This window comes from Streptomyces sp. NPDC006385, from assembly GCF_040612485.1.
Lineage (GTDB): Bacteria > Actinomycetota > Actinomycetes > Streptomycetales > Streptomycetaceae > Streptomyces.
Genome location: NZ_JBEXQG010000070.1, coordinates 1 through 48,119 on the forward strand (window position 1 = coordinate 1; position 48,119 = coordinate 48,119).

45 protein-coding genes and 5 pseudogenes are annotated in these 48,119 nt (G+C 69.5%); 26 read left to right on the plus strand and 24 right to left on the minus strand.

Annotated features, from left to right (window positions below; genetic code table 11):
* A pseudogene (locus tag ABZ078_RS35655) lies at positions 1-131 on the minus strand (transcriptional regulator NrdR); the annotation flags it as partial.
* Between the two features lie 5 nt (positions 132-136).
* Here ABZ078_RS35655 and ABZ078_RS35660 point away from each other — a divergent pair.
* Both ABZ078_RS35660 and ABZ078_RS35665 read left to right on the plus strand, forming a co-directional pair.
* Positions 137-217: pseudogene (locus ABZ078_RS35660) on the plus strand (repressor LexA); the annotation flags it as partial.
* Between the two features lie 46 nt (positions 218-263).
* On the plus strand, positions 264-707 hold the full coding sequence (locus tag ABZ078_RS35665) for a GNAT family N-acetyltransferase (RefSeq protein WP_356582391.1): 444 nt from the start codon (positions 264-266) through the stop codon (positions 705-707).
* Positions 708-794: 87 nt separating this feature from the next.
* Here ABZ078_RS35665 and ABZ078_RS35670 read toward each other — a convergent pair whose 3' ends face one another.
* Together ABZ078_RS35670 and ABZ078_RS35675 are read right to left on the minus strand one after the other, a co-directional pair.
* Positions 795-1,757, minus strand: a complete 963-nt coding sequence (locus ABZ078_RS35670; RefSeq protein WP_356582311.1) for a hypothetical protein — start codon at positions 1,755-1,757, stop codon at positions 795-797.
* Positions 1,758-2,715: 958 nt separating this feature from the next.
* Positions 2,716-4,281, minus strand: coding sequence for a caspase family protein (locus ABZ078_RS35675; protein ID WP_356582313.1), 1,566 nt, complete (start codon positions 4,279-4,281; stop codon positions 2,716-2,718).
* 222 nt (positions 4,282-4,503) lie between these two features.
* On the opposite strand from ABZ078_RS35675, the gene ABZ078_RS35680 reads away from it, so the two are divergent.
* Positions 4,504-5,583, plus strand: coding sequence for a transposase domain-containing protein (locus tag ABZ078_RS35680; protein ID WP_356582315.1), 1,080 nt, complete (start codon positions 4,504-4,506; stop codon positions 5,581-5,583).
* Between the two features lie 716 nt (positions 5,584-6,299).
* On the opposite strand, the gene ABZ078_RS35685 is transcribed toward ABZ078_RS35680, so the two are convergent.
* The 3 genes from ABZ078_RS35685 to ABZ078_RS35695 all read right to left on the minus strand — a co-directional run bounded on the left by ABZ078_RS35685 (position 6,300) and on the right by ABZ078_RS35695 (position 7,632).
* The gene (locus ABZ078_RS35685; RefSeq protein ID WP_356582317.1) at positions 6,300-6,812 is read right to left on the minus strand and encodes a hypothetical protein; all 513 of its coding nucleotides are present in this window, start codon (positions 6,810-6,812) and stop codon (positions 6,300-6,302) included.
* 154 nt (positions 6,813-6,966) lie between these two features.
* The gene (locus tag ABZ078_RS35690) at positions 6,967-7,293 is read right to left on the minus strand and encodes a hypothetical protein (protein ID WP_356582319.1); all 327 of its coding nucleotides are present in this window, start codon (positions 7,291-7,293) and stop codon (positions 6,967-6,969) included.
* Positions 7,294-7,446: 153 nt separating this feature from the next.
* A complete protein-coding gene (locus ABZ078_RS35695) occupies positions 7,447-7,632 on the minus strand; it encodes a hypothetical protein (RefSeq protein ID WP_356582321.1) in 186 nt (61 codons plus the stop codon).
* An 830-nt stretch (positions 7,633-8,462) separates the two neighbouring features.
* Between ABZ078_RS35695 and ABZ078_RS35700 the strand changes: the two are divergent.
* Positions 8,463-9,425 (plus strand): annotated as a pseudogene (locus ABZ078_RS35700) (transposase); the annotation flags it as partial.
* 258 nt (positions 9,426-9,683) lie between these two features.
* Positions 9,684-9,905, plus strand: a complete 222-nt coding sequence (locus ABZ078_RS35705) for a hypothetical protein (RefSeq protein ID WP_356582323.1) — start codon at positions 9,684-9,686, stop codon at positions 9,903-9,905.
* Positions 9,906-9,949: 44 nt separating this feature from the next.
* On the opposite strand, the gene ABZ078_RS35710 is transcribed toward ABZ078_RS35705, so the two are convergent.
* Positions 9,950-11,398: an MFS transporter gene (locus ABZ078_RS35710; RefSeq protein ID WP_356582325.1), complete on the minus strand. Its 1,449-nt coding sequence runs from the start codon at positions 11,396-11,398 to the stop codon at positions 9,950-9,952.
* 77 nt (positions 11,399-11,475) lie between these two features.
* Between ABZ078_RS35710 and ABZ078_RS35715 the strand changes: the two genes are divergently transcribed.
* The 5 genes from ABZ078_RS35715 to ABZ078_RS35735 all read left to right on the plus strand — a co-directional run bounded on the left by ABZ078_RS35715 (position 11,476) and on the right by ABZ078_RS35735 (position 15,952).
* On the plus strand, positions 11,476-12,123 hold the full coding sequence (locus ABZ078_RS35715; protein WP_356582327.1) for a TetR/AcrR family transcriptional regulator: 648 nt from the start codon (positions 11,476-11,478) through the stop codon (positions 12,121-12,123).
* Positions 12,124-12,215: 92 nt separating this feature from the next.
* Positions 12,216-13,421: a cytochrome P450 gene (locus ABZ078_RS35720; protein ID WP_356582329.1), complete on the plus strand. Its 1,206-nt coding sequence runs from the start codon at positions 12,216-12,218 to the stop codon at positions 13,419-13,421.
* A 38-nt stretch (positions 13,422-13,459) separates the two neighbouring features.
* Entirely contained in the window at positions 13,460-13,660 is a 201-nt protein-coding gene (locus ABZ078_RS35725; RefSeq protein WP_356582393.1) for a ferredoxin, read from the plus strand.
* Between the two features lie 301 nt (positions 13,661-13,961).
* The gene (locus tag ABZ078_RS35730; protein WP_356582331.1) at positions 13,962-15,533 is read left to right on the plus strand and encodes a phenylalanine aminomutase (D-beta-phenylalanine forming); all 1,572 of its coding nucleotides are present in this window, start codon (positions 13,962-13,964) and stop codon (positions 15,531-15,533) included.
* Between the two features lie 26 nt (positions 15,534-15,559).
* Positions 15,560-15,952, plus strand: coding sequence for a nuclear transport factor 2 family protein (locus ABZ078_RS35735; protein ID WP_356582333.1), 393 nt, complete (start codon positions 15,560-15,562; stop codon positions 15,950-15,952).
* Positions 15,953-15,995: 43 nt separating this feature from the next.
* On the opposite strand, the gene ABZ078_RS35740 is transcribed toward ABZ078_RS35735, so the two are convergent.
* The 6 genes from ABZ078_RS35740 to ABZ078_RS35765 all read right to left on the minus strand — a co-directional run bounded on the left by ABZ078_RS35740 (position 15,996) and on the right by ABZ078_RS35765 (position 22,992).
* Positions 15,996-17,564, minus strand: coding sequence for a benzoate-CoA ligase family protein (locus ABZ078_RS35740; protein ID WP_356582335.1), 1,569 nt, complete (start codon positions 17,562-17,564; stop codon positions 15,996-15,998).
* 116 nt (positions 17,565-17,680) lie between these two features.
* Positions 17,681-19,075, minus strand: a complete 1,395-nt coding sequence (locus ABZ078_RS35745) for an FAD-binding oxidoreductase (RefSeq protein WP_356582337.1) — start codon at positions 19,073-19,075, stop codon at positions 17,681-17,683.
* A gap of 55 nt (positions 19,076-19,130) precedes the next feature.
* Positions 19,131-20,153: an acyltransferase domain-containing protein gene (locus ABZ078_RS35750; protein ID WP_356582339.1), complete on the minus strand. Its 1,023-nt coding sequence runs from the start codon at positions 20,151-20,153 to the stop codon at positions 19,131-19,133.
* Between the two features lie 51 nt (positions 20,154-20,204).
* Positions 20,205-20,453 carry an acyl carrier protein gene (locus ABZ078_RS35755; RefSeq protein ID WP_356582341.1) on the minus strand — a complete coding sequence of 83 codons (249 nt, stop codon included), beginning with the start codon at positions 20,451-20,453 and terminating at the stop codon, positions 20,205-20,207.
* A gap of 47 nt (positions 20,454-20,500) precedes the next feature.
* A complete protein-coding gene (locus tag ABZ078_RS35760; protein ID WP_356582343.1) occupies positions 20,501-21,724 on the minus strand; it encodes a ketosynthase chain-length factor in 1,224 nt (407 codons plus the stop codon).
* Positions 21,721-22,992 (minus strand): beta-ketoacyl-[acyl-carrier-protein] synthase family protein, encoded by a 1,272-nt coding sequence (locus ABZ078_RS35765; protein WP_356582345.1) that lies wholly within the window; start codon positions 22,990-22,992, stop codon positions 21,721-21,723. Before ABZ078_RS35765 ends, ABZ078_RS35760 begins: the two co-directional genes overlap by 4 nt.
* A 189-nt stretch (positions 22,993-23,181) precedes the next feature.
* Between ABZ078_RS35765 and ABZ078_RS35770 the strand changes: the two genes are divergently transcribed.
* The 3 genes from ABZ078_RS35770 to ABZ078_RS35780 are packed head-to-tail and all read left to right on the plus strand — an operon-like array spanning position 23,182 to position 25,951.
* Positions 23,182-23,982, plus strand: a complete 801-nt coding sequence (locus ABZ078_RS35770; protein ID WP_356582347.1) for an SDR family NAD(P)-dependent oxidoreductase — start codon at positions 23,182-23,184, stop codon at positions 23,980-23,982.
* A 27-nt stretch (positions 23,983-24,009) separates the two neighbouring features.
* Positions 24,010-24,738, plus strand: a complete 729-nt coding sequence (locus ABZ078_RS35775; protein ID WP_356582349.1) for a class I SAM-dependent methyltransferase — start codon at positions 24,010-24,012, stop codon at positions 24,736-24,738.
* A 10-nt stretch (positions 24,739-24,748) separates the two neighbouring features.
* Positions 24,749-25,951: a thiolase family protein gene (locus ABZ078_RS35780; RefSeq protein WP_356582351.1), complete on the plus strand. Its 1,203-nt coding sequence runs from the start codon at positions 24,749-24,751 to the stop codon at positions 25,949-25,951.
* Positions 25,952-26,096: 145 nt separating this feature from the next.
* Here the strand turns inward: ABZ078_RS35780 and ABZ078_RS35785 are convergent, their stop codons facing one another.
* Complete coding sequence (locus ABZ078_RS35785) at positions 26,097-26,873, minus strand: enoyl-CoA hydratase/isomerase family protein (protein WP_356582353.1); 777 nt, start codon at positions 26,871-26,873, stop codon at positions 26,097-26,099.
* Positions 26,870-28,444, minus strand: a complete 1,575-nt coding sequence (locus ABZ078_RS35790) for an AMP-binding protein (protein ID WP_356582355.1) — start codon at positions 28,442-28,444, stop codon at positions 26,870-26,872. Before ABZ078_RS35790 ends, ABZ078_RS35785 begins: the two co-directional genes overlap by 4 nt.
* A gap of 244 nt (positions 28,445-28,688) precedes the next feature.
* Between ABZ078_RS35790 and ABZ078_RS35795 the strand changes: the two genes are divergently transcribed.
* A complete protein-coding gene (locus tag ABZ078_RS35795) occupies positions 28,689-29,144 on the plus strand; it encodes a nuclear transport factor 2 family protein (RefSeq protein WP_356582357.1) in 456 nt (151 codons plus the stop codon).
* A 65-nt stretch (positions 29,145-29,209) separates the two neighbouring features.
* Here ABZ078_RS35795 and ABZ078_RS35800 read toward each other — a convergent pair whose 3' ends face one another.
* Positions 29,210-30,061: an AfsR/SARP family transcriptional regulator gene (locus ABZ078_RS35800; protein WP_356582359.1), complete on the minus strand. Its 852-nt coding sequence runs from the start codon at positions 30,059-30,061 to the stop codon at positions 29,210-29,212.
* A gap of 667 nt (positions 30,062-30,728) precedes the next feature.
* On the minus strand, positions 30,729-31,136 hold the full coding sequence (locus ABZ078_RS35805; RefSeq protein ID WP_356582361.1) for a replication-relaxation family protein: 408 nt from the start codon (positions 31,134-31,136) through the stop codon (positions 30,729-30,731).
* A gap of 1,085 nt (positions 31,137-32,221) precedes the next feature.
* Here ABZ078_RS35805 and ABZ078_RS35810 point away from each other — a divergent pair.
* Positions 32,222-32,665, plus strand: coding sequence for a hypothetical protein (locus ABZ078_RS35810; RefSeq protein WP_356582363.1), 444 nt, complete (start codon positions 32,222-32,224; stop codon positions 32,663-32,665).
* Between the two features lie 249 nt (positions 32,666-32,914).
* Here the strand turns inward: ABZ078_RS35810 and ABZ078_RS35815 are convergent, their stop codons facing one another.
* Both ABZ078_RS35815 and ABZ078_RS35820 read right to left on the minus strand, forming a co-directional pair.
* Positions 32,915-33,142 (minus strand): hypothetical protein, encoded by a 228-nt coding sequence (locus tag ABZ078_RS35815; protein WP_356582395.1) that lies wholly within the window; start codon positions 33,140-33,142, stop codon positions 32,915-32,917.
* Between the two features lie 122 nt (positions 33,143-33,264).
* Positions 33,265-33,351 (minus strand): annotated as a pseudogene (locus ABZ078_RS35820) (AAA family ATPase); the annotation flags it as partial.
* Between ABZ078_RS35820 and ABZ078_RS35825 the strand changes: the two are divergent.
* Positions 33,341-33,505, plus strand: a pseudogene (locus tag ABZ078_RS35825) (transglutaminase); the annotation flags it as partial. The pseudogenes ABZ078_RS35820 and ABZ078_RS35825 sit on opposite strands and share 11 nt — an antisense overlap.
* A gap of 8 nt (positions 33,506-33,513) precedes the next feature.
* Positions 33,514-34,209, plus strand: a complete 696-nt coding sequence (locus ABZ078_RS35830; RefSeq protein WP_356582365.1) for a phenylalanine--tRNA ligase beta subunit-related protein — start codon at positions 33,514-33,516, stop codon at positions 34,207-34,209.
* A gap of 12 nt (positions 34,210-34,221) precedes the next feature.
* On the opposite strand, the gene ABZ078_RS35835 is transcribed toward ABZ078_RS35830, so the two are convergent.
* Together ABZ078_RS35835 and ABZ078_RS35840 are read right to left on the minus strand one after the other, a co-directional pair.
* Entirely contained in the window at positions 34,222-34,950 is a 729-nt protein-coding gene (locus ABZ078_RS35835; RefSeq protein ID WP_356582367.1) for a lysophospholipid acyltransferase family protein, read from the minus strand.
* Between the two features lie 187 nt (positions 34,951-35,137).
* Positions 35,138-35,554 (minus strand): DUF4395 domain-containing protein, encoded by a 417-nt coding sequence (locus ABZ078_RS35840; protein WP_356582369.1) that lies wholly within the window; start codon positions 35,552-35,554, stop codon positions 35,138-35,140.
* Positions 35,555-35,631: 77 nt separating this feature from the next.
* On the opposite strand from ABZ078_RS35840, the gene ABZ078_RS35845 reads away from it, so the two are divergent.
* From ABZ078_RS35845 to ABZ078_RS35860, 4 genes are all read left to right on the plus strand, one after another.
* Positions 35,632-36,045: a thioredoxin family protein gene (locus ABZ078_RS35845; protein ID WP_356582371.1), complete on the plus strand. Its 414-nt coding sequence runs from the start codon at positions 35,632-35,634 to the stop codon at positions 36,043-36,045.
* 208 nt (positions 36,046-36,253) lie between these two features.
* Entirely contained in the window at positions 36,254-36,763 is a 510-nt protein-coding gene (locus ABZ078_RS35850; RefSeq protein WP_356582373.1) for a flavin reductase family protein, read from the plus strand.
* Positions 36,764-37,005: 242 nt separating this feature from the next.
* Positions 37,006-37,794 (plus strand): electron transfer flavoprotein subunit beta/FixA family protein, encoded by a 789-nt coding sequence (locus tag ABZ078_RS35855; protein WP_356582375.1) that lies wholly within the window; start codon positions 37,006-37,008, stop codon positions 37,792-37,794.
* A 76-nt stretch (positions 37,795-37,870) separates the two neighbouring features.
* On the plus strand, positions 37,871-38,833 hold the full coding sequence (locus tag ABZ078_RS35860) for an electron transfer flavoprotein subunit alpha/FixB family protein (RefSeq protein ID WP_356582377.1): 963 nt from the start codon (positions 37,871-37,873) through the stop codon (positions 38,831-38,833).
* Positions 38,834-38,891: 58 nt separating this feature from the next.
* On the opposite strand, the gene ABZ078_RS35865 is transcribed toward ABZ078_RS35860, so the two are convergent.
* Complete coding sequence (locus ABZ078_RS35865) at positions 38,892-39,800, minus strand: endonuclease/exonuclease/phosphatase family protein (RefSeq protein WP_356582378.1); 909 nt, start codon at positions 39,798-39,800, stop codon at positions 38,892-38,894.
* A 205-nt stretch (positions 39,801-40,005) separates the two neighbouring features.
* Between ABZ078_RS35865 and ABZ078_RS35870 the strand changes: the two genes are divergently transcribed.
* Together ABZ078_RS35870 and ABZ078_RS35875 are read left to right on the plus strand one after the other, a co-directional pair.
* On the plus strand, positions 40,006-41,310 hold the full coding sequence (locus tag ABZ078_RS35870) for an aldolase/citrate lyase family protein (RefSeq protein WP_356582380.1): 1,305 nt from the start codon (positions 40,006-40,008) through the stop codon (positions 41,308-41,310).
* A gap of 103 nt (positions 41,311-41,413) precedes the next feature.
* A complete protein-coding gene (locus ABZ078_RS35875) occupies positions 41,414-43,429 on the plus strand; it encodes a protein kinase (RefSeq protein WP_356582382.1) in 2,016 nt (671 codons plus the stop codon).
* Positions 43,430-43,431: 2 nt separating this feature from the next.
* On the opposite strand, the gene ABZ078_RS35880 is transcribed toward ABZ078_RS35875, so the two are convergent.
* Both ABZ078_RS35880 and ABZ078_RS35885 read right to left on the minus strand, forming a co-directional pair.
* Entirely contained in the window at positions 43,432-44,217 is a 786-nt protein-coding gene (locus ABZ078_RS35880) for a hypothetical protein (protein ID WP_356582384.1), read from the minus strand.
* An 8-nt stretch (positions 44,218-44,225) separates the two neighbouring features.
* On the minus strand, positions 44,226-45,287 hold the full coding sequence (locus tag ABZ078_RS35885; protein WP_356582386.1) for a LacI family DNA-binding transcriptional regulator: 1,062 nt from the start codon (positions 45,285-45,287) through the stop codon (positions 44,226-44,228).
* A 288-nt stretch (positions 45,288-45,575) separates the two neighbouring features.
* On the opposite strand from ABZ078_RS35885, the gene ABZ078_RS35890 reads away from it, so the two are divergent.
* The 3 genes from ABZ078_RS35890 to ABZ078_RS35900 all read left to right on the plus strand — a co-directional run bounded on the left by ABZ078_RS35890 (position 45,576) and on the right by ABZ078_RS35900 (position 48,101).
* Positions 45,576-46,523 (plus strand): ROK family protein, encoded by a 948-nt coding sequence (locus ABZ078_RS35890; protein WP_356582388.1) that lies wholly within the window; start codon positions 45,576-45,578, stop codon positions 46,521-46,523.
* Between the two features lie 243 nt (positions 46,524-46,766).
* The gene (locus tag ABZ078_RS35895) at positions 46,767-47,774 is read left to right on the plus strand and encodes a TIGR01777 family oxidoreductase (protein ID WP_356582390.1); all 1,008 of its coding nucleotides are present in this window, start codon (positions 46,767-46,769) and stop codon (positions 47,772-47,774) included.
* Positions 47,775-47,819: 45 nt separating this feature from the next.
* Positions 47,820-48,101: a hypothetical protein gene (locus ABZ078_RS35900; RefSeq protein WP_356582397.1), complete on the plus strand. Its 282-nt coding sequence runs from the start codon at positions 47,820-47,822 to the stop codon at positions 48,099-48,101.
* Positions 48,102-48,119: the final 18 nt, after the last annotated feature.

A 48,119-nucleotide genomic window follows, 5' to 3' on the forward strand; every position in this document is an offset into this window, starting at 1 on the left:
ACCATCAGCGAGCACGTCTCCACGGTCGTGAAACGACGGGAGCAGTCAGGACACTGGCGGCGCCTGCGGATCGACGTGCCGTCGTCGGTCGTACGGCTGTCGACGACACGGCTGTCGGGCCGCCTGCAGATGCGACGCTCGTCTCACCGGCCGACGGCAGGAAGTGATCGAGGTCATCAGGTACTCGGTGCAGCGGCGTGGCTACCCGCCGTCGATGCCTCGCAGGCATCGCCGACCGCCCCGTAGTGGAGCGGCTGTGGCTGATGTTCCGGCATGACATGTCGGAGTTCGACAGTCTGCTGCCCAACACTGACGGAACCTTCCGCAGCGACCGGCTCCACATGGCCTTCTCTGAGCCCGACTGGGCGCCATACCTCCTCACAAGCGGTGACAGCCCCGCCGGGTTCGCGTTCGTCCGCAGTCTGACCGCCCCGCCACGGGTGCTGAACAGCTTTTTCGTGGTGCGCGGCGCACGGCGGACAAGGATCGGGCTGCACGCTGTTCAGGAGATCGCGGCCAGACACCCAGGCTCGTGGGAAGTCGCGTTTCAGGATGCCGACATCGCCGCGGTGCACTTCTGGCGTCGCGTCGCCACGGAGATCGCCGACGATGCATGGACAGAGGAACGCAGACCGATACCAGATCGGCCCGACCTGCCCCCTGACGTCTGGATCTCGTTCAACCCCCCTGCGGAGACGCACGACTGACTATCAAAGCGGGGAAGCCGCCGAGCACCCTCGGCGGCACCGCCCACGCTGGCTGGGCAAGGCAACGGGGTCACCGAGCTGCTTTCGCTACACACTGTCAGCATCGCCCTCGCTGCACCCAAGAACTGGCGACAGTTGAATACGCGAGCCCACCAGTACCGAGGCCGGACAGGCCGTAGTCGAGCGCGACCGCGGCCGGGTCGGTGTCTCGCGTGCGAGACATCTCGGTGCCGGCGGCGACGGCATCGTGGATCGCGGCCAAGGCCAGGCGGAGCAGAACTCCCGGGTTCGGCGCCCGGATGCGGGGGAGGGCTGTGTGCAGACTAGGCAGTGGCCCGGATCGGCGACGGACGCCAGGCGCTTCAGGAGCTCGCGGACGCGGTCTTCCTCCTCCTGCTCGTACGGTTCGACGTCGGCGGTGCAGCCCTCGAGCAGCTCGGTGGACGCGGCGCGGAAGGCGGGGATCTCGCGGCGGCAGGCTCCGAGCAGGTCCAGGTACTCCTCCACCGGCCAGCTGGCCAGTGTTCCCGAGCGCGAGAGGTACAAGCCGAGGGTGTCGATCCGGTACTTGTCTTCCGTGTCGAGCAGCAGATAGCCGGTCAGCTGCCACGCCTCGCCCTGGCGCAGGGTGTGGGTGTACCGGGTGCTCTTGAAGTCGAGCAGCAGTCCGTCGACGGCCAGGTCGGCGTCCGCGGAGATGCGGTCGGTCGGGAATGTGGGAGCCGGCGTGCAGTCCTCCGGCCGTGTGCGGGTCCGCAGGTCGTTGAGCGGGCCGTCGGCGGCCTTGTAGAGCTGGGCGACGACGTCGGTCACCATGTCGCGGTGCGGCAGCTGGAGCAGCCGGTCCAGAGTGAAGGCGCCGGGATCCTCTCGGGCGGCAATCGCCGGTGGGGTGAAGGCGAATCCGGTCGAGGTGCGGTAGTTGACCTGGTACCAGGCTGCGGCGATCAGCAGGCGGGCCAGGTCCTCTTCCTCGTCATGGGGGCGGTCCATCGGCAGGTCTCGGTTGTCGAGCTGCAGGCGCGCGACCGTCGCCCGCAGTCGTTCCATGAGATCTTCGCCTACGGCCCGCATCCGCTGCCGCGCATCGGAGTTGTAGGAGTCGGTGAGCAGGATGCCGAGGCGGGCGACGTGGTCGACGGGCTCGGCGGTGGTGAACGCCAGGCGCAGTCGGTAGTCGATCGCGGTGCCGACGTTGCCGGCCTCCGTGCCGACACCCGGCCCCGGGCATCAGGACGTGGCTGCTGTGGTCCCGGGGCCCGGAAGCTCCTGCGCAGCGGGTGGGCGCCGGCTGACAGTGCACGGTCCAGGAATCGGCGCAGAGGGTTCGTGGACAGAATGCCGGAGGTCAGGCTCATCAAGTCACCGCCTTGGGCAACGAGTGCCCATCAGGGCGCGGTTGAGTCGTGATGAACCAGGACGGTACGCAGCAGGACTGACAAACCGTCACCCGCAAGAAGTAGCCGACGGGCCCGGCAAGCGAGCGGATCACCCGATCGGGTGATCGGCGTAGCGGAGGGCGCCGGACGGTGGGCTTCGCCCTGAAAATGCACCCCGTCCTGCCATGGGCTGCCGGTACCGTCCCGTCATGGAATCGCCGGTCACGTCCGATCGTCTCTACGAAGGTGCCAAGCGCTTCGCGCGCCTGGCGATGGAAGCCCATGCCGAAGAGGACCAGGAGGTCTTCCTGTTACACGCCGGCATCAGCGTCGAACGCCTGGCGAAGGCGGCACTGGTCCTTGTCCATCCCACCTTGCTCACCGAGGTGAACGGCAAGGACGACATGCTGCTGCACTTCGCGGGAGCGGTGTCCGAACCGCCGGCCAGGCTCAGGACCATCGGCGCGTCGACAGCGATCGGTCGGCTGCGGAAGATGGACGAGTGGGCCGACCTCCTCACCCCCGCTGACCGGCGTGGCCTGACCCCGCTGTCTTGCGAGGCGGGGCAAAAGGGTGGGCGGCGTCCGCGTGTGGCGGAAGCCGCCCGTGTTCTGGCAGCGATCAGTGGCTCAGGCGATGGCGCGGACGACGTACGGCAGCGTCGTGCGGACGACGTCGAAGACGTCTCCCCAGAACTTCGGGTCGACGTCCTCCGGCAGTTCAATGTCGAACGTGCCAGTCGGCGCCCTGTGGTCGATCTTGAAGTCCTTGGACACTGCGCTGATGATGAGTGGTGCCGCGATGCCGATCACCGACTCCAGCACCCCGAAGAACTTCTGGTCGCCAGCTCGGGACGGAGGAACAGCGTCAGCGATCACCTGCTGTACGTCATCCAGGTCGGGCGCCTTCGTCCCCTTGGCGGGTCCGTAGGTCTTGGTGAGTTCGTCGATGAGAGTCGGTACGACGACTCGCGCCAGTGAGGTGGCGACCGACCACAGGCTCTTGTCGTCCAGGTTGTCGGGGTCGGTCACCGTCGGCCGCACAGCCAGGCTCTTGTCGGTGGGCATCGCGGCTGCCATACCCGGAGCGAGCACCGAGGCCAGCATCCGCGCGTCCGCCTGCCAGGCGGCGTTGCCCGCCGCAGGGGCCTTCCCCTTGGTGGTTTTGATGCCAGCGAACAGCTTCTCCAGCACCTCGTCGATCTTCTCGTACTCTGCTGTTGTAGTCATTCCTGTTACCTCCGTTGTCTGGGTCTTTTCTGCCGAAAATCCGCCCGGGTATTTCCCGCCGCCTGAGTGCGTCATTTCTTTGAGCATTTCTTCGACTTCACGGATCATCTTCATGGCCTTTGCCTGCTGCCGGGAGATGAACGTTTCGTCGAGCAGATATTGCTCAAACGAAGGAGCGAAAACGCATGGCGTTTGGCGGATTTTTAGACTCTTGAGGAGAGCCGTTGAGCGGTCACGGAGATCGGATACCGAAATGCTCGTATCCATTTCCGTGACCAGTGCGTAGGTGAATGCTGACAGCCACTGAGTGCGTGCGCTGCCTGCGGCGGCGGTCTCATCGGGCTCGCAGGCCGTGAGCAGCAGGGCGTTGAGCTCGTTGGCGCCGGGGACGATGCCCTTGGCCGCCGCCTTGCTGGGAGGGCCGGCTGCGCTCCACGGCGAGTCGGCCTCTTCCAGCAGGAAGGCGCGGCCGAAGGGTTTCAGCCCGTGCCTGCGGGTGAGGGACATGGCCTTGGTCAGGAGTGCTTCCCGGGGCGGGGTGAACGCCTTGACCCGGAGCCCCCATTCCTTGTCCATGCCGCCGGAGTGACATGCGTCGATGACGACCGTCAGCACACCCCTAGGCAGCTCGCTCGTAAGGTCGGCGAGTGTTCGGTCCTTCAGGAACTGGTCGTATGTGCAGAGGACTTCAGTCATGACATCGCCCTCGAGGTAGCGATAGCCATGCGAGGACTGGAAGAAGACCAGCCGGTCTCCCTCCTCGGCACCGTCGGTGAGCCACTCCAGGCCGTCCTGGACGGCTGCCAGGGTGGCGCTCGCGTTGTGCAGAAGGCGGATGCCGGAGTCTTCGAAGCCGAGCTGGCCGAGGAGGTCCTGGAACGCGTAGGTGTCGGCCACACAGCTGTTGAGATTGTTCACGGGATCCGGATACTCGTCGATACCGACGAGCAATGCGCGATCTGTCATCGCCTTGCTCTTTCTCTGTGCCTTCTGCCTGCCTCTGCTCATGCAGCGCAAAGAATCGATTCACCGCCTGACTTCGCTCCGTGCGCTGCCACCGCTTCGCGGCAACGGGCTAGCCGACAGAAGGAGGGCGGGCCGGTTCGGCTCCTTTCCATGGTTTCTTCACCCTGGGCAGCTGGGCAACTCAAAGCAAATGAGAACTGCTGACTTAAAGAGGAGCTCCCGATGCCGCGGCCAGGGCAGCGTAAGGCCAACTCGCAGGGCAATCTGTCCGACCGAATCGCCGTCGGCCTGCTCCTGCACACATTTCCGCCAGACCTCGTCGACCGCGTGCTCCTCGAATGCGGCCGGGTCGAGCGGCGCAGCCGACTGCTGCCCGCCCGCACGGTGGTGTACTTCGTCCTTGTCATAAGCCTGTTCTGCCAGCGCAGCTACGGGCAGGTGGCAAGGTTGCTGACCGAGTTCTTCGCCTGGGCCTGCCAAGGCGGCGACCCGGGGCAGCTTCCTCCGGTGCCCACAACGGCCGCCCTCTCCCGGGCCCGGGCACGCCTTGGCCCCGAGCCGCTAGCTGGGCTGTTCATGGAGGCCGTCCGGCGGGCGCACCCCGCCCGCCGCAGGTGCGACCGCTACCGCAGATGGCGAGTCCTCACAGTTGACGCGGCAACAGTGAGCGTCCCCGACACCCGTGAGAACCGGGCTCAGTACGGCATGGCGACCGTATCCAGCGAGTACGCCGCGCCCACACCTTCCGCACTCCCACAGGTCAGGGTCACCGCGCTAGCGGAGTGCGGCGGCCACACCATCACCAGCGCAGCCGTGGGGCTCTCGGCCCCTGCCACCGGCCCGGCTCTCACTCGCGAGCTGTTCACCACGCTGGCGCCGGGGGACTTGGTCCTCGCGGAGTGCGCGGCAGTCGATCTGAAACTGCTGCCCGCGGTCGGCGCCACGGGCGCCGACTTGCTGTGGCGGGTCAGCCCAGGACGACCGCTGCCTCGGCACGCAACCCTGCCGGACAACTCACACCTCGCCGTCCTACCCGGCATCGGCGCCGAGGTCCGCGTGATCGAGGAGCATCCGTACCGGCTAGTGACAACCCTGTTGGACCATGAGGCCGACCCGGCCCCGCAACTGACTGCCCTGCACCACCGATACCGAGCCATTGGAGTGTCGCTGGAGGCCGTTGGCATGCGGTGGGATGAGGCCCCACTGGTGCTGCGCTCCCGTTGGCCAGAAGGGGTGGAGCAGGAGGTATGGGGTCACCTGTTGGTGCACCACGCTCTGCACTCGCTGATGCACCCCGCTTAAGTCATCAGTACATCAGGGCGCTGATGACCGAGCAGGCCTGGGATCCCCCGGCTGTCGCGGAACCGTGCTGGAGCGGTGGCCGGACATCGCGGCCGCCGTCTCGCCGCAGCTGCCGGACCACGTGTCTACGGTCGCCTTCCAACCGGAGACTGGCCGGCTGGACCTGCGCCCGGATTCGCCCGCCTACGCCACCCTGCTCCGGGCTGATCGGCGCCCGGATCGTCGCCACGGCGATCGAAGCCGTAGACCAGGCGCGCGAGCTCCTCCCGCAGCGGCCGGCCGGTGTCATCGGGAACCCGCAGGTCCCGGTAGCTGTCCTTCGCCATCGCCCCTCCCCGGATCGGCCTGTGCGCCAGGATCGCGGGACGGTGTCACGCTTATGTCGCACGCGCGAGCTGGCCCATCGGGCGCCAGGGGTGTCGGCTGCGGATGCGCGGGCGGCTTCGGCGATGTCCCAGGCGATGTCGGGGAAATGGCGGCGGAAGGTGGTGTTGCTCAGCCCGAACTGGCGTGCCAGAGCGAGGGCGGTGGGGCGCTTGCCGGTCTCGCGGGCCTTCTGGCGGAGTCGGGTCAGGGCCCCGCGGACCCGCGCTTCGGATGGGAGGTCGATGCGGCGGGTCACGACGGCTCCTGGGGGGCGGCGAGGAAGGTTTCGATCTGGTGCTTGCGCCGGAGCAGCCGGTTCTGCAGGAGGGGCGGCAGGGGTGGGCGCTTGGTCAGCTGCTGATCGACCAGTTCGATCTCTTTTCGCCAGGCGTTCGTGTTCTCCCTGGTGAGGGCGACGTTGCGGCAGGCCATTGGCTGGCACTGGGCGTGGTCGCCGAGTCCTTCGAACGCTCCTTGGGGGCGCGTTCGCACAGGGCCTTGGACGGGTCGTGAACGCAGGTGATGTAGGTGCCGGGATAGATCGCTGGGTCGTCCCGGCTCATGATCCGTCGGGGCCTGCGGTCGTCTAGGGCGACGGTGCCCTGGAAGCGGGTCCGCTGTCCGAACTCCTCCAGGCGGCGGGCAGCCTCGGCGGCCCAGTAGCCCGAGGAGAGCCGTTGCCAAGCGACGGCGACGTCGGTGTGGGTCCCCAGGGTGCGGGCGAGGATCGCGGCGGGGATCTCGGTGGCGAGCTGAAAGAGCGCGGTGCTGCGGGCCTGGTTGGGCCGGATCCCGAGCTGGTTCAGCCGCCGCGTCAGCTGCGTGGTGCTGATCGGCCGTCCGGGCTGGCCGCCGGCGAGCATGGCGAGTTCGATGCCTCGGCCAAGGCGCTTGTGCTCGTGGACGCGAGGGTGACGGCGACGCGGGAGGAGCGGATCTCTCCGGCGAGCTTCACGACAGCCTCCAGCTCGGGGCGCCGGGTGGCGCGGGTGGAGAACTTCTCTGAGAAGACGCGCGTCACCCGGCCTCGGCGAGTGAGTCGAGCTGCACGTCGAGGGACTGCCGAGCGGTCGAGGCCCGTGCGTAGCCGAGGCGGACGTGCCCGACCGGTTCGGCGCCGGCGCTGACGGGCCGGGGCAGCTCGGTCCACACCGACCCCGGTTTCCGTACGGCTGGGGGGGGCACGTTGAGCGCCTTGGCGAGCTGGGGCACTAAGCGGAAGCGTGCGGTGTGATACTGGACAGCCACCTTGTTCTTGCCGGTACGGCACGGCGAGCCCGCCGGGGCGCCGCAGGTGGACATCGTGCAGTCGTGGGCTTCCACGCGCTTGAAGTCGTCGGTCACGAGCACCGACTGTTTCATGAGTCGAGCCGTCTGCAACAACTCATGAAACATGAAAGCCGCAGCGCAGCGCCGCCCGGGACCGGTGTTTCATGGGTGACCACCACCTATGAAACACCGGTCGCAGCGCTGCCCGCCGCTGCCAGGGCTCTCGGATCAGTGCTGCTGGAACCAGAGCACGAACCAGCCGACGACTGCCGTCCCCAAGGCTGTCGACACACCGCGGACCAGGCCGGCGGTCGCCTCGATCGACAGCCGTCGCAGCCCCTTCCGCCAGGTAGGTGCAACGGTGGCGAGGGGCTTCGTTAACCCGTGACTGCTCGTACGCTCAGAGTTGGACATGACGACTCCTTCTCACAGGGGTGATCGTGGTTCAGATGCAGAGCGGCTCCCCGTTGCAGCGGGGAGCCGTTCTGCAATTTTCCCGCAGAGCCGGGTCAACTCACAGGAGCAGTGCTCGGCTGACCTTCCCTGTGCTCGCACAGGCACCGCAATGACCTGCCGAAATGACTTCGTGTCAGGTATCAGTTGCTCAAAGTGCTTGTCCATCTGGCGAGGATGAGTGGCTCCCCCTCGTGACAACGTGAGTCATGGTGAGGTATCCCTAGACCTCCTATGTCAACGAGGGGGAGCCATGGGGCGGGTCCTGAGGATGCCGGGGGAGGAGCAGTTGGCTCCGGGTCCGCGAAGAGAGTTCGTGGAGGCCCTCTTTACCTACTACAGGGCAGCTTCCAGGCCGACGCTGCGGAAGATCGCTGAGCTGATCCCGCAGAAGTGCCCTAATGCGGTCGCCAGCCCGGAAACCGTCCGCCGCACGCTCCTTGGACTGTCCACCCCAGCCAGCTGGAGCACAGTCGACGCAATACTCACAGTCCTGTGCGACCTGGCGCAGATAGATCCCGGTGCGACGAAATCTCTCGATTCCGACCCTTGGGTAGTCGAGACGCCTCAGGCACCTAGGACGGAGATCAAGAAGCTATGGCACGCGGTGTTCGACACCGACCCCCGGAACCCGCGACCTCTTCCGTCTGACGGGCGTCTCGACGAACCTCTGCGGTATAGCGACGAACCTCCGTTCTAAGCTTGTTCTTTGTCTTCCGGCTCGAAGCGTGTGTCGAACTGGGTCGTTCACCTGGGGATTCGCCGGATGTGGGGGCGGCCCTCGTCTGATCATGTGCTCCGACCAAGGTGCACGTGACCACGACGAAGGCCGTGAGGGTGAGTGTCCGACCGCCCGGCGCGACGAGTTGTTCGAGCTGGTGGGCGCGGTGCTGTGCGCTGACGGTGCGGTGAAGTCACCGGTGGATGTGACGTTGCTGCCCGAGCACCGGCGTGGGCACGGTGCGATGCACGGCGGCCTGAACCACGGCAGGATCGACGTCGGCCAGCTGCGGAGCGTGCTGGCCGGGCTGCCGCTGCCGCGTTTCGACGGCGGGCGTCTGGTCCTGGCGGTCGATGTATCGCCGTGGCTTCGCTCGGACGCGCCGTGCTCGGCGGACCGGCTGTTCTGCCACGTCTACGGCCGGGCGAAGACGGCGTCGCAGTTCATTCCGGGCCGACCCTACTCCTTCGTCGCCGTGCTGGAGCCTGGCGCCACGTCCTGGACCGCGGTCCTGGATGCCGTGCGGCTGGGTCCGGTGGACGACGCGACCGCCGTCACCGCCGACCAGCTGAGAGGTGTCGTCGAGCGGCTCATCACTGCTGGTCAGTGGCAGGCCGGGGATCCTGCCATCGTGATCGTCGGTGACGCGGGCTACGACGTGACCCGTGTGGCCTGGGTGCTGCGCGACCTGCCAGTTGAGATGGTCGGCAGGGTCCGCTCCGACCGCGTGACGCGTCTGCCTGAGCCACCGAGGATGCCCGGCGTCAACGGCAGGCCGCCCAAGCATGGCCCGGAGTTCCGGTTCACCAAGCCGGAGACCTGGCCGGAGCCCGCGATCACCACGATCACCGACACCAGCGACTACGGCAAGGCTGGAACCCGGGCATGGGACCGGGTCCACCCCCGGCTCACTCACCGGCTCACTCACCGTTCCTCCTGGCCGGACCATGAGGGCGAACTACCCCTGGTGGAAGGGACGTTGATCCGGCTGAAGGTTGAGCACCTGTCCAAAGACCGGGATGCTCCGCCGGTGTCGCTCCTGATCGTCGCTCACACCCAGCTCCGGCTCGCCCAGTCCTGGGTCTGCCGATGACGGGCGGCGATGGCGGCCGCTGTGGAGGCGGTCATGCGGCATCGTCTCCGTCCTGCGCGTGGGCCAGATCTTGGGCTCGGAATGCGGTGCTCCAGACCTTTCCCGAAGTAGTCCTGGGGCCGTCGCAGGTCGAGGGCGAGGGCGTCGTTCGCCGCCCCCGCCGAACAGCGCGGCACCGCAACCTCGTTGCAAGCGACCGTGATCTTCGGAGGTCAGTTCGCTTCGCCGCTGGTCTTCGGGCCGCTGATTGACTCCACCTCGGTCGCCACGGGTGCACTGGTCGCAGCCACCGGCACCGCGGGCATCCTCGCCGCGCTGTTCCGGCTGAGGGAACCGGATCAATCGACCGACCGTGCAGAGCCGGAAACAGAAGATCGGCGCCAGACCCCGGTGGATGACTCATCGCGGCACGACACCTGACGGAGGTACGCCCCGCACCTCTGACCGAGGACCGGGACGGGAACTCACCGCCGCATCGCGACCGACTCGTCTCGGTCCTGTTGTGGCGCAGGCAGGGCCAAGGCCATCACCGCAACGCCCGCGCACACAGCCGCCGTCGCCACGAACACCGCCCTGTACGACAGGGCCGGGCCGCCGTCGGCGGTCGCGAGGGTGACGAGGGCAGCGAGCCCGACGACACCACCCAGCTGGCGGGTGGTGTTCATCAGCCCGGAGGCCGCCCCCGCATCCTGCTCGCGGATGCCGGAGGTGACCGTGGTGGTGATCGGAGTGATGAGCAGCCCCATACCGGCGGACATGACGATCGCGGGCCCGAGCAGTCCGTCCAGGTAGCCGCTGTCCGTGCTGATGCTGCTCTGCCAGAGGAAGCCGACGGCGCTGAGCAGGGCACTGAGGACGATGAGACCGCGGGCACCGGTGCGCTCCATGACGGCGGGGGCGAGGCGGGCGGCCGCGATACCGACAAGCGTGTGGGGCAGGAAGCCGACGCCGGTGGCCAGGGCCCCGTAGCGGAGGACGTCCTGCATGTACAGCGACAGGAAGTACCACATGGGGATGAAGCAGCCGCCGGCCAGCAGCATGGTGACGTTACCCGCCCAGATCGGTCGCAGCCGCACCAGGCGGGGCGGCATCAGGGGGGCCGCCGCAAACCGGGCCTCCGTCACCGCGAACGCGGTCAGCGCCACGGCGCTGACCGCCAGGCCCGTCAGGGTCGTCGGCCCCGTCCAGCCCTCCGTTCCGGCCTGGTTGACGCCGTAGACGAGTGCGGTGACGCCCAGAGTGGCCAGCACCGCCCCGGGGACGTCGAGCCTGCCCGACGCCGCGCCGGAGTGATCGGACGGCAGCAGGCGCAGGGCCGCCAGAACGGCCACGGCACCGATCGGCACGTTGATCAGCAGGATCCACCGCCAGGACAGTGCGTCGGTCAGGACGCCTCCGATCAGGTTGCCCGCCGCGCCTCCGGCTGAGCTGACCGCAGTCCAGATCGCCAACGCCTTGGTGCGGCCCGGCCCTTCGGGGAAGGTGGTGGTCAGGATGGTCAGCGTGGCCGGGGCCAGCACTGCGGCGCCCAGGCCCTGCACCGCCCGCATGGCGATCAGCAGGCCGGGGCCGGTGGCGAGTCCGCCCACCAGACTGGAGACGGAGAACAGCGCCAGCCCCCACACGAACGCCCGTCGGCGGCCGTACAGGTCCGCGAGCCGACCGCCGAGAAGCAGGAAGCCAGCGAAGACCAGCGCGTAGCTGCCCACGACCCACTGCAGTCCCGCCGCATCGAAGCCGAGCGCGGTCTGGATCGACGGCAGCGCCACGTTCACCACCGACACGTCGAGCACCACCATGAACTGTGCCGCGCAGGCCAGCCACAACAGCGCCGCCTGACGGGGCGCCAGTACGCCTGTCTCTTCCCCGGTGTGGAGTGATCCGTCGGCGGCACGGGCTTCGCGTTGTCCCATGTCTCTTCCCCATCGTCGCGGCCAGCTTTTATAGTACAGCGGTACTATGAAAACGGGTCGGACGGGAAGGGGTCACGGTGCCGAAACGTGTTGACCATGCCCAGCGCCGGGCGCACATCGCTGATGCCCTGGTCCGGGTGGCCGCGCGGGACGGGCTGCATGCGGTGACCATGCGCGCGGTCGCGGCCGAGGCGGGCATGTCCTTGAATCTGGTGCAGTACTACTTCGACACCAAGGCTCAGTTGATGCACGCCGCTTTGCAGCACCTTGAGCAGCAGAGCCACGAGCGGTGGTCGGCGCGGCTGGAGGGCCTGGACGATCCGGGTTCGGCGCGGGCCTGTCTCGAAGCGTTCGTCGACGAAGCCCTGCCGGTCGACGCGGACAGTCATACCTTCCGGCTGGTGTGGACGTCCTACGCGGTCCTGGCCATGACCGACCCCGACCTGGCGGAGCAGCCCTTCGTCGAGGGGCCGAACCGGCTTGAGCGGCAGCTCACCCACATCCTGGCCACGGCTCAGGCGGCGGGAGAGATCGCGGCATATCTGGATGTCTCCGCCGAGGCCGCGCGTCTGCTGAGTCTCAGTCACGGTGTCGGGATCAGCGTGCTGGTCGGGCAGCGGTCGGCGGCACAAGCCCGGTACGTGATGCGCTACCACCTCTCCCGCCTGTTCAACGACCCCACTCCACCCGAGGCCCCCGACCAGCACTTAACGGCAGTTTCCTGACCGGTGCCGGCTCGGACACGGGACGCCCTGCCCTGTGATGTGCGGCAGGGCTCGCGAGTGGACTGCCCCGCTTGACGGACAGGAGAAGCTCAGTGACCACCCAAAGCCAGCAGTTGCGGGACTTTCCCTTCGCGCCCCCCGCCGAGCTGCACATGGAACCGGCCTTCGCGCAATTACGCGAAGCGGAGCCCATCAGCCGCGTCCGCCCCCCGTACGGGGGTGAGGCATGGCTGGTCACGCGTTTTCAGGACATCAAGACCGTGCTGGGCGACCCGCGGTTCAGTCGTGCCGCGACGCAGCACGCCCAGGCGCCGCGGATCCAGCCTGACCCGGCGGGTGAAGGCGTACTGATGTCGCTGGATCCCCCGGACCACACGCGCCTGCGCAAAACGGTCGCGGGTGTGTTCACCAAGCGCAGGGTGGAAGACCTGCGGCCCGCTACGCAGAGGATCGCCGAGGAGTTGCTGGAGGCGATGGCAGCCGCGGGCGCGCCGGCCGATCTGGTCGCGTCGTATGCGCTGCCGCTGCCCGTCACGGTGATCTGCGACCTGCTGGGCGTACCCGGGGACGACCGTGATCAGTTGCGAGACTGGTCCGATGCGCTGCTGTCCACCACGGCCTGCGCGCCCGCTGAACCGGCGGCGGCCGCGCAGGCCATGGCCGACTACTTCGCCGCCCTGGTGAGCCGGCGGCGCCGCCAGCCGACCGATGACCTGCTCGGGGCTCTGGTGCAGACGTGGGACCAGGAGGAGGGGCGGCTTCGCGACGAGGAGCTGGTCCTGCTCACCCGTGATCTGCTCATCGCCGGCCACGAGACCACGGCGAGTCAGATCGCCAACTGCACCTACCTGCTGCTTCAGCGCCCGCATGACATGGACCGCTTGCGCGCGGATCCCTCGGTGACGGCGTCGGCGGTGGAGGAGTTGCTGCGGTTCATCCCGCTGGGCTCGGGCAGTTTCCGGGCCAGGGTTGCCACCGAGCCGGTGGAACTGTGCGGGGTGAGGATCCAGCCCGGCGAGACCGTGTTCGCCCCCACCGTGGCGGCCAACTGGGATCCGGATGTCTTCGCCGATCCCGGCAGCCTCGACATCGACAGGTCCCCCAACCCGCACGTCGCCTTCGGGCACGGTGTGCACCACTGCCTGGGTGCGCAGCTGGCCAGGCTGGAGCTCCAGGTGGCGCTGGGCGTCCTGCTGCGCCGTCTGCCGCGCCTGCGACTGGCTGTCGACGAAGCGGAGATCGTGTGGAAGACAGGCATGCAGGTCCGTGGCCCGAAGACCCTGCCGGTGACGTGGTGACCGGGGGGTCTGTGGCTGCCGGCCGTTGGCGGCTGGCGGTGGACGCGACATTGTGCATCGGATCGGGCGCGTGCGCTGGCTCCTCTGCCCACTTCCGGATGACGCAGGACGGCCACGCCGAGCCCCGAGAGGACGTCATCGTCGCCGATGACACGGCACGGGACGCCGCGGAGTGCTGCCCGGTGGAGGCCATCACGGTGTCCGACATCAGTACCGGCGAGTTGATCGCACCCGCGTGAGCCGCGGCGCTTGTGTCGCCACCGCCGCATCACATCCCTACCAGCCATGGAGGAACCGCCCCTCAGCTGCGGCCGCTTCGCGGGGAGCGCCGAGGGACTCAGGGGTGACCTTGGGCGGGCCATGAGGCTGCCTTGCTTGGGCGTGGAGTGACGGGCGCTTCAGTGAATTCGGTGCGGCACTCAGTCGGCCTGCCGGTCGCAATCCGGGGGCCGTCGGCGTGTCGCGCCTGTCCGCTGGCATGGGCAGGCGGTCTGTGCAGCCCGTCGGGTCCACCGATTCTCCGGCCGTAAAGGGAACTTCATGACCTTCGTCATAGAGCTCGACATGAACGTCACGCTCGACCAACTTGAGGACGCGGCGCGACAGCGCACGCCTGTGGAGCTGTCCGCACCCGTCCGCTCCCGCGTCCGCGCCTCGCGCGAGGTGCTGGAGAAGTTCGTGCAGGACGAACGTGTCATCTACGGGGTCAACACCAGCATGGGGGGCTTCGTCGACCACCTCGTCCCGGTGTCCCAGGCCCGCCAGCTCCAGGAGAACCTGATCAACGCGGTCGCCACCAACGTGGGGGCGTATCTGGACGACACGACCGCCCGGACCATCATGCTGTCCCGCATCGTGTCGCTGGCGCGCGGGAACTCCGCGATCACCCCGGCGAATCTGGACAAGCTGGTGGCCGTACTCAACGCCGGGATCGTGCCGTGCATCCCGGAGAAGGGCTCCCTGGGCACCAGCGGTGACCTCGGTCCACTGGCCGCGATCGCCCTGGTGTGCGCGGGGCAGTGGAAGGCCCGTTACAACGGACAGATCATGCCCGGGCGGCATGCCCTGTCCGAGGCCGGCGTCGAGCCGATGGAGCTGAGCTACAAGGACGGCCTGGCCCTGATCAACGGCACGTCCGGCATGGTCGGCCTGGGCACCATGGTCCTCCAGGCCGCCCGCCGGCTCGTGGACCGCTATCTGCAGGTCTCCGCGTTGTCGGTCGAGGGCCTGGCGGGCATGACGAAACCGTTCGACCCCCGCGTGCACGGCGTCAAACCGCACCGCGGACAGCGCCAGGTGGCCTCTCGGCTGTGGGAGGGGCTGGCCGACTCGCACCTGGCGGTCAACGAACTCGACACCGAGCAGACCCTGGCCGAAGAGATGGGTACGGTCGCCAAGGCCGGGTCGCTGGCGATCGAGGACGCCTACTCCATCCGGTGCACGCCGCAGATCCTCGGGCCCGTGGTCGACGTACTCGACCGGATCGGGGCGACCCTGCAGGACGAGCTGAACTCCTCCAACGACAACCCGATCGTCCTGCCCGAAGAGGCGGAGGTGTTCCACAACGGGCACTTCCACGGCCAGTACGTGGCCATGGCCATGGACCACCTGAACATGGCCCTGGCAACCGTGACCAATCTCGCCAACCGGCGCGTGGACCGCTTCCTCGACAAGAGCAACAGCAACGGGCTGCCCGCCTTCCTGTGCCGGGAAGACCCAGGACTGCGTCTGGGCCTGATGGGCGGCCAGTTCATGACCGCGTCGATCACCGCGGAGACCCGCACCCTGACTGTTCCGATGTCGGTGCAGTCCCTCACGAGCACAGCGGACTTCCAGGACATCGTGTCCTTCGGATTCGTCGCCGCCCGCCGCGCCCGGGAGGTACTCACCAACGCCGCCTACGTGGTGGCCTTCGAGCTGCTGTGCGCCTGCCAGGCCGTCGACATCCGCGGCGCGGACAAGCTCTCCTCCTTCACCCGCCCGCTGTACGAGCGCACGCGCGCGATCGTGCCGTTCTTCGACCGGGACGAGACCATCACCGACTACGTCGAGAAGCTGGCCGCCGACCTGATCGCGGGCGAGTCCGCCGACGCTGCCGTGGCGGCGCACTGAAGCCGCAGCCCGAAGGGAGACACACCATGACAACCACACTGGCCGACCAGGCGGTTGCGGACTTCGTCCAGGAATGGAGCACGGCCGAAGACCAGGGAGACCACAGGGCGCTGGACGACCTGCTCGCGCAAGACTTCACCGGCGTCGGCCCCCGGGGCTTCGTGCGCAGCCGCGAGGAATGGCTGGCCCGCTACAGCACGGGCACCGTGCGCAACACGTCGTTCGAGGTGAGCGACCTGCGCATTCGCTGCTACGGGGAGACCGCGGTCGTGGTGGCGGCCCAGACCCAGCAGAGCGTGAACGGTGAGGCCGACGCCAGCGGTGCGTTCCGCTTCACCCTCATCGTGGTCCGCCAGGACGGGCGGCTGCAGCTCGCCGGCCTGCATCTGAGCCCGCACGCCGCCCCGGCAGGCGGCTGAGCCCTGCCGGGACGACGGCGTCGGCTCCGGCCGCCCGCGCTGGTCACACGGCGTGGGCGGCCGGAGCATCCGCTGTGACCGGCTCCTGCGCGCGCAACGCGAACCGCTGGATCTTGCCCGTGGGCGTCTTGGGCAGGTCCGCGGCGAACTCGACCAGGTGCGGGAACTGATGGCTGGCCAGACGGTCCTTGCACCACTGCCGCAGCTGCCGGGCCAGCGCGTCGCTGCCCTGGCAGCCGTCGCGCAGCACGATGAACGCCTTGATCCGGGTGAGGCGGTCGGTGTCCACGCCGACAACCGCTGCTTCGGCCACATCCGGGTGCCGCTGCAGGACGGTCTCGATCGCGGCGGGAGCGACCCACAGCCCGGAGACCTTCATCATGTCGTCGGCACGTCCCTCGTACCAGTAGAAGCCGTCCTCGTCGCGGCGGTAGCGGTCGCCGGTGCGGTACCAGTTCCCCTGCAGCACCGCGCGGGTCTGGTCGGCGCGATGCCAGTACTGGGCCAGCATGCTGTCGCCTCGCACGAACATCTCTCCGCTGCCCGTGCCTTGCACGTCTGCGCCGTCGGGGTCGACGAGCTTGATCTGATAGCCGGGCACGGCCTTCCCGGAGGAGCCGGGGCGCAGGGAACGCTCGGTGTTGCTGCAGTAGATGTGCAGCATTTCGGTGGAGCCCACGCCGTCCAGGATCGTCAGCCCGTACACCTCGTGCCATCGTTCCCACACGTGGGCGGGCAGGGTCTCGGCGGCCGAGACGCACAGCCGGATGGACGACAGGTCCCGAGCGCCAGCGCCGGGTGAGCGGGGCATGGCGTTGTACAGGGCCGGGACGGAGAACAGCAGCGTGGGACGTGCCCGTTCGATGGTCTCCAGCACGAGGTGCGGTGCCGGAAAGCCGGGCAGCAGGATGGAGGTCCCGCCGAACCACAGCGGAAACAGCAGGCTGTTGCCCAGGCCGTAGGCGTGGAAGAGCTTGGTGGTGGACAAGTGCACGTCGTCCCGCGTGACACCCAGGACGTCGCCCGCGTAGTGCCGGCAGGCGGGTGCAATGTCCCGCTGCAGGTGGACCACTCCCTTGGGCCGTCCGGTGGACCCGGAGCTGTACAGCCACAGCGCGGGATCCTCGGCGTGCGTGGGCGCGGCGCCCAGGTCGCCCTCGTGGTCGCGGATCAGGTCGCGCAGGGTGAGCGTGCCGTCGTCCGGTCCGGCGGGCTCGGTGCTGATCACCATCACGCCGGTCTCCTGCAGGACGGGCGCGAGCTCCTTGTACCGGTCCGCTTCGATCACAGCCACCCGGGCGTAGCTGTCCTGGGCGTAGAAGCGGACCTGTTCTGGGCTGGCTTGGTAGTTGATCGGGACCGGGACGGCGCCGATGCGGCCAGCGCCGAGGAAGGCGGTGAAGAAGGCCGGGGTGTCGTCCAGGACGAGCAGGACGCGCTGTTCGCGCTGGATGCCGAGTGCGCGCAGGGCCCGGCCCAACGCGCACATGGTCCGGTGCAGCTCGCCGTAGGTGACGGGGCCGTGAGGGCTGTAGAGGGCGGCCTTGTCGCTCAGGCCGGTGTCGAGGTGGTGATCGATGATGGTGGAGAGGTTGAAAGGGTCGGTGGTCATGTCGGCTCCTGTTCGAAGGCATGGAGCTGATCGGCCCCCGGGTGTGGCCCTGCCCCGGTCACGGCGTTGGCCGGGAGCCGGGGCAGGGCTGGTGTCGGGGCGCGCGGGGAGGGGGGTCAGGAACTGCTCGGGGGGATGTTCTGGTTGAGGCGGAACAGGTTGGTCGGGTCGTACTTGGCCTTGACGGCCTGCAGCCGTTCGAACTTGGCAGCCCCGTAGGAGTCCCGCGTGCGGTCCGCCTCACCGGGGTTCATGAAGTTGACGTAGCCGCCGGACAGGTGGCCGGCCAGGGCCCGGTAGCCCTTGCGAGCCCATGCGGTGTGGCGGGCGTCCTCAGTGGGGTCCATCCAGGCGGCGGCCAGGTTGGTCACGAACGGCGACTGGCGGTTGGGGTAGGCGGTGGCGTCGTCGGGTATCCGCGCCACGGCCCCGCCCAGGTAGAGCAGTTCGAGCTGGGTGAACGGGGAGGCGATGTCAGCGGCGTGTTCCAGGACCGTGTCGATGGCGGCGTCGCTCAGTTCGTTCAGGTAGCCGCTCTTGGTGTAGATCCGGTCGGGCACGACGGCGCCGGGGAAGGAGTACGCCTGCAGGGCCCGGTAGGGCAGGGTCGCCTTGGTCAGGCCATGGGGTTTGCCGACGTGGAGGATGGACTCAAGGTGCCGCTCTCCCTCGTGCGGGTCTCCGATCCAGCAGCTCATGGCGCAGATGACCGGCTTGCCGTGCATGTCGGCGGGCAGTTCGGGCAGCGGCGGTGCCAGGCGCAGATACAGCGCCCAGGTCAGTTCGTCGGGGGCGGTGGCCATGTGGTCGCGCCAGGCCCGGATGACCTGGGGTCCTTCGTCCAGCGAATAGTAAGTGCTGGCGAAACGGACGGGCCCGACCTTGTGGAGGTCGAACTCGAACCCGGTCACCACACCGAAGTTGCCGCCGCCGCCGCGGACGGCCCAGAACAGGTCGGGATTCTCCGTGTCGCTCGCGGTGAGGACACCGCCCTCCGCGGTGACGATCTCCACGGAGACGAGGTTGTCGATGGACAGGCCGTACTTGCGGCTCAGCCAGCCGAACCCGCCGCCGAGGACGAGTCCTCCCAAGCCGGTGTGGGATACCACACCGGCCGGGGTGGCGAGCATGTGGGCCTGGGTGGCAGTGTCGAACGCCCCCAGCAGACAGCCGCCCTGGGCTCGCGCGCGCCGCTGACGGCGGCTGACCTTGACGCTGTTCATCAAGGACAGATCGATGACTATCCCGCCGTCGCACACCGAGTGCCCGGCCATGCTGTGTCCTCCGCCGCGGACCGCGACCAGCAGGCCGCTCTTGCGGGCGAAGCTCACCGCAGCGACCACATCCGGGGTGCTGGTGCAGCGGGCGATCAGCGCGGGGCGCCGGTCGATCGTGCCGTTCCAGATACGGCGCGCCTCGTCGTAGTCGGCGTCGCTCGGCCAGATCAAATCCCCCCTGAACGCGCCGCGGAACGCGGCCAGGGTGGCAGGGTCGAGCTGTGGGAACTGCATGCTTGTCCCTTTCTGCGGCGCCACGGCGGGCGCTTGACGGGTGGCGGCTGGGGCGTCAGAAGTCCGGCGACAGCGGGTCGCATCCGTAGCCGGCGAGCTGCTTCAAGGCGGCCCGTACGGCCTCGATATCGGCGTCCGGCTCGCCCGCGCGGGCCGGCAGCAGGGCGAGGGCCCTCGCGTCGCCGCGGGAGACCGCGGGCGTGCGCCGTGCCAGGGCGGTCAGGCTCTGTCCCGGGCCGGCCTCGACCAGGAGGGACGGGCCGTCGCTGAGCAGATGCTCCAGAGTGGGGCCGAACAGGACCGGCTCGGCGGGCTGCCCGGTCCAGAACTGCCAGTCGGTGGCGAGCTCGTCGGCAAGTTCCTGCCCGGTGTAGGCGGAGTAGAGGGTGGTGTGCGGCGGATGGAGGGGCGGACGGGTCAGGGAGCCCACGTGGGCCGCGACGACATCCCGCATCACCGGGTGGTGGAAGGGCTGCAGGGCGCGGGCGCGGGAACAGGTGATACCGGCACGCCGCAGGGCGGCTTCCACGTCGGCCAGGGCCTCTTCCGCGGCGGACAGCAGCAGCTGGCGCGGTGCGTTGACCGCGCCGATGACCACGCCGGGCACCAGGTGGGCTTCGACCTCTTTGGGGCTCGCGGCCACGGCCAGCATGCCGCCGCGCGGGGCGTGCCGGTAGACGCCGATGTATTCGGACAGGTAGCGCAGCCCGCAGTCGAAGGAGAACACGCCGGCCAGGGTCGCGGCGGCCAGTTCCCCCACGCTGTGGCCCAGCAGGACGTCGGGGCGCAGACCCGACTCGGTGAGCATGGCGCCCATCGCACAGTTGACCGCGTACAGCAGGGGCTGGGCGTAGGAGATGTCGTCGAAATCCGCGGGCGGTGTGGCCGCGAGCCATCCTTCGCGCAGAGTGCGCCCGGCCGGTCCGAAGGCATCGAAGGCGTGGTCCATCGTGGAGGTGAAGGACTTGGAGACGCCGTAGAGGCCGGCGGCCATGCGGGCGTGCTGGGCACCCTGGCCGGGGAAGGTGAGAACGACTCTGGGGCGCGGCGGACTGGGGTGCGGGGCGGTGGCATCCATCAAGCTGGCTCCTGCGGTACAAGACGGGCGAGAGGAGGGCGGATGGGCGTCTCAGTTCCCGCTGGCGGGGACGTTGACGTGTTCCAGGACGGCGCGCGGTGTCTTCAGGTCCCGGATGACGTCCTCCGGGATGTCGATGTCGTAGCGGTGCTTGAGCTGGGCGGAGGTCTCCAGCAGGACCAGGGAGTCGTAGCCGAGGACCTCGAACTCTCGGTCGAGAATGTCCTCGCCCTGGGCGAGGGCCTGCTCATCGCCGGAGCACTCGCTGAGGATCTGCAGGAGCTGGTCGATGCTGAGCATGCGGAACGATCCCTTCTCAATCGGTGGGAACACGGGGAGTGGTGGTGTCAGGGGGTGTGTTCGACGATGACGGCCGAGTTGAAGCCGCCGGCACCGCGCGCGAGGACGAGGGCCCTCGACAGGGGGCACGTGCGAGGCTCGTCGCGGACCAGGTCGATCTGGTAGTCGTCGACGACGTCAGTGACGTTGACGGCCGGCGGGATGACGTTGTCGCGCAGCGCGAGGAGAGCGCACACCACATCGAGTGGCCCCCCGCCGGCCATCAGGCGGCCGACCATGGTCTTGGGCGCGCAGACGGGAACGCCGTACGGGCCGAAGACGGCCCGCAGGGCATCGGCTTCCTGGGCGTCGAGGTCGGCGACGCCGGCCGCGTCGGCGACGACGAAGTCGAGGGCGTCGGGCTGCAGCCCCGCATCCGCCAGGGCCAGGTCAATGGCGCGCCGCAGACCGGCGGGCCGCTGCGTTCCGGGGGCAGGGTCGAAGGTCGCCGCGTAGCCGGTGATCTTTCCGTAGGGACGTCGGTCGGTGCGTCCTCGCGCCGATTCGGCGTCCTCCATGACGAGGAGGGCACCGCCTTCTCCCGGCACATAACCGCAGGCCCGCTGGTCGAACGGCAGGTAGGCGGTGGCGGGGTCGGTGGCCGTACTGACGGTGCCGGAGGCCAGGTGGGACACCCAGCCCCACGGGTCGAAGGAGGACTCGACACCGCCGGTGACCATCAGGCGGCTGCGGCCGCGGGAGATCGTGCGGCGTGCGTGCCCGATGGCATCGAGGCCGCCTGCCTGTTCGGCGACGACCACGCCGCCCGGGCCGCGCATCTTGTGCCGGATGGAGATCTGGCCGGTGTTGACGGCGTAGAACCAGGCGAAGCACTGGTAGACGCTGACGCGGTCAGGGCCCTGCGTCCACAGCCGCTGCATCTCGCGGTGGGAGAACTCGAAGCCGCCGGTCGCGTTCGAGGTGACGACACCGCACTCGTAGGTGCCGAGTTCGGCGACATCGACCTGGGCGTCCTCCAGCGCACGGTCAGCGGCGACCAGGGCGAGCCGGGTGACGCGGTCGGTCTGCGGCAGCAGCCGTCCGGGCAGATGTTCCTTGGCCTCAAAGCCGGTGATCTGCCCGGCCAGGCGCGCCGTGTACGAGCTGGGGTCGAACTCCTGCAGCGGTGCGATGCCCTGCGTGCCGGCCAGGGTGGCGTTCCAGTACTCCTTGACGCTCAGGCCGGTGGGCGCGGTCACACCCATCCCGGTGATCACGACGTCGGTGCTCATGCGTGGCCTCCTCGCCACTTTTCCAAGACCATGGCGCTCTGGAATCCGCCGAACCCGCTGCCCACGGTCAGGACGACGTCAAGGTCCACATCACGTGCCTCCAGGGGAACGTAGTCCAGGTCGCAGTCCGGGTCGGGCTCGTGGAGGTTGGCGGTGGGGGGCACTACGCCGTTGCGGATGGCCAGCGCGCAGGTGGCGACCTCGATCGCGCCGATCGCGCCGAGGGAGTGCCCGATCATCGACTTGATGGAGCTGACCGGGACGTTGTAGGCGTGCTCGCCCAGGGCTTTCTTGAAAGCCTCGGTTTCGTGCAGGTCGTTCTGCTTGGTGCCCGAGCCGTGGGCGTTGACGTACCCGACATCGGTGGGGTCGGTGCGGGCCTCGTCCAGGGCGGTCGTGATGGCGCGGGCCATCTCCGTGCCGTCCCGGGACAGGCCCGTCATGTGGTAGGCGTTCGAGTGTGCGGCGTAACCGGTGATGGTGCCGTAGATATCGGCTCCGCGCCGCCGGGCGTGTTCGCTGTCCTCCAGGACCAGCATGGCCGCGCCCTCGGCGATGGCGAATCCGTCCCGGGTGCGGTCGAAGGGACGCGGGGCGTGTTCGGGATCGTCGTTGCGGCGGGTGGTGGCCTTGATCGCGTCGAAGCAAGCCACGGCGATCGGGGTGACGGGAGCATCGGTGGCGCCGGCGACCATCACGTCGGCGCTGCCCTCCTGGATGAGCTGGCAGGCATGGCCGAGGGCGTCGATGCCGGAGGTGCAGCCGGCCGAGATGACCGACACCGGTCCCTCGGCACCGGCCGCCCAGGCGGTCTCGCGGGCGAGGGAACCCGGTACGAAGTAGTCGAAGAGGTGGGGGGACTGGTAGTTCTGGTCGACCAGCCACTGGCGTCCCTCGTCGGACAGCACGACGTACTCGTTCTCGATGCTCGTGGCGGATCCCACCGCGTTGCCCACACTCACGCCGATGCGGCCGGGGTCGATACCCGTGCCGGAGGTGATCCCGGCTTCCGCCACCGCCCGTCTAGCGCAGGCCACCGCCAGCAGGCTGGCCCGGTCCAGACGCCGGACCTCGCGGCGGCTGAACCCGCAGGCCAGCGGATCGAGATCGACCTCTCCCGCCACCTGGGAACGGAACGGCGTGGGGTCGAATGCCGTGATCCGGCGGATCGCGCTGCGCCCCGCTGTGATCATCTTCCAGAAGCCCTCGGTATCCGTCGAACCGGGTGCGAGGACGCTCAGGCCAGTTATGACTACGTGTCGGCTCACACCTTGAGACCTTGCGGGGTGCTGCTCCAGCGGCAGTCCACCGCCGCTCATCGCCCGCTCCAGAGCGCCTTGCTTGGGCGGCAGAGAGTGCCTTGCCCGGGCGTGGACCGGCTCTGCACCGCCGGCGGGGAGCCTCGTCGTCGGGCCGGGCACGTTCCGGCCGCCCCGACGAAGGGAGAAGGTCTCGCCATGCCCGCACAAACCGAGTCCCCAAGCGTCGCCCTGGTCACGGGCGGCAGCAGCGGCATTGGTCTGTCGATCGCCCAGGCCCTGCTGCAGGACGGGCTCAAGGTCGTCATCACCGGCCGCGACCCCGGGAAGCTGGAGACGGTCGTCAGGTCGCTGAAGATGGAGGACGACCACTTCGACGTGGCCGGCTACACCTGCGACGTACGGGACCGCGACGCGGTCCACGACATGGTGGAACGGTGCGCCAAGGAGCACGGCGAGCCGAAGGTCCTGGTCAACAACGCCGGCCGCAGCGGTGGCGGCGTGACCGCCGCGATCCCCGACGACCTGTGGCTGGACGTCATCGACACCAACCTCAACAGCGTCTTCTGGGTGACCCGCGAGGTCATCCGCAGCAGCGAGGCGATCAAGCAGCCGGCCGGGCGGATCATCAACATCGCTTCCACCGGCGGCAAGCAGGGCGTCCCGTACGGGGCCCCGTATTCGGCGGCCAAGGCCGGTGTCATCGGCTTCACCAAGGCACTCGCCAAGGAGTTCGCCGCCCACGGTGGCCCCACCGTGAACGCGGTGTGCCCCGGCTACGTGGAAACGCCCATGGCCCAGGACATCCGGGCCAGTTACGCCAAGCTCAACAACGTCACCGAGGAGCAGGTCCTCGCCGACTTCGAGGCGAAGATCCCCCTCGGCCGCTACTCCACCCCCGAAGAGGTGGCCGGCATGGTGCGCTACCTGGTCAGCCCGGCAGCCGCGTCGGTGACCGCCCAGGCACTCAACGTCTGCGGCGGACTGGGCAGTTACTGACGCTTCGAGTAGAAGAGGGACACGCGCATGACCATCGATGCATCCCCTGAGTCCTCCGCCTTCGGCTTCGAGGGCCAGTCCTACTACGAACACCGGCGGCTGCGTCTGTATGACGCCGTGGTCGTCCATGCGTCGAACCGGCTGCTGTGGCGCTGCCCGAAGTCACGGCTGCTCGACCACTACAACGACTGGATCACCTCCCGCCACCTGGAGGTCGGGCCCGGCTCGGGCTACTACCTGGACCACTGCCGCTTCCCCGCGGGCAAACCCGCACTCACCCTGCTCGACCTCAACCCCGATCCGCTCAAGTTCGCCGCGCACCGCCTGCGCCGCTACAGCCCGCGCTGCGTACAGGCGGACATCCTGGAACCCCTGCCCGACCTCGTCGGCAGCGGCTTCGCGTCCATCGCCTACAACTACGTGATGCACTGCCTGCCTGAACCACCGGGCGGCAAGCAGATCGTCTTCAAGCACCTGCGCGAGGCCCTCGCGCCCGGCGGCGTCCTCTTCGGCAGCACCGTCCTGTCCCAGGGCGTGAAACACACTGCCCTTTCCCGCCGTTTCAACATCCTCTACCAGCGGCAGGGCTCCTTTCACAACCAGCACGACAGCGTGCACGGACTGCATCAGGCCCTGGAGGAACACTTCGCCAGCCACTGGATCGAGGTACGCGGCAGCGTCGCCTTGTTCGCGGCCCGCGCATCGGAAACGGTCGTGCCCCGCCGCCCCGAAGCATCCCTGGACCGCGATGAGTGAGGAGAAGCGCATGACGTCCGGGGCCGCCTACCGTGATGCGGCCATCCCGCTGACGGCGCTGTGGACCTCGCCCTTCGCGCGGTGGGGAGGCGCCCTGTCCCATGTCTCCAGCCTCGACCTGGCCGTGGCCGGCACCAGCCGGGCACTGGAGGAGCGAGGCATCGGCCGCGACATCATCGAGGGCCTGGTACTGGGCTGGACCGTGCCACAGCCCGCGATCTTCTACGGAGCCACGACGCTGGCGGCCCGACTCGGCATGCCGCAGGTCTGCGGGCCGATGCTCAACCAAGCCTGTGCCACCTCTGTTGCCGCCCTGCACCAGGCCGCCGCGTCGGTGGGCACAGGAGTCGGTCCGCAGCTGATCGTCACCACCGACCGCACCAGCAACGGCCCGGACCTGTCCTGGCCCTCTCCTCCCGGTTCCGAGCAGGGGCCAGTACGGGAGAACTGGGTACGCGACAGCTTCTCCCGGGACCCCGTCACCGGACAGAGCATGCTCGCCACGGCCGAAGCCGTCGCGGCCGAGTGCGGCTTCACCCGCGACGACCTGGACAGCCTCGCTGTCCTGCGCTCCGAGCAGTACACCGCCGCCTTCGGCGACGACCGCACCTTCCAGCGTGACTTCATGGTCGGCATCGAGATCGAACAGGACGAACTTGGCACCGTACGGCTCCTGGCCGACGAAGGCGTGCGGCCGGTCACGGCCGACAGCGCCGGTCAACTCCCCAGTGTCCGCCCCGGCGGCGTCCACACCGCCGCCACCCAAACGCATCCCGCGGACGGCACAGCGGGGGCCCTGGTGACCACGACACCGCGCGCCCGTGAACTCGCCGACCGCGGCCCGATCGTGCGCCTGGTCGCATCCGGCTTCGCCCGCGTGGCGCCGGCCCGCATGCCCAAGGCACTCGTTCCGGCCGCGCAAGCGGCGCTGCACGCCGCCGGGCTGAAGATCGACACGATGGATGCCATCAGCACCCACAACCCCTTCGCGGTGAACGACCTGTACTTCGCCCGGGAAACCGGGGTGGCGCTGGAGGCCCTGAACGCGTCCGGCTGCAGCCTTCTCTTCGGGCACCCCCAAGGCCCGACCGGCCTGCGGACGGTCACGGAACTCGCACACGTGCTGAAGGCACGAGGCGGCGGGCTGGGACTGTTCACCGGGTGCGCCGCAGGCGACACCGCGGCCGCGCTGATCATCGAAGTGACCGACTGACCCGGCTTCCTGGGCCCCAGTGCTGGGCGCGCAAGGGCACACGCCCCGCGGGCTGTGGTGAAGGCTTTCGGCCTTCACCACAGCCCGTTCGTTTGTGCCTCGGCCGCCCGCTTCGGGGTACGACAACCGGCCGCAGCGGCAGAGGTCACTTCCCGTGGTCAGCCAGCACCGTGGCGATGCCGGCCTGGGCGATGCCGCTTTCCTGGACCTGCCGTACGGCTGCGGCCTCGCGCGCCATGGCCGTTTCTACCGCCCGCAGTGAGGGACGCATCAGCCGCAGATGTGCCGCCGTGGACGAACCCGGCTGCGTCCACTGGTGGATCAGCCGGATGGCGGCGGGGACAAGATCGTCCGGCTCGACGATGTCGTCGAGGAGACCGAGGTCCAGTGCCTGGGAGGCGTTGAGTCGGGCACTGTTCATGATCAGGTGCCGGGCTCTGGAGGTGCCGGCCAGGCGGGGCAGGAACAGGCTCGCGGCATTGGACACGGTGAGCCCGACACTGGTCTCCGGCCATGAGATCGCGGCCCGGGCGGTGGCGATGCGGGCGTCGAAGCTCAGGGCCATCTCGCCGGCGCCGCCGACGGCGAGGCCGTTGAGGGCGGCCACGACCGGGATTTCCGCGGTGAGGGCGGCACGGGTGATGTCGTTGAACAGTTCCATCTCCGCCAGCAGGTCCAGTTCCGGGCCGGCGACTTCGCGCAGGTCCATTCCGGCGGAGAAGGATCTTCCCCGTCCGGTGATCACCACTCCGCGTGCCCGGCTGCCCTCGCCGTAGTGGCGCAGCAGGTCCGCCAGGTCCCGGCGCATGGCGCGGGTCAGGGCGTTGAGTTTCGCCGGACGGCTCAAAGCGATCACGGCAACGCCCTTGTCGACCGCGATGGTCAGGTCGGCAGGGCTCAGCAGCTGCGGTACGCCGCTCATGCCCACGCGTCCGCCGCGGCGTCGAACGCACCGGTGCGCTGGTCGTCTCCGGGACGCAGCAACTGGCGCTTCTGGATACGGGCGGAGGGGGTCATGGGGAAGGAGTCGACGAATTCGACGTAGGCAGGGATCTTGAACTTCGCGAGTTGACGGCGGGTGTGCGCGAGGATGCTGCGGGCCGTTGTCGTGGTGGGGCGGTAGCCGGGACGCAGCTGGAGGAAGGCTTTGGGCAGCTCACCGAAGATCTCGTCGGGGATGCCGGCGACGGCAGCGGCCAGCACCGCCGGATGGGCCTCGAGGACGCTCTCGACTTCGGCCGATGCGATGTTCTCCCCGCCGCGCCGGATCATGTCCTTCAGCCGCCCGGCGTGAACCACGCTCCCGGCGGCCTCGGCACGTCCGAGGTCGCCGGTGTGGTACCAGCCGCCGCGGAACGCCCGCTCGGTACTGTCCGGGTTGTTCCAGTAGCCCTTCATCATGGGCCTTCCCCGCACCAGGATCTCGCCGATCTGCCCGGGCTGGACCGGGCGCTGCTGTTCGTCGGCGACGATGACCTCTTTGCCGGCCGGCGGATACCCCATGGCGCCGCTGCCCACGGTGGCCTCTCCATCAGGCGGCATGATCAAGTCCAGTCCGCTCTCGGTGGAGCCGTAGACCTCGCGCCAGGCCGCGCCCCAGCGGTCCTCGAACGCACGGTGCAGGTCGCGCGGGATGCCCGAGCACAGGACGAGCCGCATCGCGTGATCGCGGTCGCCCGAGTGGGGCGGCTGTTTGTACAGCAGCATGGGCATGCTGCCCAGCACGTAGGTCAGCGTGGCCCGGTGCTGGCGGACGGAGTGCCAGAAGCCGGAGGCGGAGAACCGCGGGAGCACCACCAGTGGAACGCCGCCCATCAGGCACATCACGGCTTTCCATTGGGGGTCCATGTAGGAGAACGCCTGGGCCGTCAGCACGACGTCGTCGGGACAGAGGCCGGAATGGGAGGCGATCATCCACGCCGTGCGCAGCCAGTAGTCGTGGCTGAGCATGCAGGCTTTCGGAAAGCCTGTGGTGCCAGAGGTGTACTGGAAGTTGACGGTGTCGTCCGCGTGGGCCGAGAGGCCGGGGCCGTCCACCGGCCGGTCGCCGAAGCCGGTCTCCAGTTCGCGTAGCGTCCGGACCGCACAGGGGTGGCCGATGCCGCCGCTCACGTCACGGGCCAAGCGCACGCAGTTCGGGGAGGCCAGGACCAGCACGGCCTGAGAGTCCTTCAGGACGTGCGCGAGGTCCGTGGCGCCGAAGCGGGTGTTGACCGGCACTGTGATGGCACCGGCCTTGATGGCCGCGAACCAGCTCAACGGCCAGTCCGCCACGTTGTCCATCATGATCGCGACACGGTCACCCGGTTTGACACCCTGGGCGATCAGCGCATGCGCCAACCGGTCGGTGCGGGTGTCGGTCTCGGAGAAACTGAGCGTTGTGTCGCCGCATCGGAGGAATTCCTTGTCGCCGCGCAGCAGCGCGGCGTCTTTGATGAGTTCGCCGATGGTCTCCCAACGCGGTCCCGCGTCGGGGCGCCGAGCGTCGATCACAGATCGTGTTGCGGCCTGAGGGGCCGGTTCCATGCTGCTGGCCTCCGTCGCATCAGGCGGTGGCCGTTGCCACCGGTCTCCACCGAACAGGGCACCACCGGCACCTTGAGGGGCAAGCAAGACAGCATCACGGGCTGCTCTCGGGCCTTGCCCTGGCCGAGCTTGTCTCTTTACCGGGCATGGAGAAGCAGCCCTCACCGTGACTACGGCAGGAGTTGACCAGACCCAAGCGGAGGAGAGCGCCTTGACACAGGCCCCGCACAAGCCGGAGGAGACCGCGGTGTCCGCGGCGTTGTTCGCAGAGATTCAGCAGTTCTACGGGCGCCACATGCGGGCCATGGACGAAGGCCGAGTGGCGGACTGGACCGGCGACTTCATGCACGATGCGGTCTTCGCGACCAACGCCCGCCCCGAGCCCCAGCGCGGGCGGGTCGAGATCGCCAGAAACGCGGAGGCCGCAGCGCAGCAGCTGCAGGAGAAGGGCATCCTGCGCCGCCACTGCGTCACCACCCTGGAGCTCCAGCAGGCGACGGGTTTGACGCTTCTGGCCAAGACCTACGCCCTGATCACCAAGACGGTGGTGGGAGGCCGGTCGGAGCTGGAGTTCGTGTGTACCTGCGAGGACGTGCTCGTCCGGCATGAGGGCCGATGGTTCATCCGGCACCGCCAGGTCTTCCGGGACGACCTCCCCAAGGGCTGAGAGGACAACGCCCCCACAACCCTCGGCTGGCACGACGCAGCCACCAGGTGCCCAGCCGCCGCGCCTCACACCTTCCAGGGGCTGGCCGCAGGCCACGGGACCTGCACAGGAGCCGGATCAGCGGCCGTGCGCAGGAACGGGGTCCGCTCAGCGGTGTCCAGCCGAGGGTCCGCGGACAGGATCGCCTGCTGCAACATCTGCAGCTCCCGTGAGGGCTCCAGTCCAAGCTCGGTCACGAGGGACTGCCGCAGCTGGTTGAACACCTTCAGCGCCTGCGGACGTCTGCCGCAACGGTAGAGTGCGAGCATCAGCTGCCGGTGGAATCCTTCGTGCTGCGGACACTGCGACGCCAGTCCGCTCAGCTCGCTGAGCACCTCGTGATGGCGCCCCAGTTCGAGTTCCGCTTCGATTCTGGTTTCCTGAACTCCGATACGGCTCTCTTCCAGCCTGACGATCTCAGCCTCAAGATGTATCCCACGCCGGACATTCGCCAGGGGCGGCGCCGCAAAAATATGCAGAGCCGCGCGGAACTGCTCGACAGCGGCCATGTTGTCGCCCGCTTGAAAGGCTTGCTGGCCGGCCAGGCGATGCCGTTCGTAGCGTTGCAGGTCCACGTTCTCCGGCGAGACGCGGAATTCATAGCCGTTCGGTGTGGTGACCAGGAGTTGCTTCGGGGATTCACCTGGACGGATCTTCCTCAACAGCTGCCGCAGCTGGAACACGTACGTCTGCAACGCACTGAGCGCACTGCGAGGAGGCTGCTCGGCCCACAGCTCTTCGATCAGCACATCGGTGCTGACCATTCTGTTTGCGTTGACCAGTAGGAGGGCAAGAACCTGCCTGGCCTTGGGGGCACTCGGTGTCCGGCGCTCATCGCCGACCTTGAGCGTCACATGCCCGAGAACTTCGACGTCCACAGTTATTTCACCCCGTTGGCTGTTTGAATTTACCGCACAGCGGGCAGCGAGACGATTTCGCATGCAATTCCCTGAGTCAGTTGACACATGTGAGTCGCGCGGCTATGCGCGACACATGAAAACTCGCTCGCATTACCGACCACTGAGGCGCCATTGCCGCAGCACGATACAAAAGCATGGCCTCTGCATGTGACTGAACGTATCCGCACGGTAATTCCAGGGTCAAGAACTCAGGAAACGAAACCGGCCACAGTGCGCCCCTGCCTTCCTCTTCTCCGTCGACGCCCCTCGGGGCCCCTCCGCATCTGCGTGCGAGAGCCTGACATCTCACCGCTTCCCCCATCTCTTCCCTCTCGTAATGGTAGAGTCCAACAGTACCGTGCGTACCTCCCTGTGCTGGGCGCGCGACGGCACGTGATCGCGAACGTGCGCCGTGCGCCGTCGGCGCATACCCCCCAAGCCTCGCGCGGGCTGTCCGGTCGCCCTCGATCAGGGAAAGGTCTGCTTTGGTCCCGCCCCTGACGAACAACGTCGGACCAGGTCGGAGCCGTGTCCTGTGCAGCATCCCCGTACTCGCCAGCAAGGGGAGCCGTGATGGCGGGTTAGGTCAGGAGCGTGACGCACCTTGTCTGATTACCGATGCAACAGCCAGATGCACGTGCCCACATCAGGCGGATCGGGTGCTGCGACTGCGCATCGCGCACCTTCTGCCACGTCGAGCGCCTGCGTGGCTACCTTGACCTTCCGCTGGAAGAACCTCCCCGTACTTGTCGACCTTATCCGCGAGTACCTGCGCGGACTCGTGGCAGTTGTCGACCTCCACGAACAGCAGCGGCACTCCCGCCTCCGGGGCGGTGAGCGCGATGTCCGGCAGCGCGCCGCCCTTGCCCGGCGCGTTCCATGTCCCGGTCATCGGCAGTGGCACCTCGGTCGCGTAGGAGGCGATGGTGCCCAGCCCGCCCGGCGCCTGAACGGCGGCCCGCGCTTCCTCGAGGGCTTCGGCCGGCGCACCCTCCAGCCGGGCCAGGTCCGGCTTCGGCCGCAGCAGGGCGATCACGGTCTCGTTGACGGCCATGGGGTGGGAGGCGCCGCTGCTGCCCGCGCCACGGGCCGTGGAGCCCCATCTCCCACAGCGGCCGTCCGAGTTCGTATGAGGCGGCTTCCAGGCCCTTGGCGGTCAGGTTCCGCAGGATCTCCGACCCGCTGGTGCTGCCGCCGTTCTCGGACAGGCCGTGCTTGCGCAGATCGGACAGCGCTCCGAGGTGCGAGGCGGTCCGGGCCTGCTTCTGCTCCGAGGGTGTCTTCTTGTCGGTGTGCCGGTAGGTCAGATGCGGAGCGGAGATCCGCTGGATCTGGTCGGCGGTCGCCACCTTCAGCACGCCGAGCACGCGCAGCACATCGCCCCGGTGACCGTTCGAGGACCCCGCCGGGTTCGCCTTCCGCTTCCCCGCCATCACGCCGGCCCTTCCGTCCGCTGCGACCGGCCACCGGCCGGGCGCCGGACCCGCCCGGCCGCAGAGGGCACCCGGCCCCCGGACCCGATGATCTCCTCCTCCACTGACAACCAACTCAAAGACAAGGAGAGAGAAGAGGGTTGCGACGGTGCGGCCAAGGCTCGTATCTGCGGCGTGGCCAGCGGGTTTTCCGTCATGCCGGGCGCCGGGCACCAAAGTGGGTTCCCGAGGGGCATCCCAAGTGGGTGCCCCAGGAACGTGCCGGGGCTTGCCCGCTCATGGTCGGGGTCGTGGTCGGGCCGGGCGTACCGGGAGCCGGCTGCTGGCTGGTGTGCCGTCATCGCGGTGTCTCCTTCGCTCGGGCCGCCCCGGCCGGGGCGGCGATCGAGGGAGCAGCGTGTACGAGCACCCCTTGTCCGCGACCTGACGGCGAAGTCTGTCAAGGGGAAACGCGGCCGCGGGGCCGTGGCGGCGGATCTCGACAAGGGGTCACGGTCGGCCCGGCCACGGTCGACAAGGGGGTCATGGTCGGGCTCGTGGTCGGGCCGACCAGACTCGACAAGGGGGCCCGGTTCCTCCTTGCGCGCCCGGTTCGTCCTTCCTGGTGGGAGGGGAGAGTTCTCCGTCCTCTGTCCACAGGCTGACGGGCGGACTCTGCGGGGGATGTCGCCGTGGTCGGCACGGCGGCCGCCTGTGAGGAGAGCTGATGCCGTACCTGATCCCGCCCCGTACTCCGCTGACGCCCGAGCAGGTGGAGCGGGCCTTCGACTACGTCTTGGCGCTGCAGATGGGTGGCGGCGAGGCCATCGCCGGACGGGCGGAAGCAGACCCGGAACTGGCGTTCGTCCTGCTGCGGTTGGCTGAGGACGTCATCTGGCCCGTCACGGCCGTGGACGGGGACACCGACCCGTGCGCGGACTCCTTCGCGCTGGACGAGGTCGGGTGCGTGCTGCTGTCCGCGCCGCGGGACTGGGCGCGGGACTCTCCCACCAGGGCGGTGCCTGGCATCGCGCGCAGCATCATCCGGTTCACGGTGAACGTCATCCCGGACCCCGACCACGCGGACACCGCCGACACCATGGAAGCGATGCGCGACGAGCACCTGGTGCTGGTCCACGCGGTGCACTCCGCACCGGGTGCGCACCGGTAGCCGCATCCCCGTTCGGTCGGGGTGCGCACCCGGTGCGGTGGTGTGCACCCACCCGGTGCGCATCGTGCATCCGGTGCTGCATCGTCCCCCGGCGATGCCCTGCCCTCCCGGCCGGTGGACTCCACTCGGTGGAGTGGAGTGCCGGACATCGTCGGCGCGCACAGCCGCATCGGGTGCGCTGCATCCCGTGCACTCAGTGGCCGGCCCCTCCGGCAGGAGAGTCGCGCCCTGTGGCTGCGGAGATTTCTCTCAGCGAGTCTCGGTGTTGCCCTGCGGACGCACCACCTTGGTCTCCACAGGGGTGGTGTCGTTCTTCTTGTCGGTCCCGATCAGCGCCGGGTCGGTGTAGACGTCGACGATGTCCGGCTGAGGCGCCGGGGCAGGAGAGGCCGGCGGAGGAGCGGGCTGACCGGTCCCCTGGTTCTGTTCGTTACTCTTGGGCTCAAGTGTGCAGCAGTGCGGCAGTGGACAGGCCAAGGCCGACGATCAGCGACCAGAGACTCACCGTCCACCATCTGGCCTTTGTCTGGTGGCGCCGCTGGTTTTCTTCGAAAAGCGACGCCCGGGACGAGGCCAGCCGGATCAGGGCCAGTTCCTTGGTCGGTCCCGGTCTCGATGATGTTGCCCCCGAAGGTGAGGCGGGCGACGATGGCCGCGCAGAGGCGGGGGTCGGTGAAGGTCTCGCTCGACGGCGAGCGGCTGGCCTTCACTCCCGAGGTCGAGTCCAATGAGACGGACTATCCGGTCTTGTATGCTGTACCGCACCCGGCCGTGCTGAGCGTCCTCAAGGCCGCCCCCGACCGGTCGTACCTATGGAAGACGCTTCCCACCACACTCTGAGGCAGGCCATGACCCTCTCTCTGACCGTGTCCGACGACGTGCGCGCCCTCGCGCCCGGTTTCACGCACGTCGCCATCGAGGCGCACGGGCTGGTCAACGGCCCGAGCACCGAGGCCGGTTCGGCGCTCCTGGACGACGCGGCCCGCCGGCTCGCCGTACGCCTGGACGGGCGCGCTCCGCACGAGGACCCGCACATGGTGGCGTGGCGGGAGGTCTACACCGCGTTCGGATCGAAGCCGTCCCGCACCCGCAACTCCGCGGAGGCGCTGGCCAAGAGGGCGCTGACGGAGGCGGGGCTGCCCCGCATCAACCTGCTCGTCGACCTCTACAACGCCGTCAGCGTCGCCCATCTCATCCCGGTCGGCGGTGAGGACATCGACCGGATCCAGGGCGGTATGCAGCTCGTGCGCGCCACCGGCGAGGAGGACTTCGTCACCGTCGCCGGTGGTGAGGAGGTCGTCGAGCATCCCGACGCGGGCGAGATCGTGTGGCGCGACGACGCGGGCGTCACCTGCCGCCGCTGGAACTGGCGCCAGGGGCCGCGCACCCGGCTCACCGAGGAGACGACCTCGGGCATCTTCCTGCTGGAGAGCATGGCGCCGATGACCCTCGCCGCCCTCGACGCGGCCGCGGCCGAACTCGCCGAACTGCTGGAGAAGTTCAGCCCGGGAGCACGGGTCACGGTCCGTCCTCCGGCCTCCTGAGCCGGGAGGGCGTCAGCGGGCCTCGGCCTCTCGAACCTGCTCCGGTGTCGGTGCCGTCCCGCCGAGGTGGGCCGGCATCCACCAGGTGTCGTCGGCGTCCTTCGGGCGGACCGGGTAGGCGCGCTGGGCGGCCTCCAGCAGTTCCTGGACGCGCTCGCGCAGCTGACGCGAGATCGCGCCGGCGTACTTGTCCTTGGATGCCTCGATCGCCTCGCCGACCCGCATCGTGATCGGGATGTGGCTGCGCTTGAAGTTGCGGGGCTGGCCCTTGGTCCACAGTCGCTGCGTGCCCCAGACGGCCATCGGGATCAGCGGCACGCCCGCCTCCTGGGCCAGCCGCGCGGCGCCCGACTTGAAGCTCTTGAGCGTGAACGACTGCGAGATCGTGGCCTCCGGGAAGACCCCGACGATCTCGCCGGACCTCAGCGAGTCCAGTGCGTGCGCGTAGGCCGCCTCACCCTGATTGCGGTCGACGGGGATGTGCTTCATGCCGCGCATCAGCGGGCCGGAGATCCTGTGCCGGAAGACGGACTCCTTCGCCATGAAGCGCACGAGACGTTTCTGCGGGAGCGCCGCCAGCCCGTTGAAGACGAAGTCCAGATAGCTGATGTGGTTGCTCACCAGCACGGCGCCGCCCGAGCGCGGAATGTTCTCCGATCCCTTGCAGTCGATCTTGAGGTCCCACACCTTGAACAATGTCTGGGCGAAACCGACGACGGGACGGTAGACAAGCTCTGCCATGGACGGGGTGGACCTTTCCTTCTCTGCCTGGGAAGGAAGCTCCCCGTGGCAAAGTTACGCAGCCGTAGGTTTACGGCTTGTCGCAGATCGTGCCCCAAGAACGGCCGAGGGCCAAGCCCAAGTGCCCGGGAAGGGCGAGATCCTCGTCACGTCCACCCGTGATCCCCCTCGGATTTCGACGCCGCCTTTACTCGGCGCGCACCGTCACCCGCCGTACGAGCAGATACATCTCGCACCCCAGGCAGTACCCGAAGACGGCGTTCAAAAAAGCGGCCGCGAGCGCTGCCGCGGTCGCGGCGAGCCCCAGCCAGACCGGCCCGAGCGCGTACCCGACCAGCCCGAGGCCCGCGAAGACCAGCCCCACCGCCTGCGCGAACCGCGGCGGCTCCGGCGCCTCGAACTCGGTCGGCGGTCCGATCCGGGGGCGTACGGCCTTGCGGAACAGCCACCCGTACGGCGAACGACCCACTCCGCCCGCGGCGCCCAGCGCGAACGCCAGCGTCTGCCAGGCCAGCAGCCAGGCGCTCCCGGTGACCAGCACGACCGCCAGCACCACGGTCGTCACGGCCGCCCCGAAGCGCGGCCCCCTCACGTCGATGTCCATGGAGGAAGCATTCCGCAATGGAAGGGCTTCCGGACAGCCGGGAATCTTTGCGGTCTCGTGAACGCTTGACCCGGGTGATGACCGGACTCGTGGTGTGCGTGGTGGTGCTCGCGGCGGCGAGCGCCTACGGAGTGCTGTATCGGCGGCGGAGCGGGAGAGTAAGGGTGCGCGGGCGGGACGACGGGAAGCGGCTCGGGGCGGCCGAGCTGGGCGAGGAGTTGGGCGAGCGCGCCACGCTGGTGCAGTTCTCCAGCGCCTTCTGCGCGCCCTGCCGGGCCACTCGGCGGGTGCTCGGTGAGGTGGCGGGCATGGTCCCGGGCGTGGCCCATGTCGAGATCGACGCCGAGGACAACCTCGACCTCGTCCGCCGGTTCGACATCCTCAAGACCCCCACCGTGCTGGTCCTCGACGCCGCCGGAAACGTCGTACGGCGGGCCACCGGGCAGCCCCGCAAGGCGGACGTGATCGCGGCGCTGGGGGAGACGGTCTGAGGGGGCGTGACGCGAGGGTGAGTCATCTCCCACATCGCGGAACCCACTTGACTGTGCGCACCACCTATCGTCAGCCTGACCGTATGCCTGAGGAACTCCTTCTCTTCGGACGGGCCCACGTCGATCTGGCCCGCACCGCGAGCGCGCGCTGTCCGGGCTGTTGAACCGCCCCGGGTCCGCACGCCTCCCCTCGCAGAAGGACAACTCCATGACGGCCACGTCCGGCCTCAGCACTCCTCGGCTCGCCTCTCCCGACCTGCTCCGCTCCGTCTTCCGGCGCCACGCCGCCGGAGTGGCCGTGATCACCGCCCGCGGGGCGTCGGGTCCGGTCGGCTTCACCGCCACCTCCCTCACCTCCGTCTCCGCCGACCCTCCTCTTCTCTCCTTCGGGATCGGCACCGGTGCCTCCAGCTGGCCGGCGATCGCCAAGACGGACCACGTCGGCGTCCACATACTCGGCGAGCATCAACAGGACCTGGCCGCCACCTTCGCCCGCAGCGGTGCCGAGCGCTTCGGTCCGCCCACGGCCTGGCGCGAGGGCCCCGAGGGTGTGCCCGTCCTCGACGACGTCCTCGCCTGGATGGTGTGCCGGATCGTGGGGCGCGTGCCCGCGGGCGATCACCGCCTCGTGCTGGCCGAGGTCGTCCTGGGCGATCCCACCGGCCCCGGACGTCCGCTTCTGTATCACCAGGGCCGGTTCAACGGCCTGCGTGACTGACCTCACTCGGCCGATGTGACCGATCAGCCGGTCCACCGTTCTGCGAAGCCGTCCGACTCCGATTACGCTGCGTTGCAGAGGTCACAGTTCAAAGCGCTTGCTTAGCGGGCACGAACTGGGTGTACTGACGAGTAATATTTCGCTCGGAGCGCGGGTCGCCCCGAGCGGGAACGGCCACTTGGGGCGCCTATGCTGCCTGCAAGTAGGCAGCAGAGAAATGTCGACGCAGTAGGAGAGCCGGCGTGAGCTTGAGGATCGTTGTCACCGTGAAGTACGTGCCCGACGCCACTGGCGACCGGCACTTCGCCGATGACCTGACCGTCGACCGGGACGACGTGGACGGTCTGCTCTCCGAGCTGGACGAGTACGCGGTCGAGCAGGCGCTGCAGATCTCCGAGAACTCCGACGACGACGTGGAGATCACCGTCCTGACGGTGGGCCCGGAGGACGCCAAGGACGCGCTGCGCAAGGCGCTGTCCATGGGTGCCGACAAGGCCGTCCACGTCGAGGACGACGACCTGCACGGCACCGACGCCATCGGCACCTCCCTGGTGCTGGCCAAGGCGATCGAGAAGGCCGGCTACGACCTGGTGATCTCCGGCATGGCCTCCACCGACGGCACCATGGGCGTCGTACCGGCCCTGCTCGCGGAGCGCCTGGGTGTCCCGCAGGTCACCCTGCTGTCCGAGGTCTCCGTCGAGGACGGCACCGTCAAGGGCCGCCGGGACGGCGACGCCGCCTCCGAGCAGCTCGAGGCATCCCTGCCGGCCGTCGTGTCGGTCACCGACCAGTCGGGCGAGGCGCGCTACCCGTCCTTCAAGGGCATCATGGCCGCCAAGAAGAAGCCGGTGGAGTCCTGGGACCTGGAGGACCTGGAGATCGAGGCCGAGGAGGTCGGTCTCGAGGGTGCCTACACCGTCGTGGACACCGCGGCCGAGCGTCCGGCCCGTACCGCCGGCACGATCGTCAAGGACGAGGGCGAGGGCGGCAAGCAGCTCGCCGAGTTCCTCGCGAGCCAGAAGTTCATCTAAAGGGGCCGTCAGCCCGCTAGAGGCTCACCTCCCCTTCCGCCCCTTCAGACTTCGCAATTCGCAGGAGAGCATTCCCATGGCTGAAGTTCTCGTCTACGTCGACCACGTGGACGGTGCCGTCCGCAAGCCCACCCTGGAGCTGCTGACCCTGGCCCGCCGCGTCGGCGAGCCGGTCGCCGTCGCGCTGGGCAACGGCGCCGGTGACACCGCCGCCACGCTGGCCGAGCACGGCGCGGTCAAGGTCCTCACCCACGACGCGTCCGAGTACGCCGACTACCTGGTCGTCCCGAAGGTCGACGCCCTGCAGGCCGCGGTCGAGGCCGTCTCCCCGGCCGCCGTCCTCGTCCCGTCCTCCGCGGAGGGCAAGGAGATCGCCGCCCGTCTGGCGCTGCGCCTGGGCTCCGGCATCATCACCGACGCCGTCGACCTGGAGGCCGGCGACGAGGGCCCGGTGGCCACCCAGTCGGTGTTCGCCGCCTCGTTCACCACCAAGTCCCGTGTCTCCAAGGGCACCCCGGTCATCACGGTCAAGCCGAACTCGGCCGCCGTGGAGGCCGCCCCGGCCGCCGGCGCGGTCGAGGCCCTGTCCGTGACCTTCTCCGACAAGGCCACCGGCACGAAGATCACCGGCCGTACGCCGCGTGAGTCGACGGGCCGTCCGGAGCTGACCGAGGCCGCGATCGTGGTCTCCGGTGGCCGTGGCGTCAACGGCGCGGAGAACTTCGCGATCATCGAGGCCCTCGCCGACTCCCTCGGCGCGGCCGTCGGTGCCTCGCGTGCCGCGGTGGACGCCGGCTGGTACCCGCACACCAACCAGGTCGGCCAGACCGGCAAGTCGGTCTCGCCGCAGCTGTACATCGCCTCCGGCATCTCCGGCGCGATCCAGCACCGCGCCGGTATGCAGACCTCGAAGACGATCGTGGCGATCAACAAGGACGCCGAGGCCCCGATCTTCGAGCTGGTCGACTACGGCGTCGTCGGCGACCTCTTCGACGTCGTCCCGGCCCTGACCGAGGAGATCAAGACCCGCAAGGGCTGATCCCGACCGGGCGCACCGAGGCCCCCGTGACCGCGTCGGCGGTCACGGGGGCCTCGGCTCATTCCAGGCTCAGGAACGCCTGTACCGGCAGGTGGTCGCTCGGGAACTGGCCGTCGACGGAGAACGTGTTGATGGCCGCCCGGTGCGCCGTGACGCCGGGCGTGCTCAGGACCCAGTCGATGCGGTCGCCGTTCGGCGTCAGCGGCTTGTAGCCGTGGAAGGTCGCGTACAGCTCGCTGCGCGCGTGTGCGGTCTCCCAGGTGTCGACGAGCCCGGCGCCGAGCAGGGTGTCGTACACGGTGTTCCGGTGGGCGGCGACATTGAAGTCCCCGGTCACCACGACCGGCAGGGAACGGTCGAACCCGGCGATCCGCTCGGCGATGAGCGAGGCGCTGCGCTCACGGGCGTACTGGCTCACGTGGTCGAAGTGGGTGTTGAGGACGTAGAACTCCCGCTCGCCGTCGGCCAGATCGCGGAAGCGGACCCAGGTGACCATGCGGGCGAAGGCCGCACTCCAGGTGTTGGAGCCGATCGCGTCCGGGGTGTCGGACAGCCAGAAGTGGTCGTACTCGGTCGGGCGCAGCCGACGGGAGTCGTAGTAGACCGCCATGGACTCGTCACGGCTGCCCTGCAGCCGGCCGGTACCCACCCAGTCGTAGCGCGGGCCGAGGTCGGAGTCGATGTCGAGCAGCTGGGAGAAGACGCCCTCCTGGGTTCCGATGACGTGCGGGGCCTCCCGGCGCAGCAGCTCGCGCATCACCGGCCTGCGCACGGCCCAGCTGTGGGGCTCGGTGGTGCTCGCGAAGCGCAGGTTGAAGGACATGACCTGAAGGTGGCGGCGGGACGGGCGTTCGCCCGCCGAGGCGGACGACGTGGGCAGTGCTGTACTGGAGAGGGGCGCGGTGACGGCCGCGGCCAACGCGGCTTTCAGGCCCAGACGGCGCGTGACTCGGCTGTGGTTCGGCACTGAGGCTCCTTCGGTGGGAACTGCCGGACGAGTCGTGCGGGGCGTGCGTATGGAAGTGTGATACCGCGTACCGAGATAGGCGTGAACATGGCGAGATGGTGGAGTGACTCATCGTGGACATGGTGTTGACCAGCCGGAAGGTCCCCGGATAACTTCGTTCTACGGATTGTTGATTCCGTATAGCGGAAATCAGGAGGGTGTGGGAATGGGCCAGGGCCAGCAGGAGAAGGTGGCGACGAGCCTCGCGGGCGCCGTCAGCGAGGAGATCAGCGCCTCCCTCGCGCCGGTCGACGCCGAGCTGGAGCGCCGCTACCCCGGAGACCCCGGCACCCGCCAGCCCGTCCACACCGTGTACGTCCCCGGCGACGTCTTCGCCGCCGACACCGTCCGCTCCTGGGGCGACCAGGCGCTCGCCGCGCTGGACGAACACGCCCCGGACGCCGCCTCCTTCGCCGCCGTTCTCGGGCTCTGCGACGAACTCGCCGAGCCCGTCCACGCGCGCGTGCGCGCCAAGCTGGAGCGCGAGCCCATCGAGGACCTGCGCGTCGACTTCGAGGACGGCTATGGTCCCCGCCCGGACGCCGAGGAGGACGAGGCGGCCGCCCGCGCGGCACGGCTGATCGCCGAGGCGTACGCCAACGGCACGGCGGCGCCGTACATGGGCATCCGCATGAAGTGCATGGAGGCGCCGGTACGCGACCGGGGCATCCGCACCCTCGACATCTTCCTCACCGGCCTGATGGAGGCCGGCGGCCTGCCCGACGGGCTGGTGCTGACGCTGCCGAAGGTGACGTACGCCGAGCAGGTCACCGCCATGGTCCGGCTGCTGGAGGCCTTCGAGAAGGCGCGGGGCCTCGAGCCCGGCCGGATCGGCTTCGAGATCCAGATCGAGACCAGCCAGTCGATCCTCGCCACCGACGGCACTGCCACCGTCGCCCGCATGATCCAGGCCGCAGAGGGCCGCGCCACGGGCCTGCACTACGGCACCTTCGACTACAGCGCCTGCCTCGGCGTCTCCGCCGCCTACCAGGCCAGCGACCACCCGGCCGCCGACCACGCCAAGGCGATCATGCAGGTCGCGGCGGCGGGCACCGGCGTACGCGTCTCGGACGGCTCGACGAACGTCCTGCCGGTCGGCCCGACGGAGAAGGTCCACGACGCCTGGCGACTGCACTACGGCCTCACCCGCCGCGCCCTTTCCCGCGCCTACTACCAGGGCTGGGACATGCACCCCGGCCACATCCCGACCCGGTACGCGGCCGTCTTCGCCTTCTACCGCGAGGGCTTCGAACAGGCGGCGGCCCGTCTCGCCCGGTACGCGGGCCGGGTCGGCGGCGACGTCATGGACGAGCCCGCCACCGCCAAGGCCCTCAGCGGCTACCTGCTGCGCGGACTGGACTGCGGCGCCCTCGACATCGCCGAGGTCGCCCGGCTGAGCGGCCTGACCCGCGCCGATCTGGAGGGATTCGCCTCGCCCCGGCGCGGCGACCTGACGGCCTCGGCCAAGTAGCGGGCGGTCACAGGCCCCACCACCGGACGCAGTTGTCACCCCTGCCCCGTAGTCTGTACGCCACGCACAGGTCAGTCAGTGGTGTCACAGGAACGGGGCAGCGGTGTCATCGGGGGAGAACGGACGGGCGGACGAGGCAGGTCGGCTGCTGGCCGGGCGCTACCGCGTCGTGGCGCAGCTCGGACGCGGCGGCATGGGCGTGGTCTGGCGGGCCGTCGACGAGGTCCTCGGCCGCGAGGTCGCCGTCAAGGAGCTGCGCACCTACACCGACGCCGACGGTCCCGAACTCGCCGATCTACGGCTGCGGATGCAGCGCGAGGCCCGTGCGGCGGCCCGCGTGCGCCATCCCGGCGTCGTCGCGGTGCACGACGTCGCCGAGGTCGACGGACGCCCGCTGATCGTCATGGAGCTGGTCGACGGCCCCTCCCTGGAGGCGGTGCTGCGCGAGCGCGGCACCCTCGACCCGCGTGAGGCGGCCGGGATCGGGGCCAAGGTCATGGACGCGCTGGCCGCCGCCCACCGGGCCGGCGTCCTGCACCGTGACGTCAAGCCCGGCAACATCCTGCTGGAGCGCTCCGGCCGCGTCGTCCTGACCGACTTCGGCATCGCCACCATGGACGACCCCGGCGACGGCTCGGCCACCCACCTCACCCGCACCGGCCATCTCGTCGGCTCCCTCGACTACATGGCGCCCGAGCGCGCCCAGGGCGCCGATCCGGGTCCCTCCTCGGACGTCTGGGCGCTGGGTGCCACGCTGTACGCGGCGGTGGAGGGCGCCGCGCCCTTCCGCCGTACGTCGACGTTCTCCACGCTCACCGCGATCGTCAGCGAACCGCTGCCGGAGCCCCGCCGCGCCGGGCCGCTCACCCCCGTCCTCCAGCGGCTGATGGACAAGCGCTCCGAGTCCCGTCCCGAGGCCGACGAGGCGCGGGCGCTCCTCCAGTCGGTGGCGGAGTCGGACGACGCGGACTCGGCGACGGCCGCCCTGCGAGGGCCGACGGCCGCCGGGCCGGCGCGGGAGGAGACCGAACCCGGTGTTCCGTCCGCGCCGCAGGCGCCCGGCCCAGCGCAGGTCGCGCCGGGCTTCGCAGTCGCGGCACAGGGCATGCCGGAAACGCCGGGCACACAGGAGCCCGCGGCTCCGGGACAGGGCGCGGCTCCGGGACAGGGCACGCCGCCTCAGGGCTTCGGCGCGGCCGACCCGTCCGGTCCGACCGCACCCGGATACGGCAACCCCGGGCAGCCGGCCGCGTCTCCCTACGGCGGTACCCCTCCCTTCGGCAGTGGGCAGCCCTTCGGCGGCGCGCCGGGCCGACCCGTCCCACCCCCGCACGGCTTCGGCGGGCCCACGCCGCCGTCGCAGGACCTGGCCGCCACCGGCCCCATGAACCCGTCCCCCGCCGGCGCTTCCCGGCGCAAGGGCCGCGTCCTGCTCGCCGCCGCGGCCGTCACCGCCGTCCTCGCGGCGACCGGGATCACGGTCGCCCTGCTGAACAACCCCGGCGACACCAAGGCCGAGGCACAGGCCACGTCGCCCGCCACCACCCCGGACGCCTCCGCCCCCTCGACCGGCGGCCCCGACGCCGGCCGCCCGGGCGAATCCGGACTCACCGAGAAGGACGACGCGAAGTCCCCCGGCGCGACCGAGGAACCGAGCCGTACCGCGGAGGCCGAGCCCAGCGATCGGCCCACCACCTCGTCCCCGACGAAGACCTCGGGCGGTGGCGGCACCGACGGCGGCACCACGGGCGGCGGTTCCGGCGGCGGCGGTACGACGGGCGGCGGCGGCACCACGGGCGGCGGCAGCGGCAGCGGCGGCGGTGGCACCACACCGACTCCGTCCTGCCACTCCATCGGCGGCGGCAAGTACAACTGCCAGGTCTGGAGGACGGCAAAGTCCTACACCGCCTCCGGCACCGAGGTCGGGACGCTCAACGCGGGCACCAACTACTTCTACTGCCAGCAGAACCTGGGCCGCCGCGAGACATACGGTCAGTGGACCAACGTCTGGTGGGCCAAGACGGACGACGACAGCGGCAACACCGACGTCTTCGTCAGCGACGTCTACATCGAGGGCGGCAACAACGACGAGCCGGTGCCCGGACTCCCGGTCTGCTGACCTCAGGTGCCCTGGACCCGGACGTACTCCTCCAGCCCGGAGACGGTCACCAGCTTCTCCTCCACGAACAGCCGCGTGCCCCGCTCGCACAGCCGCACGTCCCCACGTGCCCGTGCGCAGAACTGCTCGGGAGTGACACCGAACAGCTCCCGCAACCGCGGCGAGCCCAGCAGGAGTTCGGTGAGCAGCGCCCGCTGGCCGGGGTGGGTGCGCGGGGCCTCGGTGCCGTTGTGCAGGACGCCGTGGCGGTTGACGTACGCGAAGGCGCCGGGAAGCGTGCCGCCGTCCGCCAACTCGATCCGCACGTCGGAGGCCGGCAGCCAGGCGCGGCCGTAGTTGCCGTTCGGTCTGGGTACGCCCTCGCTCGTGTCGATCACCGCGAGCTGCTCGGGGTTCAGCCAGATGACGAACAACTCCCGCACCGAGCCGGGCGCGTGGAAGGGCGACGCGGACACGTACCCCATCCGGCTCACGTGCGCGGAGACGCCCACCTCGATGCCGGTCACCCGCGTCTTCACCATCGGGATGGGGGAACCGATCCCGAAATGGTCCATCTTGTGCCGCAGTTGGCCGGGGGAGGCATTGGAACCGACCGCGAGGACGGGCACGCGGTCGTCGTGGACCAGCTTGTCGAGCGGCAGCAGCCGGTCCCCGTGGAGGAGTCCGGAGTCCGCCGGCCAGGCACCCGGGTAGAGCAGCGGGTGTTCGCGCGGCGCCTCGGCCAGACCGAGCGCCTCCAACGTACGGCCTTCAGTGGGCCGCCGCGACCTGCTCGCGCTGTCCGCCATGGCCCCGCTCAGTCCGCCGGCGGCAGCTCGCCCGAGCCGCGGGTGATGAGCCGCGTGGGCAGCTCGATGCGTTCCGGGGTGACCAGGGTGCCGTCCAACTGGCGGAACAAACGCTCGGCGGCGGTGCGGCCGATCGCCGCCGCGTCCTGCGCGACGACGGTGACGCCGGGCTCCAGCAGGTCGGCGAGTTCGATGTCGTCGAAGCCGACGAGGGCGACGCGCCGGGTCTGCTCGGCGAGGACCCGGATCACGGTGACCGTCACCCGGTTGTTGCCCGCGAAGACCGCGGTGACGGGGGAGGGGCCGGAAAGCATCTCCTCGGCCGCCTGGCGCACCCGCTCCGGGTCGGTGACGCCCAGGGACATCCAGGAGTCCGCCACCGGTATGCCCGCGTCCTCCATGGCCGCCCGGTAGCCGCGCAGCCGTTCGGCGGCCGTGTGGATGCGGGGCATGTCGCCGATGAAGCCGATCCGGCGGTGGCCGTGGGCGATCAGGTGGGCGACGCCGTCGCGGGCGCCGCCGAAGTTGTCGGACAGGACGCAGTCGGCGTCGATCTTCCCCGCCGGGCGGTCGACGAACACGGTGGCGACACCCGCCTTCAGCTCGGGTTCCAGGTACCGGTGGTCGTCGCCGGCGGGAATGATCACCAGCCCGTCCACCCGCCGCGCGCACAGCGCCAGCGCCAGCTCCTGCTCGCGGTCCGGGTCCTCGGCGCTGGAGCCGTTGATGAGCAGGGCACCGTGCGCCCGGGCGACCTCCTCCACCGCCCGGCTCAACGGGCCGTAGAAGGGGTCCGCGAGATCCTCCAGGACCAGGCCGATGCTCGCGGTACGGCCCTTGCGCAGCACCCGCGCGCTGTCGTTGCGGCGAAAGCCCAGCGCGTCGATGGCCTCCTGGACCCGGCGCTCCGTCTCCGGGGTGACCCCCGGCTCTCCGTTGACCACGCGCGAGACGGTCTTCAGACCGACTCCGGCACGCGCCGCGACGTCCTTCATGGTCGGACGGTTGCCGTAGCGTGCCCCCGAGAGGCGCTCTGCGGGGCGGTCGGATCGGCGGATGGTCTCGGGCACGATGCGGTGTCCTGTCCTGTCGTCGTCCACGGGGACGCGTCGTCCACGGGGATGCGTCGTCCACGAGGATGCGTCGGTCCGTCGGGGATGCATCGGTCCACGGGGATGCGTCGGTCCATGGGCTTGTATGAGGATGTGGCGTCGAGCATAGGCCCTGGACAACGTTGTCAGATCCAGGGGACACTGTCCACCGCAATCTCCGGCCTGCGCCCCCACCGCGAGACCGGCTCGCCCAATTCCCGTGGCAGACGGGGAGATCCGAATGGTTGACGGGGAGAACTGACACTGATGCACACCGACCTCGTGGCCGCGCTCGACATCGGCGGCACCAAGATCGCCGGAGCGCTGGTGGACGGCCACGGCACGATCGTGGTCCGGGCTCAGCGCGCGACGCCCGCGCGGGAGGACGGCGAGACGGTGATGCGGGCCGTCGAGGAGGTGATCGGCGAACTCGCCGCATCGCCCCTGTGGGGGCGCGCCACGGCCCTCGGAATCGGCAGCGCGGGACCGGTGGACGCCTCGGCGGGGACCGTGAGTCCGGTGAACGTGCCCGGCTGGCGCGACTATCCGCTGGTCCGGCGAGTCCGGGAGGCGGCCGGTGGTCTCCCCGTCGAGCTGATCGGCGACGGCGTGGCCATCACGGCGGCCGAGCACTGGCAGGGAGCGGCACGGGGCCATGACAACGCCCTCTGCATGGTGGTCTCCACGGGAGTCGGCGGCGGCCTGGTGCTGAACGGCCGGCTGCACCCCGGCCCGACCGGCAACGCCGGGCATATCGGACACATCAGCGTCGACCTGGACGGCGACGCGTGCCCGTGCGGTTCCCGCGGCTGCGTGGAGCGCATCGCGAGCGGCCCGAACATCGCCAGGCGGGCGCTCGGGAACGGCTGGCTGCCCGGCCCGGACGGAGACACGTCCGCCGCCGCGGTGGCCGCCGCCGCGCGCGACGGTGACCCGGTCGCCCTCGCCTCCTTCGAGCGGGCCGCGCGGGCCTTGGCGGCCGGGATCGCGGCCACCGCCACGCTCGTCGAGATCGACATCGTCGTGATCGGTGGAGGTGTCGGCAAGGCGGGCGACGTACTGTTCGCGCCGCTGCGCAAGGCGCTCCACGACTACGCCACCCTGTCCTTCGTCCAACGCCTGACGATCACACCGGCCCAGATGGGCACGGACGCCGGGTTGGTGGGGGCGGCCGCGGCCGCGCTCGCCAAGGGGGCGGACGCGGCCGCGGTCTGACGTCGGCCGTCAGTCGTCGGCAGGAACGTTCCCCCGGCTGCCGGGCCCGGTCGTCGGCTAGGCAGCCCGGCCCCCGCCCCCGCCGGAGCGCCCTCACGTCGTGCGCGGCGGGTCGCCGGACCCGGTGCGCACGACGACTGAGCCGCGCCCCTTCGTCGTCCGGCGCCGAAGGCGACACGCGCCGACTTTTTGAACATGTTCAACAGGTGCGCTAGGCTCATGCCACACGAGATGGGGGAGTCGATGAAGATAGTGATCCCCGGGGGAACCGGGCAGGTGGGCGCCATCCTGAACCGCGCGCTGACCGCCGCCGGCCACGAGGTCGTGGTCCTGACGAGGCGGCCCACGCGTGACCGGGAAGTGCGCTGGGACGGCGAGACGCCGGGACCGTGGGCCGAGGTGATCGACGGCAGCGACATCGTGATCAACCTGGCCGGGCGCAGCGTCAGCTGCCGGTACACCGAGACCAATCTGCGGGCCATGATGGACTCCCGGGTGCGCTCCACCCAGGTCGTGGGCGAGGCGATCGCGAAGGCCGCCCGGCCGCCGAGGGTCTGGCTGCAGATGAGCACGGCCACCCTCTACGCCCATCGCTTCGACGCGCCGAACGACGAGGCGACGGGTGTCATCGGCGGCAGCGAGCCCGATGTGCCCGACTACTGGGCGTACAGCGTCGAGATCGCCAAGGCCTGGGAACGGGCCCAGGATGAGGCCGACACGCCCCGCACCCGGAAGGTCGCCCTGCGCTCCGCCATGGTGATGAGCCCTGATCGCGGCGGAGTCTTCGACGTCCTGCTGGGGCTCGTGCGGCTCGGGCTCGGAGGCCCCGTCGCGGGCGGCGCGCAGTACGTCTCCTGGATCCACGACCGCGACTTCGTCCGCGCGGTCGAGTTCCTGATCGACCGGGACGATCTCACCGGGCCGGTGAACCTCGCCGCTCCCGAACCCCTGCCGCAACGGGCGTTCATGCGGACCCTGCGCTCCGCGTGGGGCGTTCCCGTGGGTCTGCCCGCGACGAAGTGGATGGCGCAGATCGGGGCGTTCGCGCTGCGCTCCGACACCGAGCTGCTGCTCAAGAGCCGACGGGTCGTCCCCGGCCGGCTGCTCGGCGAGGGATTCACCTTCGCGTACGGCCGCTGGCCGGAAGCGGCCGACGATCTCGCACAGCGCGTGCGGCTGCGCCGGCCCGACGGCGACCGGTCCGGGCTCCGACGTCCGGTGCTGTCCCGATCGTCCGGGAATCGGGCGTGACTCCAGCTGCGTTTCTCAGTTGAACCGGTCATGAAGAAGCGCAGCATGCTTGCCATCGCCTCCCTGGCCACCGGATTCGTGGTCGCGGCCGTCACCCCGTCCCACGCCAACACGTCCCCTGCCGTCGGTCTCCCCGGCGCCGGCATCCCTGACGCCGGTCTTCCCGGGGCCGGACTGCCCGGTACCGGCGGAGGGGCCAAGCTCACCGGCGGTGAGACCAAGGTCGCCGGTGTCAACCTGGACCAGGCTCTGAACACCGTCGGCCGGGCCGTCAACCGCGAGACCGACCGTGCCGTGAACAACGCCCCGCACGGGAAGAAGCGCTGACGAGCTCCACAGGGACTG

What these genes read in the sequence shown, in the direction of transcription:
- ABZ078_RS35665 (WP_356582391.1), top strand. Translation starts at nt 264, where the DNA reads ATGTTCCGGCATGACATGTCGGAGTTCGACAGTCTGCTGCCCAACACT.
- ABZ078_RS35670 (WP_356582311.1), bottom strand. Translation starts at nt 1,757, where the DNA reads ATGGAACGACTGCGGGCGACGGTCGCGCGCCTGCAGCTCGACAACCGA.
- ABZ078_RS35675 (WP_356582313.1), bottom strand. Translation starts at nt 4,281, where the DNA reads ATGACAGATCGCGCATTGCTCGTCGGTATCGACGAGTATCCGGATCCC.
- ABZ078_RS35680 (WP_356582315.1), top strand. Translation starts at nt 4,504, where the DNA reads ATGCCGCGGCCAGGGCAGCGTAAGGCCAACTCGCAGGGCAATCTGTCC.
- ABZ078_RS35685 (WP_356582317.1), bottom strand. Translation starts at nt 6,812, where the DNA reads ATGCTCGCCGGCGGCCAGCCCGGACGGCCGATCAGCACCACGCAGCTG.
- ABZ078_RS35695 (WP_356582321.1), bottom strand. Translation starts at nt 7,632, where the DNA reads ATGTCCAACTCTGAGCGTACGAGCAGTCACGGGTTAACGAAGCCCCTC.
- ABZ078_RS35710 (WP_356582325.1), bottom strand. Translation starts at nt 11,398, where the DNA reads ATGGGACAACGCGAAGCCCGTGCCGCCGACGGATCACTCCACACCGGG.
- ABZ078_RS35730 (WP_356582331.1), top strand. Translation starts at nt 13,962, where the DNA reads ATGACCTTCGTCATAGAGCTCGACATGAACGTCACGCTCGACCAACTT.
- ABZ078_RS35735 (WP_356582333.1), top strand. Translation starts at nt 15,560, where the DNA reads ATGACAACCACACTGGCCGACCAGGCGGTTGCGGACTTCGTCCAGGAA.
- ABZ078_RS35740 (WP_356582335.1), bottom strand. Translation starts at nt 17,564, where the DNA reads ATGACCACCGACCCTTTCAACCTCTCCACCATCATCGATCACCACCTC.
- ABZ078_RS35745 (WP_356582337.1), bottom strand. Translation starts at nt 19,075, where the DNA reads ATGCAGTTCCCACAGCTCGACCCTGCCACCCTGGCCGCGTTCCGCGGC.
- ABZ078_RS35750 (WP_356582339.1), bottom strand. Translation starts at nt 20,153, where the DNA reads ATGGATGCCACCGCCCCGCACCCCAGTCCGCCGCGCCCCAGAGTCGTT.
- ABZ078_RS35755 (WP_356582341.1), bottom strand. Translation starts at nt 20,453, where the DNA reads ATGCTCAGCATCGACCAGCTCCTGCAGATCCTCAGCGAGTGCTCCGGC.
- ABZ078_RS35760 (WP_356582343.1), bottom strand. Translation starts at nt 21,724, where the DNA reads ATGAGCACCGACGTCGTGATCACCGGGATGGGTGTGACCGCGCCCACC.
- ABZ078_RS35770 (WP_356582347.1), top strand. Translation starts at nt 23,182, where the DNA reads ATGCCCGCACAAACCGAGTCCCCAAGCGTCGCCCTGGTCACGGGCGGC.
- ABZ078_RS35775 (WP_356582349.1), top strand. Translation starts at nt 24,010, where the DNA reads ATGACCATCGATGCATCCCCTGAGTCCTCCGCCTTCGGCTTCGAGGGC.
- ABZ078_RS35780 (WP_356582351.1), top strand. Translation starts at nt 24,749, where the DNA reads ATGACGTCCGGGGCCGCCTACCGTGATGCGGCCATCCCGCTGACGGCG.
- ABZ078_RS35785 (WP_356582353.1), bottom strand. Translation starts at nt 26,873, where the DNA reads ATGAGCGGCGTACCGCAGCTGCTGAGCCCTGCCGACCTGACCATCGCG.
- ABZ078_RS35805 (WP_356582361.1), bottom strand. Translation starts at nt 31,136, where the DNA reads ATGGCCGTCAACGAGACCGTGATCGCCCTGCTGCGGCCGAAGCCGGAC.
- ABZ078_RS35810 (WP_356582363.1), top strand. Translation starts at nt 32,222, where the DNA reads ATGCCGTACCTGATCCCGCCCCGTACTCCGCTGACGCCCGAGCAGGTG.
- ABZ078_RS35830 (WP_356582365.1), top strand. Translation starts at nt 33,514, where the DNA reads ATGACCCTCTCTCTGACCGTGTCCGACGACGTGCGCGCCCTCGCGCCC.
- ABZ078_RS35835 (WP_356582367.1), bottom strand. Translation starts at nt 34,950, where the DNA reads ATGGCAGAGCTTGTCTACCGTCCCGTCGTCGGTTTCGCCCAGACATTG.
- ABZ078_RS35840 (WP_356582369.1), bottom strand. Translation starts at nt 35,554, where the DNA reads ATGGACATCGACGTGAGGGGGCCGCGCTTCGGGGCGGCCGTGACGACC.
- ABZ078_RS35845 (WP_356582371.1), top strand. Translation starts at nt 35,632, where the DNA reads ATGACCGGACTCGTGGTGTGCGTGGTGGTGCTCGCGGCGGCGAGCGCC.
- ABZ078_RS35850 (WP_356582373.1), top strand. Translation starts at nt 36,254, where the DNA reads ATGACGGCCACGTCCGGCCTCAGCACTCCTCGGCTCGCCTCTCCCGAC.
- ABZ078_RS35860 (WP_356582377.1), top strand. Translation starts at nt 37,871, where the DNA reads ATGGCTGAAGTTCTCGTCTACGTCGACCACGTGGACGGTGCCGTCCGC.
- ABZ078_RS35870 (WP_356582380.1), top strand. Translation starts at nt 40,006, where the DNA reads ATGGGCCAGGGCCAGCAGGAGAAGGTGGCGACGAGCCTCGCGGGCGCC.
- ABZ078_RS35880 (WP_356582384.1), bottom strand. Translation starts at nt 44,217, where the DNA reads ATGGCGGACAGCGCGAGCAGGTCGCGGCGGCCCACTGAAGGCCGTACG.
- ABZ078_RS35890 (WP_356582388.1), top strand. Translation starts at nt 45,576, where the DNA reads ATGCACACCGACCTCGTGGCCGCGCTCGACATCGGCGGCACCAAGATC.
- ABZ078_RS35895 (WP_356582390.1), top strand. Translation starts at nt 46,767, where the DNA reads ATGAAGATAGTGATCCCCGGGGGAACCGGGCAGGTGGGCGCCATCCTG.
- ABZ078_RS35900 (WP_356582397.1), top strand. Translation starts at nt 47,820, where the DNA reads ATGCTTGCCATCGCCTCCCTGGCCACCGGATTCGTGGTCGCGGCCGTC.